We start from the raw sequence: 57,671 nt of genomic DNA on the forward strand, positions 1-57,671 counted from the left end.
ACTTTATAATACGAGGAGGAAATTATGGAGAAAAAAATGACATTTAATTATTTTTACGGTACTGAAGCTGATCAGTTCAGCTTCTACCGCATACCAAAAGCATTATTTACAGACAGTTACTTTAAAGATTTATCAAGCGATGCTAAAATTTTATACGGACTGATGTTGGATCGAATGTCTCTTTCCATCAAGAATCAGTGGTTTGACGACAAAAACAGAGCATATATCTACTTTTCTATCGAAGATATCATGGAATTACTGAACTGTGGCAGAAATAAAGCCATTAAATCCATGAGAGAACTGGATGACGAAACAGGAATTGGTCTGATTGAGAAACGCAGACAGGGATTTGGAAAGGTGAACGTTATCTACGTGAAAACCTTTATGCCTGAGAAAACAGATGAGAAAAAATTTGGAGAGGAATTAAAGAAGTTTAAAAAACAAACTTCTGTGGAAAATGAGGAATCTACAGAAGTTTACAATTCAAACTTCTAGAAGTCCCGAAAACAAACTTCAAGAAGTTTACATTTCAAACCCTAATAATACTAATCTTAGTGATACTGAAATGAATGATAATAAATCTAATCATATCTGTGGATGAGAAAAGATTTGATAGCGATAATCACTCTGAGGATTATCAGGCTTATGAAAACCTTGTCAAAGAGACCATTGATTATGAATCACTGGAAGTAACCCATCATGACGATATGCGACAGGTAGATGAAATCGTGAACCTGATCGTAGAGACTGTGATGTGTAAAAACGACAAGATATTGATTGCCAGCAATTGGTATCCGGCATCACTGGTGAAGAAAAAATTTCTGATGCTGACCTATTCACATATCGAGTATGTCTTACACTGTATGAGTGGTAACACCACAAAGGTGAAGAATATCAAGAAATATTTGTTAGCAGCCCTGTTTAATGCACCGTCAACGATGAACGGGTATTATCAGGCAGAGGTGAACCATGATATGCCAGGACTGGTAAGATAGGAGGTGCACATGTTTATTTTAAAATTTGCTGGGAAGATATTATTACTGCCGGTATGGCTGATCCTTTTTGTGATCGGCCTGGCAGTGAAGATGACAGTACAGACTTATGCGGTTTTCAGAGGAATCCTTGGGTTTATATTCACTTTGTTGATTATAGCGACTGCATACTGTTACCATGACTGGGTACAGGTTGCATTCCTGTTTTCGCTGAGTGTTATTCTGTATCTGATCCTGTTTGCAGGAGTGTTCGTAGATACTGTACTGGACATGACAAGAGAACGTATTATTGATTTTATTATATTGTGAGGAGGATATGAAAATGAGCAAAAACAATGATTATATTCAGTTACCACTACTTAAAAAAGACACACCGTCCGATGTGGTAGCATTTATGTGGGAGTACATGAAAGTACCGGAGAACTCAAGAGAAAAAGTTAAGAATCTGCTTAAAGATGCAAATGAAAATGGCGTAAAATTAAGTCATCAGGCACCAACATTGTATGATGTTGTTACAAAAGAAGAAATTGCTGAATTTGAAGAGCTTATGCGCAAAACCATAGCTGACATTGTATCAGAAGCCAGTAGCGTTGCCTGTTGGGTGTATGTGCAGAAATATGTGAAGCACAAAACCCTAAACGAAATGCTGCAAGAATTGCCAGACGTAGGTCAATTCATCCTAGCTATGGATACCTGGTTTGAAAAACTGATGGAGAAATAATCTAGGAAAATAGTTTAAAGTTTACATGTTATGATCATGTATGAAGTTGGAATAAAATAAAAGAATTATGCTATAATATTGTTCAAGAAAAAAACTCATTGACATATTTCAATCTATTTAGGAGGATAAACGATCATGTGTACAGCAGCAACTTATAAAACAAAAGATTTTTACTTTGGACGAACCCTCGATTATGAATTCTCTTATGGTGATCAGATAGTAATTACACCACGTAATTATGCGTTTAATTTTCGCCATGTTGGCGATATGAAAAATCATTATGCAATTATTGGAATGGCTCATGTTGCAGAAGATTATCCTTTGTATTATGATGCTATGAATGAAAAAGGAGTGGCAATGGCAGGACTGAATTTTGTCGGAAATGCTGTTTATGCCGCGATTAAGCCAGATGTGGAAAATATTGCACAGTTTGAATTTATTCCGTGGATTTTAAGTCAGTGTTCTTCTTTAGTTGAAGTTCGCGAGCTTCTTGAACGAATTAATATTGTTAATACTCCTTTCAGCGAGCAATTACCATTAGCACAATTACACTGGATCATTTCTGATGAGAATGAGTCAATTACGGTAGAATCTATGTCAGATGGTTTGCATATTTATGACAATCCAGTAGGAGTGCTTACGAATAATCCGCCATTTCCACAGCAGATGTTTCAACTAAATAATTATATGTATTTATCTCCTAAACAGCCCAGAAATACTTTCTGCGAAAATTTGGCTCTTGATGCATATAGTAGAGGTATGGGAGGATTAGGTCTTCCGGGAGATCTCTCATCTTCCTCTCGCTTTGTACGTGTAGTTTTTACAAAGGTAAATGCAATTTCAGGTGAATCAGAGGAAGAAAGCGTTAGCCAATTCTTCCACATTCTCGGATCTGTGGATCAGCAACGAGGATGTTGCGAAGTAGCGGATGGAAAATATGAAATCACATTGTATACGTCGTGTTGTAATGTTACAAAAGGTATTTATTATTACAATACTTATGAAAACCATCAGATCAGTGCAGTAGATATGCATGTAGAAAATCTGGATAGTGATAAAATGATTTGTTATCCAGTAATTCAAGGAGAACGAATCAACTATCAAAATAAATAATGTTTTGAAATCAGGGATGAGGTAGAAAGGAAAGTTTCATGACAAAAGATGAAGTAAAAAAACTCAGGATGGCTAGTCCGGAATCACTACAGTTTTTAAATAATGCTACAAAATTTTATAATTTAATGATGATGTATCGTTGTGCTATTCGGGAGATACAAACTAAACTTGAGGTTTTGGATGATGAATTTTCAGTTGAGAACAATCGAAATCCTATTTCTTTTATAAAAACAAGAATTAAGCAGCCCAATAGTATTTACGATAAACTGCAGAAGATGGGATATGAATTTACAACAGAAAATATACAGACATATCTCAATGATGTAGCAGGCGTTCGAATAGTTTGTGCGTTTATTGACGATATTTATATGATATCAGATTTGATTACCCAACAGGATGATATTAAAGTTATTGAAATAAAAGATTATATAAAAAATCCAAAATCGAATGGTTATCGAAGCTATCATATGATTGTTGAAATACCAGTATTTTTTGCTAAGGGTAAAACACCTATGCGTGTAGAATTACAGATTCGAACCAATGGTATGGATTTCTGGGCAACATTGGAACATCAACTTCGCTATAAAAAAGGAATTGAAGAAATGCCTGGCTATGATGAGATAAGTGAAGAATGGCAGGTATTTTTTCTCTTGGATTCCAAGTTGCTTGTCAGCAGAGTTTCATGGCATTGGGCCAGGCAAAAGTTAGTTTATTACTTGCCTGCTTAAGAAAATTGATTCTGTTGATTCCGTTGATTTTTATCCTGCCGCATTTTATCCAGAATAAAGTATTTGCGGTATTTTTGGCTGAGCCAATCAGTGATATTTTGGCAGCGATAATAACAACTTCAACGTTCTTTAGTCGGTTTAATAAAATTTTAGATAGAAAATACTGACCTTATTAATCTTCTCATAGAGGACGACAAAGAAAAGCTCCATGTGTTTAATAAAAACGGATTATACCTTGCCACCAAGAAAATTGGTAAGAATAATCCCAAAGCAGAGCAAATAAGGGAAGATAATAAGGTGCGTATGCGGTGGAATTATGAGGTAGACTGGGCGATTGTCAGTGAAGTTCCTGAAGAGAAGATACGACAGATAAAGCAGGAATGGATTACGGATCGTGTCAGGGAATCTGTTGAGATATTTGGCAGTCGACCGGAAAGACTTGCGGGGATAATAACAACGGCTATTATGAAACTGGCACTTTTGATTTCAAAAGTTTTGGAAACTGCAAGGAAGTTAAAAGCAAGATTGATTTTAGAAAACCTTATAGATACTCAGGAAAGAAGAGTGGCAGAAACTGCAGCAACTGATGTATATGCTGAGGAAGTAGTATCGACGCCAGGCATTGCGATTGTTCCAACTGTTGAAAATAAAGAGGTTACAGAACCGCACAAACCGCAGATACCACCCAAACCTGCCATGCCACCGGATGCAGCTGTTTATCCAAAGTTACAGCGAATTAAGAATGAACTGGATAAGCAAAACGAAATAATCTTCAAAGCAGAGCATGAGAGGAATTTGCTGGAGATAGAACGAGACGATTTGCACGGTATTTCAAGACTAACCAAGAAGAGGGAGCTTGACAGTAAGATTGAGCGAAAGAATGAGGAAATAGATATTCTCAAATCGGGATTCGTAAAGCCTTGTGAAACGATATAACACAAGGGAATACCTAAGGGAAAGCTCACCTACAGAAAAGTTAGTGTTTATAAGGGTTAGCGGGGAGTTTATTAATAAAATATAACAGCTAATGAAACCCTTAAATTAAGTGATTATACAATCGGAGTTTACTTCTACTTAGACATACAAACTGTTGACAGTAAAACTCCTATATAGTATTATTTGATAAAATACTATATAGGAGTTTTTGTGTGAAAATGAATGGCGGATTTCTTGTTACCAAAATAAAACAACTTGGAGATCGAATCTTTGAGAAGATTCTCAGCGAAAAGAATATTGATGCGTTTAACGGAGCCCAGGGGCGTATTCTTTATGTACTGTGGCAGGAAGATGGAATCTCAATCAGGTCACTCTCGATTAAATGTGGATTAGCGATAACTTCTCTTACTACGATGCTGGAAAGAATGGAAAATCAAGGGCTGCTAAGACGCGTTCAGTCTGGAACGGACAAAAGGAAAACACTCCTGTTTCTGACTGAAAAAGCACATGCCTTAAAGGACGAATACGATTCTGTATCTGATAAAATGGGCAGTATTTACTACAAAGGTTTTTCGGAGGAAGAAATTACCCAGTTTGAGGAATGCCTCGACCGTATCAGAAAGAATCTTGAGGAGTGGCAGAAATCATGAATATTTGTATCAAAGATCAGATTCAAAACATGAATATCGTCATCGGATGTACAGTGGGGTGTGCATATTGCTATGCCCGCAATAATGTGAAACGCTGGCATATGATTGATGACTTTGCTGACCCTGAATTCTTTCCGGGTAAGCTCAAGATGATGGAAAAGAAACGTCCGCAGAACTTTCTTCTTACCGGCATGAGTGATCTTTCCGGCTGGAAGTCAGAATGGAGAGACGAGGTATTTGAAAAAATCCGTGAAAATCCACAGCATCAGTTCCTGTTCCTTACAAAGCGACCAGATCTGCTGGATTTTGATACAGATTTGGAAAACGCATGGTTTGGTGTTACGGTGACGAGAAAAGCAGAACTGTGGCGTATTGACGCACTACGGGAAAATGTCAGAGCAAAACACTATCATGTTACCTTTGAGCCGCTATTCGACAATCCAGGTTCAGTTGATCTTTCCGGGATTAACTGGATCGTTGTCGGCACCATGACTGGAGTTCAGAGCAGGAAGGTTCATACGGAGCCGGAGTGGGCATGGTCTCTGACAGATCAGGCGCATGTGCTTGACATTCCGGTATTTATGAAGGAAGATCTTGTCCCTATCATAGGGAATGAAAATATGATTCAGGAAATGCCGGATGAATTCAATAAAGTGTTGGAGGTACAGAGATCATGGCAGAAGTAATAAATGGAATCCTCATTCGTGAGGTGGAAACAAAGAACATCATGACCAAGTCCAGTCTGCCTGTAGGCGGTTACTCGGTCAATCCATATGTAGGCTGTACACACGCCTGCAAGTATTGCTATGCTTCTTTTATGAAGCGCTTTACCGGACACAAGGAGGAATGGGGCACTTTCCTTGATGTGAAGCATTGGCCGGAAATTAAGAATCTGAAGAAATATGCCGGACAACGGGTGGTCATCGGTTCTGTGACAGATGGCTACAATCCACAGGAGGAGCAATTCGGGAATACCAGAAAACTTCTGGAGCAGCTGATCGGCAGTGACGCAGATATTCTGATCTGCACAAAGTCGGATCTTGTGGTACGAGATATTGATCTGCTGAAGAAGCTTGGACGAGTAACCGTTTCATGGTCGATCAACACACTAGATGAAAATTTCAAGAACGATATGGACTCTGCTTCTAGCATTGAGCGCCGTATCGCTGCTATGAAGCAGGTATATGAAGCAGGTATCCGTACAGTCTGTTTCGTATCTCCGGTATTTCCCAGTATCACGAATTTTGAAGCAATCTTTGAGCGGGTAAAGGATCAGTGCGATCTGTTCTGGCTCGAAAATCTTAATCTTCGAGGCGGTTTCAAAAAGACAATTATGGATTATATCGCCGGAAAATATCCTGATCTTGTACCACTTTACGACGAGATCTATAACAAGCATAACCGCAGCTACTTTGAAGCACTTGAAGTAAAAGCTGAGGAAATGGCTAAGAAGTATGATTGCCCATTTGTGGATAATGAAATGCCTTATGGCAGAGTCCCGCAGGGACATCCGGTGATCGTAGATTATTTCTATCATGAGGAAATCCGAGGGACAGAGAATACAGGAAAAAGAAATCGTTAATCTAAACGAAAATTAAACTGATGATGGTGGAGAGATTTATTTATCGCCATTTGAAATCGAGAAGTTCTTGTTTGAAAAATAGAGAAATTGTAAAATTGAAGAAAAAAGAAATGCACAGTTCTTAGCTTATCGGGAACTGTGCATTTTTGTAAATAAATACTTTTAATTAGCCGATTAGGACGTCCTCTGCTGTAAAATGTTCCAGAGAATTTTCTTTTACCTGTATGCAGATATAAGTAATTCCGGAAATATCGGATGCAAAAAACTGACGCTTTGCAGCAGGTGCGATTTTTAGCCAGTCTCCAGTTGAAAGGCTGATTTCTTCTCCATCAATTATGGCTTTGCCGTTACCTGAAAGAATTCCATAGATTTGCAAGTTGGAACAGGTGACAGTCCATTGACGATACCATTTTATGAAAAATGTGGATTTGTCCGTTCTCACAAGATTCCCAATTTCTTTACTGACAATTATGACCACCCAATTTATGAGGGCGGCGTACAGTTGATAGATATGATATATTTGCAAAGATGTTTATAACTTCAAGTTTTTTATCTAAAAGAATTTATAATTTTGAGGGAAATAATGATTTCGTTATGGCGATGGCAATGTAACTAGTAGCTGGGATAAGGTCACTACTTTCTATAATAAGCAAGGTAAAAAGCTATTTAAATTCGGTCTGGCTTATGATAATGTTCAGTTGTTGGTGAAAGAAGTAAAAAATACGCAAAAAAGTATTGCAAATCAGAAAAGGAAGAAATAGAACAATCGGAAGTTAGAGAGGAGGAATAATGCAATGAGCTTCTTTGAAAATACTCGTAAGCCACAAGGCTTTGGCGGAAAATTGATGACGAAAATGATGAACAGAGGTCACGCCAAGTTATCACAATGGGGATTCTCAAATATCTCAGTAAATCCAGATGCTGCGGTACTGGATGTTGGTTGCGGAGGCGGTGCAAATATTGTAGCCTGGTTGAACAAATGCGGAAATGGACATGTGACAGGAATGGATTATTCGGAGGTCAGTGTGGCAGAATCTCAAAAACTGAACGCCGCTGCCATTAAACAAGGGAAATGTTGCGTGGTTCAAGGTGATGTATCTGCTATCCCTTTTCCGGATGCGGTTTTTGATTATGTTTCTGCTTTCGAGACAGTTTACTTCTGGCCAGGATTGGAAAAATGTTTTTTTGAGGTAAATCGAGTTCTGAAAAACGGAGGGACGTTCCTGATTTGTAACGAAAGTGATGGAACGAATGCCACAGATGAAAAATGGACAAAGTTGATTGATGGTATGAAGATTTACACTTCTGAGCAACTTGTTGCTGCCTTGAAAGAAGCAGGTTTTAGAGAGATAAAAACGTATTCAAATACAAAAAATCATTGGATAAGTATTGTTGCGATGAGATAGCCAATTCTCAGTTTTTAAAACTAAGAAATCGGTATTTATCATTTATTAGAAAAAAGGAAACTTTTGTCAAAACCAGTATTTAAAAATTTTATCAGTAATAAAGTGCAGAATGATGTTTGGATTGCAGTTTTTATGCAACTATTTCTTGTTGCTATTGACAAAACCTTTTTCAGAGATTAAAATTATAACAGTGTTATATAGCACTGTTATATAGGAGGTGTACAAAATAAACGGAAATGGAATGACTTTAGAAAATATCCACCGGGCAGCGAAAACGGAATTTTTAGAAAAAGGATATAAAGACGCTTCCCTGCGGAATATTGTGAAATCCGTGGGAATGACTACCGGAGCCTTTTACGGATATTACAAAAGTAAAGAAGAACTTTTTGAAGCCATCGTTGGTGAGCATTATGAATATATTCGCAACCGTTTTATAAAGGCACAGCAGGAGTTTGCCGAACTTCCAGCTGCCAGACAGCCGGAAGTCATGAGTGATATTTCGGGAATCTGCATGTACGATATTCTTCATTATGCGTATGAGCATTTAGAGGAATGTAAACTGATCCTTGTCTGTTCGGAAGGAACAAAATTTGCCGGGCTAATTGATGAAATGGTGGAGATTGAAGTGGAAGGGACTCATGCCTATCAGGAGGTTTTAAGGAAGCTTGGAAGGCCCTCTCCCCATATCGATCCTTCGCTGGAGCATATTCTGATCACCGGCATGTTTCATACTTTTTTTGAATTGATCATTCATGAAATGCCGCTAAAAGATGCCGAAAACTACGTTAGAGAAATGCGCGCCTTTTATACAGCAGGATGGATGAAAATTATGGGGCAGTAATGCCTTATAATTTTTGTTTGACAGTTAGCAATAACTAACCTAAATTCGGATATTGTAAGAACATAGACGTGTTCTCTTTATCATAAACACAAAGAAAAGGAGGAATTTTTTTGAAAAAACAATCCAATTTATCACGCCTGCTGGAAATTGCAGGTAGCCATAAGTACCTGACCTATGCTTCCTGGGTGCTTTCTGCAATCAGTGCCCTGATCGCTCTGGTACCCTTCTATTACATCTGGAAAATGATCAAGGAAGTACTGGAGGTGGCACCGAATTTTGGCCAGGCACAGAACCTGACCGGTAATGGCTGGATGGCAGTATTGTTTGCGGTTATAGCGGTGCTTGTCTACATAGCAGGGCTGATGTGTTCCCATTTAGGGGCATTTCGTATCGCCACAAACCTGCGTATCCAGACCATGGAACATATTGTCAGACTTCCCTTAGGTTTTGCTGAAAGTTTTGGCAGCGGAAAACTGCGCAAGATCGTCAACGAATCCAGCGCAGCCACTGAAACCTATCTCGCTCATCAGCTTCCCGACAGAGCCAATGCCATTGCAACCCCCTGTGGTCTTTTGGTGCTGTTGTTTGCATTTGACTGGAGACTGGGACTGTTGAGCCTTGTTCCGGTTGTGCTGGGATTTCTGATCATGATGACAATGACCGGAAAGCAGATGCAGGAAAAGATGAAAGAATACCAGAATGCGCTGGATGATATGTCCAACGAAGCGGTAGAGTATGTCCGCGGGATTCCGGTGGTAAAAACCTTTGGCCAGACCATCTTTTCCTTTAAGAAGTTTAAAGACTCCATTGACCGGTATAAAGTATGGGTGATCGCTTATACCAAGCAGCTTCGGACACCGATGATGTTCTATACAGCTGCAATCAACGGAGTTTTTGCCACACTGATCGCCGGAGGCTTGTTGCTGACACAAGACGGTGTGACTTCCGGTTTCTTACTGGATCTCATTTTCTATATCATTATTACGCCGGTTATTTCTATTACACTGACACGTATCATGTTCCAAAGTGAAAATGCCATGATCGTAGATGACGCTTTACAGAGAATTGACAGTGTTTTGCGTTTGAAGCCTCTGGAGGAAACCAAACACCCAATACACCCGCACAATGCTTCCGTGGAACTGAAATCGGTTCATTTCAGTTATGATGGAGAAAAAGAAGTATTAGAAGATATTTCACTGACCATTCCTGAAGGGCAGACGGTAGCTTTTGTAGGCCCGTCCGGCGGTGGTAAGACAACCCTTGCCAACCTGATTTCCCGATTCTTTGATCCCCAGAGCGGAATGGTAAAAATCGGTGGTGTTAATGTGAAAGACATCCCAAAAGAGGAACTCATGAATACGGTGTCTTTCGTATTTCAGAACAGCCGTCTCATCAAGGCGTCCATTCTGGAAAATGTGCGTATGGGAAAACCGGAAGCTACCCGTGAGGAAGTTCTGACTGCCCTTCATCACGCGCAATGCGATGATATTCTGAAAAAACTCCCACAGGGTGTGGATACGGTCATCGGTACAAAGGGGGTCTATCTATCCGGTGGAGAGCAGCAACGAATTGCCATTGCCCGTGTGATGCTGAAAAATGCTCCGATTATTATTCTGGATGAAGCCACTGCCTTTGCTGACCCGGATAACGAAAGCCGTGTACAGGCTGCTTTCTCAAAACTTTCCGAGGGAAAGACAGTGATTATGATTGCCCACAGGCTTTCTACCGTAACAAATGTGGATCAGATTTTTGTCATTCAGGACGGACAGGTTGCCGAGTGCGGGAACAGTCGTGAATTGCTTGCAAAAGACGGCATTTTCAGCCGTATGTGGAAAAATTACCAGACTTCCGTGCAATGGAAGGTAACAAAGGAGGTGCAGTGATATGATCAAAAAACTGCAGAAAAAATATGCCCTGTCTGAACAGGGAGCAAAAGACCTGATCAAAGGCTGCCTGGCCTGTGTCCTTCAGAATCTGTCTTTTATGTTCCCGGTAGGACTTTTATATTACCTGGTCAGCGATCTGATGAACGGGGGTGTTCCCGGTGGGAAAATTCCATTTTATGTGGCAGGCTGCGTGGTGTGTATCGGCTTGATTCTGCTGACCACTTTCTTTCAATACAATGCGACCTATTTTGCAACTTACAAAGAAAGCGGTGTCCGCCGCATTACCCTGGCAGAGCATCTGCGCAAAATCCCTCTTTCTTTTTTCGGAAAAAAGGATTTAGCCGATCTTACCAGTACCATTATGGCGGACTGTACCTTCCTGGAACAGAGTTTTTCACATTTTATCCCTGAGCTTGCGGGTTCGATCATTTCTACGGTTCTGATTTCTATCGGTCTGCTCTTTACGGACTGGAGAATGGCGCTGGCTGCCTTATGGGTTCTGCCGGTTGCTTTTGCGATTGTGGGATTTTCCGCAAAGATTCAGGAAAATCTGAATCAGAAAGCGATGGATGTGAAGATGGCCTGCGCAGACGGGATACAGGAGTGTATTGAAACAGTTCGTGATCTGAAAGCGAACAATGCGGAGCAGGCATATTTAAAAGGGCTGGAAAAGAAGATCCGTGCTGTGGAGCATCGTTCCATCCTCAATGAATTTGGTCTTGCTGCTTTTGTGGTTTCCGCGTCACTGGTGCTGAAGCTTGGTATTGCAACGGTTGCGCTGGTGGGAGCTGTTCTACTCATGCAAGGAAGCCTCTCCGTGCTTACATTCTTTATGTTCCTTCTGGTAGTATCCCGTTTATATGACCCTCTGCAGGGCGCGCTCCAGAATCTTGCGGCAGTCATCAGTACACGAACCAACATTGCCCGAATGAATGAGATTCTCGATCATCCGATCCAGCAAGGCAGTGACAGGCTTTCCAATCAGGGGTATGATATTGTCTTTGACCATGTTGGGTTTGCCTACAATACCGGAGAAACAGTATTGAAAGATGTTTCTTTTACGGCAAAACAGGGAGAGGTTACGGCTTTGGTCGGCCCATCTGGCGGCGGGAAAACAACCGTATCCCGGCTGGCTGCAAGATTCTGGGATATTAACAGAGGAAAGATTACCGTGGGAGGTATGGATGTATCCCGAATAGACCCGGAAACACTGCTTTCTCTGTATTCCATCGTATTCCAGGATGTCACACTGTTTGACAATACGATTCTGGAGAATATCCGAATCGGAAACAAAGACGCCACAGATGAACAGGTCATTGCGGCTGCGAAACTTGCCAATGTGGATGAATTTGCCAAAAAACTGCCGGATGGATGGCATACCAATATCGGAGAAAATGGCTGTGAACTATCCGGCGGAGAGCGCCAGCGTATCTCTATTGCCCGTGCATTTCTGAAAAATGCGCCGATCATTCTTTTGGATGAAGCGACTGCTTCCCTGGATGTGGAAAATGAAACTCTGATACAGACAGCCCTTTCCCGTCTGATCGCAGATAAAACCGTTCTGGTTATCGCCCACAGAATGCGTACCGTAGCCGGAGCGGATAAGATCGTTGTCCTTTCTGATGGCACCGTGGCAGAAGAAGGATCACCAAAGGATCTGGAAGAAAAGAATGGTGTATATGCCCATATGGTAAAACTGCAGACAGAAAGCCAGAATTGGAAACTTGGGTAAAGAAGGAGGAAATGTAATGAACAAGAACCATTGTAAGCAGGAAAATATCCGACTTGGTACCTACGGAGAAGACTATGGAAGCTGGATGTCCAACCCTGTCTTTTACATCATTGGCGGAATCATGGAACAGGTTCATCGAGTCGTTCTTTCTCATCTGGACTATGACGGCGAGGGGAAGATTCTGGAAGTAGGCTGCGGCTCCGGAGCATTGACAATCCGTTCAGCTCTGACATGGCCGAAAGCAAAAGTGATCGGTGTTGATCACTGGGGCGCTGTGTACAATTACAGCAAAGCACTCTGCGAGAAGAATGCTGCCAGTGAGGGCGTGGCTTCCCGCTGTGTATTTCAGCACGGTGATGCGAAGCAGCTGGATTTTCCTGATGAGAGTTTTGATGTAGTCATCAGCAACTATGTCTATCACAATGTTATGGGTGTTGATATGCAGAAACTGCTGCTGGAAAGCCTGCGGGTATTGAAAAAAGGCGGCGTCTTTGCACTTAACGATAATATGAAACAAAAGATGTACGGTGACATGGAAGGTTTTGCGCAGAAACTGCGGGATATGGGGTATGAGGAAGTACGACTCGTTGATATCGCACAGGAAGCTTTTGGCTCCCACCGTCGGGCTGCCGTGATGATGCTAGGGTCTTCCCGGTTGCTTGTCGGCAGAAAGTAATGTATCAAAACAGGAGGTTTGGCTATGTCCAAGTTAGGAGTCGTGGAGGATACACTGTTCGTCCCTATGCTGGGAAGAATTTATGCTAGTGAGCATTACCCGCAAATTTTATATGATAAAAAAGCATTGGAATTGAAAAAGAAGCTGCCTTCAGACTTGATTAAACAGAATATGCAGAGCCAGTATACCTTTTTGGCCTCTGCTTCCCGGTCTGCTAATATGGATCGGATTATTCGGACTTTTCTGGAACGCAGACCGGACGGTGTGATTGTCCAGTTGGGCTGTGGTCTGGAAACAACCTATCACCGATGTGATAACGGAAAGACACACTGGTATGCCATGGATCTGCCTCATGTGATCGAATACCGGCGGGGACTTCTTCCCGAACCAGAGAGGGAATTATATATTTCCGGGGATGCCTTTGCAAAGGATTGGATCAAAAAAGTTCGCAATGATGTACTTGATGCTCCTATTCTCGTTACTGCAGGCGGGTTATTTCATTATTTTGAGGAACATAAGGTCATTGCCCTTCTGCGTATGATTGGGCAATTTGGAAATATGGAAGTTGTTTTTGATACGGTGAACAAAAGAGGAATGACCATGATGAAGAAAAAATATATGAAACAGGTCGGCCATGCCGATGCACAAATGTTCTTTTATGTGGATTCAGCGGAAGAACTGGCAGCAAAGATCGGGGGTAATGTGAAGGTGATTGCGGAGGAACCATACTATCGTTACATCCCTAAAAATGACTTAAAGCTATCCACAAAGGTCAGTATGACAGTTTCTGATCAATTCAAGATGGTAAAGATGATACATCTAAAACTATAGTGGATATACAATATCAGAGAGAGAGAACTTTATCATTTTTTCGGACGCACTGATGAAACACCATCAAAAGCCGCCTTCTATCACCAGCGTGCAAAATTAAAAGATAATGCACTATGGGAACTTTTGCAAATCTTTAACCAGAAGCTTCAACCAACTCTATACAGAAACCGTTATCGTTTGGTTGCTTGTGACGGTTCTGTTGCTGATGAAGTCGATCCGGAACTTCTGGCAAAAGTATTGGCTAATCCAGAGATGTGGGCATTGCTCAATTCATTGGCGAAAACGATGAAGTAATGAAAAATAGTGAAAAAATAGTGTAATTTTAGTGAAATAACAATTCATAAAACGATATAATATATGGATAAAATGAGGATATTTATTGTGTATATGGATATTCTATCTCCATCAGTAAACTAAGTAAAATAAAAATTCTGCTTTACAAATAACAGATAAAGTATTAGAATAAACAAAAAGATATCTTCAGGGCAGGGTGAGATTCCCTACCGGCGGTAAAGCCCGCGAGCCGAGAGGCATGATCCGGTGAGATTCCGGGGCCGACAGTACAGTCTGGATGGAAGAAGATGATAGTACAGTTGATTTTTTGTATGAATGAATGTAGTATCAGAGCTCTGAGATGGTGATCCATTTCAGAGCTTTTTATATAGGAAAATCAGACATTCATTTATCAATCATATGTAACAGATCAATTCCACCCTGCAGATATTTCTGCAGGCTTTTTTTGTATCTGGTACATTGTTTTCGAAATAACTATACCATTCACTTGTCTGTGAATCCGATTGCACATGTTTAAAAGCCTCGGCGTAGCCCAGGCAAAGAACAGGAATAAGAAAGAAGGAATAGAAATGACGGATCAGGAATATATGCTTCGGGCTATTCAACTGGCCAAAAAAGGAGAAGGCTGGACGAATCCCAATCCTATGGTAGGGGCAGTGATCGTAAAAGACGGAAAGATCATCGGGGAAGGCTATCATAAAAAGTATGGAGAACTTCACGCGGAACGTAATGCAATTGCTTCTCTTACAGAATCAGCAGAAGGTGCGGTGATTTATGTTACGTTGGAGCCTTGCTGTCATCATGGTAAAACACCTCCATGTACGGAAGCGATCATTGAACAGAAGATCAGAAAAGTGGTGATCGGTTCCAGAGATCCGAATCCGAAAGTGGCAGGAAAAGGTGTACAGATGTTAAGGGAAGCCGGTGTAACAGTAGTTGAAGATTTTATGAGAGAAGAATGTGATCAGCTGAACCCGGTGTTTTTCCATTATATTACTACGAAGACTCCTTATGTGGTAATGAAGTATGCCATGACACTGGATGGGAAGATCGCAACGAAAACAGGAGCATCAAAATGGATCACCGGAGAATCTGCACGAAAAGAAGTACAGCATATGCGGCATCAGTACATGGGAATCATGGCTGGTATTGGAACTGTGCTTGCAGATGATCCGATGTTAAACGTCCGGGTAGAAGGCTGGAAAAGTCCTGTCAGGATTGTGTGTGACAGTAAGCTCAGGATCCCGCTGGGCAGTCAGATTGTAAAAAGTGCGGAAAAGTACCGGACGATCGTGGCTTATGCAGAACAGAAAAATACAGAAGAGAAAATAAAAATATTACATACCATGGGAGTTGAAACCATTTACTGTCCCGACGAAAAGAATCAGATAGACCTTAAGAAGCTGATGGCAGTTCTTGGAAACAGAGGCATTGACAGCATCCTCCTGGAGGGAGGAGGTACGTTAAATGACAGTGCACTGCGAGCTGGAATTGTAAAGGAAGTACAGGCTTTTGTGGCACCAAAGCTGTTTGGCGGTGTGGCTGGGAAGACACCGGTAGAGGGTATTGGAGTTGAACTGCCGTCTGAAGCAGTGGAACTGAAATATACAGATATCTGCCAGATCGGTGAGGATATCCGGATAAAATGTCAGGTGTGTGATAAAAAACAGGAGGAATCATGTTTACAGGAATCGTAGAAGAGAAAGGAAAAGTCCGTTATATACAGCTGACAGGGGAATCAGGGATCCTGGCAGTGAAAGCCCGGAAAGTCCTGGAAGGGACAAGGATCGGTGACAGTATCGCTGTGAATGGTGTGTGTCTGACAGTTACGTCGATTCAGCCGGACGGATTTACTGCCGATGTGATGGCAGAGACGATCAGAAGAAGCAGTCTTGGCAGCTGCAAGGCCGGAAGCCAGGTAAACCTGGAACGTGCAATGGCTGCAGACGGCAGGTTCGGGGGACACATAGTAAGCGGCCATATTGATGGGACTGGCGTGATACGTTCCATGCTCCGGGAAGAAAATGCCATCTGGGTATCAATTGAGACATCGCCACAGATTTTGCATCTGATCGTGGAAAAAGGATCCGTCTGTATTGATGGGATCAGCCTGACAGTTGCAAGGGTTGATGAAGCTGGTTTTCAGGTGTCGGTCATTCCACATACAGGAGAAGAAACCACTCTTTTGGAAAAGGTGCCGGGGGATCTGGTTAATCTGGAAAATGATGTGATCGGAAAATACGTAGAAAAACTGCTTGGCATCAGAAAAAACGAAGAAGAGAAAAAAGAATCCGGAATTACGATGGAGTTTCTTGAAGAATTCGGGTTTTAGAACAGGAGGATATACACTATGTCACAAAATTATCAGTACAACACAATTGAAGAAGCACTTAGGGATCTTAAGGAAGGAAAAATAGTTCTGGTCACAGATGATCCGGACAGAGAAAATGAGGGAGATCTGATATGTGCGGCAGAGTTTGCAACCAGGGAAAATATTAATTTCATGGCGACCTATGCAAAGGGTCTTATCTGTACACCGATGAGTGCAGAAATTGCGGCGAGATTGAACTTTCCGCCGATGGTTGCGGAGAACACGGACAATCACAGTACAGCATTTACCGTGGCAGTGGATCACGCAGATACAACCACAGGTATCTCTGCGGCAGAGCGCTCCTATACTATCATGAAGTGTGTGGATGATCAGTCAAAACCGGAGGATTTCAGAAGACCGGGACATGTGTTTCCGCTTATTTCCAGAAAAGGCGGGGTTTTGGTACGAAATGGCCATACAGAGGCAACAACAGATCTTATGAGACTTGCCGGACTGAAAGAATGCGGCGTGTGCTGTGAAGTTATGAAAGAAGATGGAACTATGATGCGTACACCACAGCTATGGGAAATGGCAAAAGAGCATAACCTTACATTTATTACGATCCGTGATCTGCAGGATTATATAAGAATACATGAGAAGCATGTAAAGGAGGAAGCCGTTGCAAACCTCCCAACGCAGTACGGTGATTTTAAAATGTATGGTTATATCAATGATATTACAGGAGAACATCATCTGGCACTGGTAAAAGGTGATCTGGGAGATGGTGAGGATGTGCTTTGCCGGGTACATTCGGAGTGTCTGACAGGGGATGCATTCGGATCGCTCAGATGTGACTGTGGCCTGCAGCTGCAGACAGCGATGCGCCAGGTAGAAGCAGAAGGCAGAGGAATCATTCTGTATATGAGACAAGAAGGCAGAGGAATCGGACTGATCAATAAGATCAAAGCATATGCGCTTCAGGAGCAGGGATACGATACTGTGGAGGCTAATGTGAAGTTAGGGTTTGCACCGGATCTCAGAGAGTACTGGGTCGGGGCACAGATACTGTCAGACCTTGGTGTGAAATCATTAAGATTACTGACAAATAATCCGGATAAAGTCTATGGACTTGGCGAATTCGGACTGAAGATCAATGAGAGAGTACCTCTGGAGATTCCGGCACAAAAGTATGACCGGAAGTATTTGAAGACGAAGCAGGAAAAGATGGGTCATATTTTTAAAGAAATAAATTTATAAAAAACAGCAAATATCAGGAGGAAGAAAAATGAGACAGATCAATTTAGTAGAAGGAAAAGTAGTAGCACCAGAGGGAATGAAGGTTGGTATCGTGGCAGCGAGATTCAATGAAATTATTGTGAATAAATTATTGGGAGGGGCAGTCGACGGACTGGTAAGACATGGAGTAGAAGAAGAGAACATTACTGCAGCATGGGTACCGGGAGCATTTGAGATTCCGATTACAGCACAGAAGATGGCACAGTCAGGAAAATATGATGCAATTATCTGCGTTGGAGCTGTCATCCGTGGAGATACTTCACATTATGATCTGGTGTGTAATGAATCTGCCAAGGGAATCGCACAAGTTGAACTTGCAACAGGAATCCCGGTTTTATTCGGAGTGATCACGACTGAAAATATCGAGCAGGCTATTGCGCGTGCAGGAAGCAAAGCGGGAAATAAAGGCTATGATTGTGCATTATCTGCGATCGAGATGGTCAATCTGATGAAGCAGCTCTAAAAGACAGGAAAATAAATGATGACAAAAACAATCATATTCGATTATGATGGAACGATCCATCATACCCTTGGAATCTATGAACCGGCATTTCGTGAAACCTATCAGTGGCTGACAGAACAGAAGGTTACCGAAGAACGGGAGATAGGCTCGGTGGAAATTGCCGGCTGGCTGGGACTTAACAGTAAGGAGATGTGGAATACATTTTTGCCGGAACTGGATCAGAGCTATAAAGAGCAGGCAAGCAGAATGGTAGGAGATCTGATGGTAAGACAGATCAGGAAACATAAGGCAGTGTGGTATCCGGGAGCAGAGGAGATGCTAACAGCTTTGAAGAACCGGGGATATCACCTTGTGATCTTAAGTAACTGTAAAGCTTCATATCGTGAGGCACACTGGAAGGAATTTGGGATGGAACGATGGTTTGACCGTTTTTATGACTGTGAATCATACGGATTCCGTCCAAAGACAGAAATTGTGCAGGAAATCATCCGGGAATATAGTGGCCCTTATCTGGTAGTCGGAGACAGGAGACAAGATCTGGAATGTGCCAGGTCCTGCAAAAGCCCTTTTATAGGATGCCTGTATGGATATGGTGAGAAAGGGGAACTGAATGGGGCTGATTATTATGCAGAACATATAGAGGATATACTGCAGATGGTGATATGATTTTGCAATATAAAAATCTGAAGGAAAAAAGTTAAAAATAAATACTTCTGTAAAATAAAAGGATATAGAAAATTTGCAACAACTTGTTGCAAATTCTGAGGCGGGGATGATTTTAGGATAGTCATAGTGATAGAGGTAATCCACTTTTCTAACCCCATCTGTACAGTAAAGTTCTCAAGTCCAGTTGTACAAAGCGCTACTGCACGGGGAACCAGATGGAATGCATCTCCACTTCCTAAAAGAACTGCCATAATTCCAAACATGGTAAACTGTCGGTTTCCTTTGCATTTGCGGATCATTTATAGATTTTACTGTGGAAGATTTTGCATAAAGTGTTTTCCGTGCTTGTGTGTACCATTATCTGATATCAAAGCAGTACAGGGTGATTCCGGTCATGCTCAGGTCAATATGGTTACGGATGTGTACTCTCATATTCTGGATGATGACAGAAGAAAAAATGCAGAGCTTTTTGAAGAAGCATTTTATGAGAAAAAGAATCTGGATCCACAGATGCATGTACAGCAGGAAAATAATAATGCAACTGTTGCTGATGAAATCGATCCGGAACTTCTGGCAAAAGTGTTGGCAAATCCAGAGATGCGGGCATTGCTCAATTCACTGGCGAAGACGATGAAGTAATGAAAAATAGTGAAAAAATAGTGTAATTTTAGTGAAAAAACGATTCGCAACGATATAAGAAATAAGTATCGGAATAATAATACAAATAAAGCTTCAAATGAATCAATAAATGAATCTTTAAATTCAAATAGTTGGTAGCATACACGAACACAAGGCAGACAGGAATTATTTCTCGAAGCCAATGTAGATGAACAGAAAAGACTTTTAGAAGTTCTTCGATTCCGTTACAGAAAAGGTTACAGAAATTTTTAATGAATAAAATTTGCCAGTCAAAAACGCATGGACAAACCGTCTCGTATGCGGTATATTAATTGTAGACAAGAAAATATCTTGTGCTTTCGATAGGAAGTTTAATTGAATACTGTTTACCATGATCGAACGTACGAAGCATGGTGGTCATATAACAGATGTCGATGGTAATATCAAGGCATTCCCCGATTATTAGCTGGAGCAAACAATCAGCTAACTTTCAGAGCTTTACAGAGCTTGACAGAGGGGGTATTCAGAATAACTCAAATTGAATCGGAAACAGTTTTTAATAGTGTCCCATATGGGTTTACCTTACCTCAGATTGACAGAGAGTGACAATAGGTTGGAGCTCTCCTAAGCACTAGTTGTGAGTTCGATTCTCGCAGGGAACGTTTGGAAAAGGAAATGGCGAAAGTCATTTCCTTTTTTTTATAGAGGTATTTTTATACCCCACATAAACAATTATAATATAAGTATTACGATATATAAAAACTGTATTGTAGGTTATGTATTATGTGGTTGAAGGGGAACGACCATCAAAAAATAAAACGGACGGAGTCAATGATAAAGGTGAAAAAGATGCTGAGAGAAATGAACTATTTAGTTGTGGATTTTGAGATGTGTATGTTAAAAGGAAATGCTAGGAAAAAGATGTGCAGAGAAAAAAAGGAAATTATTCAAATTGGCGCTGTAATGCTTGATAAAAATCATCGGATTATAGATGAGTTTTCATCGTATGTAAAACCGGAATATGGCAGGATTGATCGATTTATTGAAGGATTAACAGGAATCAGACAAGAAGATGTGGAAAATGCACCGAGATTAGTATCTGTTCTTATGAAGTTTATCGGCTGGATCGGAGACAGAAATGTGATGGTGTTGTCTTGGAGCAATTCAGATTATTATCAATTACAAAAAGAATTACAGGCTAAGAAAATCAAGAACCGTAAAATTCAAGATTTATTAGACGGGTGGGTAGATTTTCAGTACTCTTTTGATAAAATGTTAGGATTCAAGAATCAATTTGCTTTGGAAGCGGCGATGAAAATTAGTCGTGTTCAGATGATAGGAAGAGAACATGATGGTTTATGCGATGCTTATAACACCGCAAGGCTTTTTGTGAAGGTTCACAGGCAGTCGGTTTTTCAGTTGGAATTAGTTCCAATATGTGAATATACTGACATTATAGAACATCTGAGTTTTAAACTTGGAGATTTGTTTACTCCGGAATTATTATCGCAATTTAGTCTGAATGAAGAAAAGCAGGAAGATTTTGAACCGGAATTATCGGAGAAGAAATGGAGTATATGGAGAAAACTATACAGTTTTTTTAAAGGGAAAGATGCAGTCACAGATGAAAACTGGAATAAAGTTCTTTTTACTATAGAAATGAAAAAAGTTGATTTGATAGATAGATTTGAAAGTTTTGGTAGGAAGAAAAATCTGATTGAAAATGAGATATAAGTGATAGATGTTATGGTGATAGATGTTATGGAGATAAATGTTTTGGGCAAATAAGAAACGTCAAAAAGAGGAAATTCTTTTCGAAAGTGGGTAAATGCTATTCTTAAAAAATTAGTAAGTATACAAAAAATATTTTGAGAGAAGAAGAATATGATTGAAAATATAGATGAAAAAATTATTTTGATGTAATATATAACTATATAGTAAAGTGAAGAATAACGGAGGGAAAGATATTATGGGATACTTAGGAAAAGCATTACTAGGAGCAGCAATTGGTGTAGGAACTGTAGCAGCCATTCCCGTTACCGGAGGAGGATCGGTTTTAGCAGGGACTAGCTTAATAGCATCATTAACGGGAGCAGGTGCGATTGCAAGTGCCGCAGGTGTAGGGGGAGCGGTAACAGGGGCTGTGGTTCAGGGAGTAGAAAATATAAAAAAAGAAAAAGATATTAAAAAGGCAAAGTCAGCATCTTTTCAAGATGGTATGAATGAAGGTAAAGCAAAAACGGTAGATGAATTGAAAAAAGTATATGATTTTTATTTAGCCACAACAGCGTTATCATATTATATAGCGAAATGTGATGGTGAAATTTCAGAAGAAGAACAGTTAGAAATAGATTTTGATTTAGATGCTATAAAGAAGAATGCGGATATTCCAGATGCAATAAAACGCGAAATGGATAGGATAGCAAGAAATAACTATTTACGTTTTGATGATGTAGAAATTTATCTCGACAAAATCAGTATTGAAAATTTACAAGGATTGGAAAATGATGTCCAGGAGATAATAGAAGCAAATGGGCATATAAGTGAAGAAGAGGAGTTTGCGAAAAATCTTTTTCTAAATTATATAGAACAGAGAAAAAGGTGTGAAAATTATGAGTAAAGCACAAGACTTAAAAAAAGTTCGCGATAATAATGGATTAGGAATAAGAACAAGGGAGTTTATAATCGACAATAAAGAAGAAACAATACAATCATATTATGAGAATATTTTATCTGCAGAGGAAATAAATAAATCGGTAGAAGAATACAGAGTAAATATGGATATTGTTTCAAAAGAATTTAAGGAGCGTACCAAACTACAAGATAAGGATATTGCTTTCTTAACAGTTGCAACTATGTTGCAATGTGCAAGAATATATTTGGTTAATTATTTTACAAAAATAGAAAAAGCCGGAAGCGGAAATAAAAAGGAAGCATTTTTACATGAGAAACAGGAGAAAATTTTAGGGAAATTCGGTTTTGAAGAAAATGAACATGGAAGACTGTATTATGCTCCGTTAAAGCAGATTGTTCTAGGAAGGGGAGTACCTTATGATGCAACAGCATATTTTTCCGAGAACTATAAACTTTTTGAAGGGGCAAATCACAGATTTTCTACATTAGGGCATGATCCTTTGTTTGGTTTGATTTTTGGGACAACTAATATTCTTACCAATACAATAACGTGTAATCAAAAAATAGTACTCAAGACAAATCATGTTATCTATGATGAAAATATGAAAAATCCTAAAATAAGTAGGTATGCTTCAACACCAAAAATGTTTGAAAGTGTAAAAGATAGAATTATTAATGAAAAAGAGGCCGTTGTGGCAGCAGTAATTAAACAGTTAATACATATTGGAACAGATTTATATACACCATGTGGAATACAACTGCCGGGAGCAAGTTTGATTCTAGATAAGGCAAATGTGGAAAAATTGACTAAATATGTTAGTACGGGAGACGTAATTAAATTTGGTGCATCTGCAGCGATTGATTGTTTGATTAATATGATTATTAGAATAGTTCACAGTTGTAAGTGGTTGTATGAAGAAGATGGAGATTTTTCAAAGGAGTTGTATGAGATTAGAACACGAAAAATTATTTTATATTCTAACTTATTTGCAACTTCAAGTAATGTCATATATACAGGACTGACGGGTAATATGAAAGATTTCGATTTTGCCGGATTTGCAATAACAGCATATCGGCTGTTTAGCGATACGAATTTCATGGATAAAATTAAATATGAATTTTTGAATAGCCAAGTAAGCAAAGTATATGAAGAAAAATTAGGGGAAGATAGTTTGTATTATTAAGAGGAGAACCTATGGCACAAATAAAGGTAACAGAAACAAAATTACAGGGAATAAAAATCATAGAACCGCAGAGGTTTGGGGATAACAGAGGTTGGTTTATGGAAGTCTACCAATACGATACATACCGGCAGGCAGGAATAAATTGTTCGTTTGTGCAGGATAATCGATCCTATTCAAAAAGAAACGTGCTGAGGGGATTACATTTCCAAAAGAAACATCAACAGGATAAATTGATTAGTGTATTGTGTGGAAAGATTTTCGATGTAGTTGTAGATATAAGAAAAGATTCGGCAACATTTGGACAATGGCTTGGAATTGAACTCTCTGCCGAAAACAGAAAGCAGTTATTTATTCCAAAAGGATTTGCCCATGGATATATTGTGTTGTCTGAAGATGCGGAAATATTGTACAAATGCAGTGAAAAATATTATCCGGACGAGGAGAGCGGTATTTTGTGGAATGATAAAGATTTGCAAATTGATTGGCAGATTGAGGATAAAGAGAAATTGATTTTGTCCGAGAAAGATAAGAAATGGCAGACATGGAAGGAGTTTTCCGGCAGATGATAGCGTTAGTTACGGGGGCAGACGGGCAACTCGGCGAAGCGGTTGTGAAGACACTGGAGGAAAGAGGACACGAAGTTATAACAACAAACAGGCAGAATATGGATATTACTGATGAGCGGGCGGTGGCAGACCTGTTTTCGTGCAGGGATATGGAGGCAGTTATACACTGTGCGGCTTACACCAATGTGGAAAAAGCCGAAGAGGAACGAAAGATTTGTGGAAACGTAAATATAATCGGAACAGAAAACATTGCAAAATGGTGTGAGCGAAAGAAAATAAAGATGGTTTATGTCAGCACGGATTATGTCTTTGACGGGGCGGGAAATATTCCATACGGTATTTCGGAAGAGAAACGTCCGCTAAATATGTACGGTTGGAGTAAGCATATGGGGGAAGAGATTGTCCAAAAAAAAGTGACAAAGTATTTTGTCGTGAGAACTTCATGGGTGTTTGGAAATTCGGAAAATGATTTTGTAAATAAGATGTGCAGATTATCTCAGCAAACAGAAGAAATCAAAGTAGTTGATGACCAGTGTGGCAGACCTACCTATGTAAAAGATTTGGCAGAACTTCTTGTGGATATGGTGGAAACTGAAAAATACGGTGTATATCATGTGGCAAATCAGGGAGAATGTACATGGTATGAATTTGCTAAGGAAATCTTTAAACAGTTAGGAAAAGAGATGAAAGTGATTCCGGTTTCCGGTAAAGAATTTTTACAGAAAGCGAGGAGACCGTCTGACAGCAGGCTGGATTGCAGTGTGTTGAGAGAGAGAGGTTTTAAACAATTGCCACATTGGAAAGACGGATTAAGAAGATATTTAGGAGGAAAAAGATGACGGAAGAAACGATACGAAAAGAGTTTATAAAAGGATATGACTGTTCACAGGTAGTTTTGAGAGCGTTTGCGGATAAATTGGGATTGACGGAAGATGAGGCAAACAGAGTGGCAGCGTGCTTTGGCGGCGGAATGATGATGGGAGAGGTTTGTGGTGTTGTAACCGGAGCGTTAATGGTACTTGGATTGAAATACGGACACAGTAAAGAAGAAAATCTGTTAGGACAGAAAGAAGTTATGGCAGCAAAGAGCGGAGAGTTTAGAGAAAAATTTATGGAGAAATACGGAACAGTGAACTGCAGGGCGTTGCTTGGATATGATGTCTCTAAGCCGGAAGAGTTGGAAGAAGCATTAAACAGCGGGCGTATGTTGGGATTTTGTCCGAAACTGGCAAAAGAGGCAATAGATATATTAAATGAAATCATATAGAAAATATCTATATATATAAATCTATAGAAAAAACCAATTTGCTATTGTACTTATCCTGTGTCAATATTGAATAGGTATAGGAGAAATAAAGTATGGTTAGCATTGTTTTAAGTACATATAATCGTGCCGGCACACTGAAAATGTCAGTGGATAGCATACTGCAACAGACGTATGAGGATTTTGAACTGATTATTGTAGATGACGGCTCTACGGATTGTACGAAAGAATTGTTAGAAGAATATACGGATAAGAGGATACGTCTTTTTTCCCTGAAAGAAAATCAGTTTTATTGTATGGCAGCAAATTATGGTTTGCAGCAGGTAAAAGGTGAATATGTGGCATTTGCCACAAGTGATGACCTATGGAAGAAGGACAAGTTAGAACTGCAGATAAATTATTTAGAGAAACGGAAAGAATGTGGAGCCTGTTTCACCTTTTCAACTGTTATTGATGAAAATGGAGAAAATGCAAAAGAGAAGTTTAATATGTTATCGGGGCTTCTTGTGAAAAATTTTTATACGCAGAAAGATTGGATACAACATTTTATTTTTGAGGGAAACTGCCTGAGTCACCCTTCGGCAGTCATAAGAAAAGAAGTGCTTGATAAGGTTGGGAATTTCAATTTGCTTTACTGTCAGTCGGCAGATATGGATTTGTGGCTTAGAATTGTGCGTTATTATCCGATTCATGTGATTGATAAAGAGTTGGTGAATTATAGGTGTTATAAAAATCCGAATGACCAGATTAGTGGGGCGGACGAGTTGAAAGCAGCGCGATTTTTAAATGAACATATGATAATACGGCGTAAGTTTATTCAGGATTTATCCGATGGAGAGATGATAAAGTTTTTCGGGGACTGTTTTAGAAATAAAGATGCAGGGTCGCACTTGGAATTGGAGATTGAGAAGGCATTTCTTTTAATGAACTGCACGAAAGGACTTCCTAATTTTAGAATAATGGGAATTGAGAAGTTTGAGGAACTGCTTAGAAATCCGGAGGTAGTTTTGATTTTGAGGAAGAAATATAATGTGAAGCTGCAGGATATTTATCAGTGGAATCTGGAACATTTTTACATGGATTTCGGAATCCATGTAAGGTTGGCAGAACAGGACCGCAAAGTACTGGTTTTGCGTGAACAGTTACAGAAAGAGAAGGAATATACACAGGGACTACAGAGGTTTAGAAGCGAGTTGCAGGAAAATTTGCAGCATGCACAGAGCCGGATACAAGAGCAGGAAAAAGAACTGGAAAGAAGAAACAAGTGTATTGAAGAGATAAAAGAGAAAGTGATAAAAACTGAACTGTGTTTAACCGTAAAAGAAAAAGAATTGCGGGAAGAAAAAGAAGAACATAAAAACACGGTTTCTCTTTTGGAAGAGGTTTTGTTGGAAAAATTAAAAATACAGGAAGAGAGAAGAAAGAGATGAAAAGAGCAGGAGTTATTTTATGTGGTTTAGCGTTGGCAGTGTCTGTTGTTTTATCAGGCTGTGGAAATAAGAGTCATAAGACAGAAAAGTCGGACGGTTCATCAAAATTTACAGGAGAGTTTGTTATCAGTGCTAAAGAAGCAGAAGAAAAATTAGATGATGATAATGTATTATTTTTAGATGCAAGAGGCACAAAAAAAGCGCTTTTGGGAACAGTTGAGGGTGCGGTTGTGACCGATTGGCAGTCATTATCTACCTGTCAGGAAGGAAAGGCGGGAGATGAGAACTGGGGGCTTGTACCTGAACCGAAAGAACTGACAAAACGTTTACAGGAACTTGGAATTGAGAAGGACAAGGAGATTATTATTCTTGGACAGCCGGAAGATGGCTGGGGAGAAGATGGAAGAGTTCTATGGGAACTCAGACAGGCAGGCTGTAAAAATGTAAAGATTGTGGACGGCGGAATTACGGCGATGAAAGATATTGGTGTATCCATGAAACTTGGGGCATCTAAACCGGAGAAATCCGATATGGAAGTAAAGAAACTGGATTCATCACACAATATTACAACAGAGGAACTGCAGAAAAATTATAAAGAATATAAAGTAGTAGATGTCCGCACAAAAGAGGAATATGATGGAGCAGTTTTATATGATGAGGCAAAGGGAGGACATCTTCCGGGAGCGATTCATGTTGCGTATGTAGATTTGTTCCAAAAGGACGGTACGTTGAAAGATAAAGAGAGCATTGTAAAGATGTTTGAAGATAAAGGCGTAAAGAAAGAGGATAAAGTGGTAACATATTGTACGGGCGGAATCCGTTCGGCATATGTGCAGCTTGTTTTGGAAATGTGCGGATATGAACATACATATAATTATGGACAATCTTTTTGGAGATGGGCAGTAGTCGGTGAAGTAGAATGAGTGAGAGAGTTGTTACTTCCACATATAATTTATATGTGGAAATAACACCTCTTTTTCTTTGTGGGAGAAACAGGAAAGAATGAAGGAATTTTGGAAATTTAAGTCTCTGCTATACGAATTGATTTGCAGAGATATTAAAATAAAATACAGAAGGTCAATACTGGGGGTTCTATGGACTGTTTTAAATCCTCTTTTAATGATGACCATTTTATATTTGGTTTTTTCCAAATTATTTCGTTTTGACATAGAAAATTATGCAATTTATGTTTTGAGCGGCCAGGTTATTTTTAATTATTACCAGTCTTCTACAACAGATGCCATGATGGCGATATTAGGTAACAGTTCGTTGATTAAAAAAGTATATCTGCCAAAGTACATGCTTGTTTTAGCAAAAATTTTGTCGGGAGCAGTAAATCTTTTTGCATCATTTATTGCACTGCTTGTTGTCATGATTGTTACCGGATTTAAGTTATCACCAATATTTTTATGGTCTGTTGTGCCGCTTTTTTGTCTGATTATACTTTCTTTTGGTGTTGGTCTTGCATTGGCGGCAATTACGGTAAGATTTCGGGATATTCTTCATTTGTACGGTGTCTTTTGTATGGCGTTATTTTATTTGACACCTGTCATTTATCCGTTTTCCATTTTACCGGAGTATATGAGAAAAGTAGTATATTATAATCCGATTACGAGAATAATGGATTCTTTCAGAATGATTATGATAGACAGCGCCGTTCCCTCAAATGCAGAGTTATATTACTGTCTTGCATCGGCAGGAGTGACATTTTTAGCAGGGGCATGGCTTTTTCATAAAAGACAACAAAAATTTATTCTTGATTTATAGGGGGAAAAATGAGCGAACCGATTATTCAGGCGGAGAATGTTTCCATGCAATTCCACATGGCATCGGAAAAAGTAGATAATTTAAAAGAATATTTTGTGAAGAAAATTAAAGGGCATATTTCTTATGACAGTTTGTGGGCGTTGCGCCATGTTTCCTTTGAAATGCAGCGTGGAGAGAGCGTGGCACTTGTCGGGCTTAACGGAAGCGGAAAGAGTACGTTTCTGAAGATTTTGGCCGGAGTGCTTAAACAGACAGAAGGGACAGTTCGGGTAAATGGTGCAGTTGCTCCGTTAATTGAGTTGGGAGCAGGTTTTGACATAGATTTGACTGCTCGGGAAAACGTATGGTTGAATGGAGCGATTTTAGGATATAACCGCACAGTGATGAGAGAACATTATGATGATATTGTCGCATTCAGCGGTTTGGAAGAGTTTATGGATATTCCGATTAAAAATTTTTCATCGGGAATGTTGGCGAGACTGGCGTTTTCCGTTATGACTTTCGGGACACCGGACATTTTGATTGTAGATGAGGTACTTTCCGTGGGAGATTTTACTTTTCAGGAGAAGTGCAAAAGACGTATTCAGGAAATGCGTGAAAAGGGAACGGCAATTTTGCTTGTCTCACACAATATGGAGCAGGTAAGAGAAATCTGTTCAAGGGCAGTCTGGTTAGAAAAAGGGAAAATCCGAAAGGACGGTTCATGTCGGGAAGTGACGGAAGAGTATATAATGCGAGGAGAAATATAAGTGGAAAACAGGTTTTATATACAGTATGCCAGATTTCACAGCGTGGAAAAAAATAAATTTTTGATTTGCGGTTACTGGCATGAAGGAAGTAAAAAGAATAGAGAACTTTTAATCTCCTTAGATTACACGGCATTGGAAGTTGAGGTGCAAAAGCAGAAGACAATAAAAACACCGAAGGCATATATGGAGCAGGGAGAGTGTGAGGAAAAGGTATTTTACTGGATTACACTTCCAAAAGGGTATGAAGCATACGGAAAATTGAGGGTTTTTGAGAGAAAAAAACTGGATTTGCAGGAAATTTTCTGTATGGATACAGGTACTCTTCGCAAACTGGAAAATCGTGTAGAGATGAACATTGATGAAATCGCAGTTGGCGGAACAGGTCTGATTGTGCGGGGTTGGTGTATTGCAAAAGAGGCGTATTCCATTTCCATAAATGGAAATCTTATTGAGGAGGAGCAAATTGCTTTTCAGAGAAGACCGGACGTGGAGAGAGTATATCCTGAGTGTGAGAGGGAATGGATTCACGGATTTGTTGTGGAGACAAGAGAGAAACCGCAGGGAAAACTTTTGATAACCGTACAGTGTGACGGGAAGATAAAATCAGAAAAGAGGTCGGTGTCCCAGTCTCTTTTACATAAAGGTTACCGCAAATTAAAGGAGATAGGTTTTAAGTCAAAAGTGTATTATCAGCAGTTTGGCATAAAACGGACAATTCGAAGAGGAATGGAAAAATTGACCAAGAAGGAGAGGGCGACTTACGAAACTTTCCGTCTGAAATATTTTCCGAATAAAAAGCAGTTAGAGATGCAAAGAAAGACAAAATTTGCCTATGAACCGGAGTTTTCCATTGTTGTACCGTTATATAAAACCCCTCTCATTTATTTGGAAGAGTTGATACAGTCCATAGAGGAACAGACGTATCCGAAATGGCAGCTCTATCTGTCGGACGGCAGTGGGGAGGATTCTCCTTTGCGGGAGAAATTGCGAAAGTATGAAAAGAAGGATAGACGTATTCATGTAATAGAAAACAACAGACAACTGCAGATTTCGGAGAACACAAATGAGGCGCTAAAGCGGGCGGAGGGTGATTTTATCGTGTTTGCGGATCATGATGATATGCTTTCTCCCGATGCGTTGTACGAATGTGCAAAGGCAGTCAATGAGTTTCCGGAAACGGAAGTTATTTATACAGACGAAGATAAGGTGTCTATGGACGGAAAAGAATATTATCAGCCTCATTTTAAGCCGGATTTTAATATAGATTTATTGCGAAGTGCAAATTATATGTGCCATTTGTATGTGGTAAAGCGTACACTGTTTGAGAAAGTGGGCTATTTACGGTCGGAATATAACGGCTCACAGGATTATGACTTTATTCTGCGGTGTGTGGAGCAGACAAAAGAGATTTTGCATATCCCGAAAATATTGTATCACTGGAGAATTCACCCTAATTCTGTTGCGGGAAATCCGGACAGTAAATCATATGCTTATGATGCAGGGAGAAATGCGATTTTGGCACACTATAAACGTGTGGGGATTGATGCGGATATTGAGTTTCTTTCACCCGGTTTTTATCACTCTATATATCATTTGAAAGAAGAACCCCTCGTTTCCATTATCATTCCGAATAAGGACCATGTGAAAGATTTGGACAGATGTATAAAGTCCATTCAGGAGAAATCAGACTATCAACATTATGAGATTGTGATTGTGGAAAACAATAGTGAGGAAGCGGAAACGTGGGGATATTATAGCAAACTTACGGAGACACATGAAAATATATGTGTGTACGAATATAAGGGGAAATTTAATTATTCTGCCATTCAAAATTTTGCGGTGCAGAAAGCAAAAGGAGAATATCTTCTTCTCTTAAACAACGACACATGGCTTGACAGAAAAGAAAGTATACGGGAAATGCTCGGTTACTGTATGCGGAGTGATGTGGGTATTGTGGGGGCGAAACTTTTGTATCCCGATAACACAGTGCAGCATGCGGGAGTGATTGTCGGCTTGGGAGGTGTGGCAGGTCACGCCTTTGTAGGTGAAGACAAAAATGCACCGGGATATTTCTGCAGAATGACCTGTGTGCAGAACTACAGTGCAGTAACAGCAGCGTGTATGATGGTAAAAAAAGCTGTTTATGAAGAAGCAGGAGGAATGGATACGGAATTGCAGGTAGCATTTAACGATACGGATTTTTGTTTAAGAGTAGGGGAGAAAGGATATTTAGTCGTATACAATCCGTTTGCGGTATGGTATCACGATGAGTCTAAGACAAGAGGACTTGAAGATACAGAGGAAAAGATAGAGAGATTCCGCAGGGAAATCGAATATTTCCAGAGAAGATGGAAAGTATTTTTGGAACACGGAGATGCCAATTACAATCCGAATCTTGCTCTGGACAGACATGATTTTTCGCTAAGAAGTTAATTGCCGTTTCAGGTATTGTTTTATATAAAGGAAAGTTCCGTACCAAATCCATATTTCTGTTCGGAACAAAGATTTACCGTTTAATTTAGAAACTTTTATCGGAGTACATAAACCGTCTATGATACCTTTTCGATAATGGGAATGTAAATCGTATTTTTGAAAGTAAACATATTTTAAGAAAGTTCCTACAATAAAAAAAGGTGCGTGAAGAACACGTTGTATTTTTGTAAGATTTTTCTTTCTGAGCCAAATGTTGTTTCGGGCGGAATGATACACCTTAAAGGCAGTATATGTCGCTTTTGTCGTTCCGCTGCCGTGGTGATACACGATGGCGTTTGGGCAGTGTACATTTTGAAAGCCAAGCCTTCTTGCACGGAATCCGATATCCACATCTTCCAAATAGGCGAAGAAGGATTCGTCAAACAATCCCACATGGCGAAGAAGGGCGCGTCTGTAAATGACGGCACAGCCGCAGTTGGAAAAGACATCAGAAGAATTCCGGCGGGAAGGATTTAATCCCTGATTGCGACAGAAAGCATATCCCTGTATACTGTAAAAATCTCCTGTTGTATCCGTAAGATGAGGGGAACTCAATGTAAGGATATTCGCACCTGCGGAAAAAATTTGAGGACTTTTCTGTATGGCACGCATCAGTTGTGAAATACAGTCAGAGGTAAGTAGGGTATCATTATTTAAAACCATAACATACGGACTTTTTGTGCGGAGGATCCCCATATTGACAGCGGAGGAAAATCCGGTGTTTTTGCATAAAGGGATTGTATGTACATAAGGATAGTGTTCAGATAACCAGCGAAGGCTGTCATCAGAAGAACCGTTATCCACAACCGTAATATCAAAATCCGTAAAGGATTGTTTTGTTAGAGAATGTAAACAGGCAGAGAGAAAATGTCTGCCGTTATAGTTTGGAATAATAATATTAAGTTTCATCGTAGTGTTCCTTTTCAATTAAAATTAGTATTATTGTAACAGAGGAAGAAGAATATGTGTATAGCAGATGTAATGATTCCTGTCTGGAAACCGGACAAACGTCTGAAAAACTGTGTTATTCGGTTGTTAAAACAGACAGTGGACATTCGAAAAATAACTCTTGTTTTATCAGTAGATTCCACATGGAACGGAGAAATGGTAGAAAAGTGGTTTGAAAATGAGGAAAAAGTGGAAATAAGGCGTATCCCAAAGGAAAAATTTAATCACGGCGGTACAAGGCATGATTGGACGAAAACAAGTGATGCGGACTATTTTCTCTTTCTTGTGCAGGACGCAGTTCCTGTGGATAACCGATTGGCAGAGAGATTAATAAATTGTATAAAAGAAGAAAAGAATGCGGTGGCGTATGCGAGACAGATTCCCTTTAGGACAAGCGATAAAATAGAGAAGTACGGCAGGTACTTTAATTATCCGCCGTCCACTGAGAGAAAAACAGGAAAAAAATTAAAAGGCGGAGGGATTAAGGATTGTTTTACTTCCAATGTGTGTGCCGCCTACAGAAGAGACCGGTATGAAAAAATCGGTGGATTTGAGAGGAATATTTTGCTCAGTGAGGACAGCGTTTTTGCGGCAAAGGCACTATTGTGCGGAGCAGATGTGATTTATTGTGCGGAGGCGAAAGTATTTCATTCACACCATTACAGATACAGAACTCAGTGGGAAAGAAATTTTGATATTGGGGTCGTTCATCGACAGTATGAGAAGATTTTTAAGAGGCTGTCCTCGGAAAAAGAGGGAATACGCCTCGTAAAAAATACGGCAGTTTATCTGTTGAAGAAAAAAAGGGCAGATTTGCTGCCAAGATTGTTTTTACTAAGCAGCGTCAAATGTATAGCCTTTGAATTTGGAAAGCATTATGAAAAATTTCCAAGACGGCTTGTAGAAAGATGGAGTTGGGATAAAAAGTATTGGAGGAGAAGAGAAGATGGAAGAAACGAAAAATAAGAAGAAAAAAATTATTATCGGAAGTATCGCAGTTATTCTTGCACTGGTTGTGGGAATAGGAGTGTACGCCGGAAGTAAACTTTCCAAAATTAAAAAAGGGAAAGTGGATACGGTCAAATTGAACATTTCCAAAGAGGTGGATAAAGAACTTGGGGATAATTATCTGAACGTGGCATTGTTTGGGGTAAACGTGATAAGTCCTGCGGATTCCGTTGTGGACAGTGATGCAGTGTATGTGGTAAGTCTGAACAAAGACACGAAAGAAGTAAAGTTGTTTTCTGTTTATGGAAATACGATGATGGAGAATAATGGAAAAGAGATTAAGATGAAGGACGCTTACGCGAAAGGCGGTCCGGAAAAAGCAATTTCCGTTTTAAATGAGACTTTGCGGTTGGATATTGAGAAATATGTTTCCGTTAATTTCAAGGCAATGGCAGACACCATTGATATTCTAGGCGGCATTGAGATAAATGTGCAGCCGGACGAAATTCCCCATATTAACGGTTATGCACAGGGAATTGCGGAACTTATGGGAAAACAGCCGAAACAGGTGACTGCAGCGGGTAATCAACTGTTGGACGGGGTGCAGGCGACAGGTTACTGTCGAATTCGTGTGACAGAGGGCGGAGATATGAAGAGGGGCAGCAGGCAGCAGGAAGTAATCAGTAAAATGCTTGCCAAATTAAAAGAAGCAAATTTTTCACAGATGGATAAAATTATCGACAGTGTATTTTCACAGGTGGAAACAAACTTTAAGACAAAAGAAATCGTGGATTACGGCAAGAACGCCATGTCTTATAAAATAGAAATACTTAAACCATATCCGAGACAGATTAAACCGCAGGAGAGAAAGCCGGCTGACCCGAATGTTCCGTTTACGGACTACGAAGAAATTGTGGAGGGAGTCGACTGCAAAAAAGATGTGGAAGAGATACACAGGGAACTTTTCCCTGAAATAGAGGGAGGTAAGGAAGATGCAGAAGAAGGTACAACGCTATGTGCAAAGCCGGCGGTTTTGCGAGGCATTGGGGATTTCATCGGAAGATAAGAAGTTGGAATTACATTTGCTCGGACAGGGCGAATACAATGTAAATTATTGGTTTTACCACCCGAAGACGAAGGAAAAACTTGTTTTACGGGTTAATACGGGAAGTCAGATACATTTGGATAATCAGATTTTGTATGAATATGAAACATTAAAACTTCTTCAAAACAGTAAAAGAACACCGCGTCCGATTTTTGCAGATGATGAAAAAACGGATATAGAATATGGAATAATGGTTATGGAATTTTTGGAGGGGAGACCGCTGAATTATCATACGGACATGAAATTGGCGGCGGAATGTCTGGCGGATATACATTCTGTTCCAATTGAAAAAGATAGTATTCTCCTTTCGCCAAAGAATTGCTTACGCGCCATTTTGGACGAGTGTCACGAGATGATAGAAGTGTATAATAGTTCGCCTCTCGGGGAGGAAAGGAAGAAGACAAAAATACGAAAAATGCTGGAGAGAGGCGAGAGCAAACTTGCCACAGCGGAGGTATATGAAGGGCAGGTATGCTGTATCAATACGGAGTTGAATTCGGGAAATTTTCTTATTAACGGGGAAGGGGAAGACAATTATCTTGTAGACTGGGAAAAAGCACTTTTGGGTGATATGGCACAGGATTTGGGACATTTTTTAGCACCGACAACGACTTTTTGGAAAACGGACGTTATTTTATCTGAGCAGGAAATGGACGACTTTGTAGAGGAATATAAAAAACAGGTTGGAAATCGCATTGAAGTGGGAAATTTGGAGGAAAGATTAAAGTTATTTCTTCCTATTAACTGCCTGCGTGGGATAACATGGTGTGCAATGGCGTGGATACAGTATCAAAGTGGGGATAAACTCATAAAAAATGAAGAAACATGGGGAAAACTTAACAGGTATCTTTCTGATGATTTTTTAGAGGAAATCAGCAGACGGTATGAGTTGTAAAGGAAAAAAGATGAAGAATAAAAAAATTTGGATATTTATTGGAATAATTGTGCTGATAGTTATTTTAAATCAGATTTTCGGCTGGTCATCGTATATTGGAGATATAGATAATCTGTCTTTTCTAAAGGCAATGGTGAAAAAGAATCTGGCCGTGGCAGTTTTGCTTTACATTGTATTTACTGTTGTCGGCTGTGTGGTTTTGGCGCTTCCCGGTGTTACTTTTGCTATTTTGGCAGGACTTTTGTTCGGTTCGGTTTTAGGGACAATCTGTTGTTCTGTTGCGACAACCATAGGTGCGGTTTTGGCATTTGTTGTAGGCAGATATTTTTTAAAAGAAAGCGTTAAACCTCTCGTTATTAAAAATAAATATTTAAAAAAATGGCTTTTCGATACTTCAGGGAAAAATGAGTTGTTTATTTTGATGATAACAAGGCTGGTTCCGATTTTCCCATACAACCTTCAAAATTTTGCTTATGGAATAACGGATATAAAGTTCAGTACATATACAATCGGCTCTTTTCTTTTTATGCTTCCGGGAACAGCGATGTATACGGTTGGAACAGCAGGTTTGACAAACAGTGAAAACAGGGTGCTTTATATCGGAATAGCAGTTTTACTTGCAGTTATCGTTGTGGGTGTGGGATTTTTCCTGAAAAAACGTTATATAGGGGAGGATACGAATGAAGAGTAAAGAAGATTGTATACACTGCGGTCTTTGTCGAAAGCACTGTAGTTTTTTGGAAAAATATAAATTGGATATTGGACAAATTGAAGAAAGGGAAGACCTTATTTATCACTGTTTTCTCTGTGGAAAATGTACGGAAGTGTGTCCCCAAAATATAGATGGCAGGGAAATAATTCTTCGTATGCGTCAGAAACAGGTAAAAGAAAATCAGGGAAAAGTGAAAGAAAAAGGGTACGCTATGCTGATAAAAGAAAAGAAGGATTATCTGTTTCGGAATTATCAGAATGCGACAGTAAAAAGTGTGTTGTTTACCGGCTGTAATTTTCCTTCTTTTTATCCTGCAACAACAAAATATCTTATAGAAAAACTACAAAAAGAGAAAGGGATAGGAGTTGTATTCGACTGTTGTGGAAAACCTATAGCGGAACTTGGGCTAAAGGAGCAGGAAGAAAGAATTATAGCAGAAATAGAACAAAAACTATGTCGGGAAGGTGTAGAGGAAGTCATTATGCTTTGTCCGAATTGTTATTTCTTTTTAAAAAGCCGATTGAAAGTAAAAGTGGTCAGTATCTATGAAAAGTTAAAAGAGTTTGGCTGGGGAGAGAAAATTGAAGGAAAAATCAATGTTTTTCCTCCGTGTCCCGACAGAGAAAAGCAGACGCTTTTGGAAGAGATAAAGGTGTTTCTTACGGAACCCCCCAATGTTATTCAAGATGCTCAGTGTTGTGGGCTTGGCGGGTGTGCGGGAAAAAACGAGCCGGATTTGGTGGATAACATGGTAGAAAATATACGAAAAAGTGGGAAAGTATATACATACTGTGCCTCTTGTTCGGGAAATTTTGCGAGGAAGGGATATACGGATACGGACAATCTGCTTGTGAAGATATTGAGCAGGGAAGAAAAACCGGACACGGCAAAATCTATTGTTAATCGAATGAAGATGAAATACTGGAGGGAAGAAAGTTAAGATGAAAAAAAACACCATGAAGAAAATAGGAGTACTGGTTGTACTGGCAGTTTGTATTGTAGGCTGTTACACCATTACGCCAATCAGAGATACAATGAAAGAAGTATTTCGTATGTTTGCCAGCGGAGATTTCACGGTTGTGAAAGAATTTGTTGCCTCTTATGGAATATATGCGGGAATGATTTCCTTCGGGTTAATGATTTTTCAGTCTGTAGCCGCACCGCTTCCGGCATTTTTAATTACTTTTGCCAATGCAAGTTTATTTGGCTGGTGGAAAGGGGCAATTCTTTCCTGGACAAGTGCAATGGCGGGGGCAGCGCTCTGTTTTTTCATTGCGAGAGTCTTGGGAAGGGATATTGCGGAAAAACTGACAAGTAAAGCAGGGATTGCACAAATTGATGCGTTTTTTGAGAAATACGGGAAGAATACGATTTTAATTTGCCGTCTTCTTCCATTTATTTCTTTTGATATCGTCAGTTATGCGGCAGGGCTTACATCTATGTCTTTTGGTTCGTTTATGATTGCCACGGGAATCGGACAACTGCCTGCAACAATTGTTTATTCCTATGTAGGAGGAATGCTTACGGGAGGTGCAAAACTGCTTGTGTCGGGATTGATGATTTTATTTGCTTTATCTATTTTGGTGATGATGATTAGAAAAATATACATGGACAGGCAGAGGAAAAAATGATGAAAAAAGCAGTTATTATCTTTACAAAAGCACCTATTCCCGGTCAGACGAAAACAAGAATGATGCCCCGTTTTACCCCGAAACAGTGCGCTAAACTGCATGAATGTTTTCTAAAGGACATGAGACGGGAGTGTGGCAGGGTAAAGGCGGATATTTTTGTCTGTTATACGCCTCATGAAAAAGAAGCGAAACGGCAGTTACAGTCTCTGCTTGGGACTGAAAAGAAATATTTTCACCAACAGGGAGAAGGTCTGGGTGAGAGAATGTATCAGGCGTTTGAAAAAGTATTTTCTTGCGGTTACACATCTTGCGTTCTTATGGGGACGGATATACCGGAAATCAGGAAAGAATATATTGAGAGAGCGTTTTCCGTTTTGGAGAAAAAGGACGTTGTCTTTGGGAGAACAGGAGATGGCGGATACTATCTTGTGGGAATGAAAAAGCCGAGAAAAGAAGTGTTTGGGCTTGACACATACGGGCATAAAAATGTTTTTGCCGAGACACTGAAACAATTACATGAGAAAAGTGTGAGGGTAGGTTATACGGCAACATTAGAAGATATGGATACACCGGAGGATTTGAAAGCGTATAGGAACAGAATGAGAAAGGTGGGGAAACATTTCTCCACAAAAACGGAAAATTATGTTTGGGAGCAGTTTCGCATATCTGTTATTATTCCCACTTACAATGAGGAAAAAACAATTCGGCATCTGCAAAGGCAGTTAGAACCATTAAAGAAAAAATGTGAAATTATTTTTGTGGACGGGGGAAGTACAGATGGGACGTTACAGTTAATTGACAGTGAATATCAGGTATTGCATACGAAAAAGGGAAGGGCGGAGCAGATGAATGCAGGTGCGAAGGCGAGCAGCGGAGATGTATTGTTTTTCCTTCACTGTGACAGTGAACTTCCCGAGAATCCGTTAGAAGAAATCAGGAGAGTGATGAGAAAATATAGGGCAGGCTGTTTTGGAATTGCATTTCATTCACAAAACTTTTTTATGTTTACCTGCCGTGTTATATCAAATCATCGGGTAAAAAACAGAAAGGTAATGTTTGGAGATCAGGGAATTTTTATTGACAGGGATTTATTTTTTGAAGCGGGTATGTTTCCAAATCTTCCGATTATGGAGGATTATCAATTTTCTTTAAACTTAAAGGAAAGGAAAATAAAATTGGGTATGACCCGAAAAAGAATTTATACTTCAGAAAGGAGGTTTCCAAAGGGAACAATTTCCAAATTACAGTTAATGTGGAAGATGAACCGTCTTCGTAAAATGTACAGGGACGGAGTGAACATAGAAATCATTTCCGAATTGTATAAAGATGTAAGGTAACGAAAGAGAGGAAAGGAAAATGAAAAAGAGAATTTTAGCAGGACTTTTGGCACTCGCCATGTCTTTTTCACTCATTGGGTGTAAAGGTGAAGAGTCAAAGAAAGAAAAGAAGCAGGAAAGTAACATTGAGAAAATGTCATTTGATGAAATGAAGGAAGAGGCAAAGGGAACAACAGTAACTTTTTATGGCTGGGGCGGTGATGAGAAGTTAAATGAATGGCTGGACAATGAATTTGCATCTCGCATGAAAGAAAAATACGACATTACAATGAAACGTGTTCCGATGGATATTGACCAGGTGTTAAGTCAGTTATCGGGGGAGATACAGGCAGGTGAAACAGATGGAAGCATTGATATGATTTGGATCAACGGTGAAAATTTCCAGTCTGCAAAAGAGAATAAGATGCTTTATGGTCCGTTTACCGGAAAACTTCCGAATTTCCAAAAATATGTGGATTCAAAGAGTGAAGATGTAACTCTTGATTTTGCATATGAAATCGAGGGATATGAAGCCCCTTACGGAAAGGCACAGATGGTTATGCTTGCTGATAAAGCAGTCGTTGAAGATGTTCCGACAAGTGCCGAAAAATTAAAAGAATTTGTAAAAAAATATCCGGGAAAAGTAACTTACCCTGCACTTCCCGATTTTACGGGCAGTGCATTTGTCAGAAACATTATTTATGAAATCTGCGGATATGAACAGTTTTTAACAATGAAACCGGACAAAGAAACAGTCAGAAAAGCGGTTGCTCCTGCAATGGAATATTTAAGAGAATTAAATCCATATTTGTGGAACAAAGGAAAAACATTCCCTGAATCTTCCACAACTTTGGACAAAATGTTCTCTGACGGAGAAGTGAATCTTTTTATGACATACGGCGCTTATGATGCGGCACTTAAGATTGCGGACGGGTCATATCCGGAAACAGTGCAGTCATTCCAGTTTGACAAAGGAACAATCGGAAATACAAACTTTATGGCGATTGCGAAAAACTCGGGCAACAAAGCGGGTGCCATTGTTGCAATCAATGAAATGCTTTCCCCTGAAGTGCAGGCAGACCGTTATGATAAATTAAAAGTTATTCCTGTTCTTGACAATACAAAACTTTCAGAAGAACAGAAAGAAACATTTGCATCTGTTGACTTAGGAAAAGGAATAATTCCGCAGGACGAATTATTATCAAAACGTCTTCCGGAAATGCCTGCCGAATTAGTGCCGATTATCGAAGAAATCTGGGCAGAGGAAGTTGTGGGAAAATAATATGAAAAAATGGGTACCGTATTTACTTTTGGTTCCTCAGATTGTGCTTACCGTACTATTTATGATAGGGTTAATTACAGGAATTACTCAAAGTTTTGGAGTGATTCCTGCTTTTGAATTGAGAGAACCTACATTGCGATATTATAAAGAAATTTTAATAAGACCGGATATGCTTAAGTCGGTTTTATACAGTATCAGAATCGCTTTTCTTTCCGCAGGAATTGCGACAGTCGGGGGAGTTCTTCTTTGCTATGTCTGTGTGAAAATCGGAAAGACAAAGGGAAAGGCACTCCGCGTAATTCAACTGCCGATTATTGTTCCCCATGTTATCGTTGCCCTGTTTGTCGTCAATGTTTTTTCACAAAACGGCATATTGGCGAGAATGGCGTATGCCTTCGGCTGGATTACGGAGCAGCAGCAGTTTCCGATGTTCATTTATGACACAAAGGGAATCGGTATTATTTTAGCGTATATTTGGAAAGAAATTCCGTTTATCCTCTATTTTGTCATCGCGCTTATGGCAAACATACAGGGAGGTTTGGGAGAGGCGGCAACCAATCTCGGTGCGGGAAAGTGGACGGTCCTCTGGAAAATTACATTGCCTCTCTGTAAAAATACCATTGCCGGTGGATTTTTGATTATATTTGTATTTGCATTGGGAGCGTATGAACTTCCCCTTCTGCTCGGGGCAACTCTGCCAAAGGCACTTCCGATTTTGGCATATCAGCAGTATATTCACCCCGACCTTAGAAACCGGCCTTACGCAATGGCGTTAAATGGAATCATTATTCTTATTTCTTTACTCAGTGCAGTGCTTTACTTTTTACTGATGCAGAAAAATATGAGAGAATGGAGGAAAAAACAGTCATGAAAAAAAGAAAATTCATTTTAGAAAACTGTATTTTTATTATAATGGTGACTGTTATCCTTCTTCCCATTGGGACACTGCTGATTTGGATATTTACGGAAAGATGGGCGTGGCCTGATTTTATTCCGCAGGTATTTTCGCTTCGTGCAATAAAGGAAGTAATTGGAAGAAAAGAAGAATTAGCCAGCGTGTTCTCTTCCAGTATTTTTATTTCAAGTGTGGTTGCATTTTTCTCTGCAGTCATCGGATTAATGACTGCAAGAGCAATTGTATTTTACGATTTTTTCGGGAAGAAGATAATTTATTTTCTCTCCATTCTTCCATTTATGATTCCGGGAACGGTGTTTGCCATGGGAATTCAGATTACCTTTATTAAACTTGGGCTGAATAACACCGTTTTGGGTGTAATTATTGCACATTTAATCTGTTCACTGCCTTACGCGGTACATCTTCTTATGGACGGGACGAGGGCGGTGGGAAACCGTTTGGAAGAGCAGGCGAGAGTGCTGGGTGCGTCTCCGTTTAAAGCGTTTTATAAAACAACACTGCCGCTGCTTGTGCCGGTGATTCTGTCGGCAGTCAGTATGTCCTACATTATATCTTTCAGCCAGTATTTTCTTACACTGATTATCGGCGGGGGAAATGTAAAGACATTTACGGTTGTAATGGTTCCCTATTTACAGAGCGGAAACCGAAATATTGCGAGCATTTACAGTGTGATTTTTCTCGGAGTAACCCTGCTTGTTTTTACCGTGTTTGAAATGATTGGAAGACGTTGGACAAAAAACAGCGGAGGGGAATTTTACGGTTAATTGATGAAGAGGATAGAGACATGAGTTTAACAATAAAAAATTTAAGAGTAACTTTACAGAAAAAAGAGATTTTGCATGGAATTACATTAGATATAAAAGAAGGAGAATTTATTTCTCTTTTGGGAGAGTCGGGCTGTGGAAAGACAACTTTGCTGAAATGTATCGCCGGTTTTTTGGAAGTGAAGCAGGGGAATATCCACATTCAGGGAAAATCTGTTATGAATGTGCCGCCGGAAAAGAGAGGTACGGTAATCGTTTTTCAGGATTTAAGGCTGTTTCCCCATATGACTGTGGAAAAAAACATTATGTTTCCAATGGAATTGCAAAAAATCCCTAAAAAAGTGCAGAAAGAAACGGTCAAAAAACTGCTGGAGAATGTGCAGTTGGAAGGATTTGAAAAGCGTAAAATGAGAGAAATGTCGGGAGGGCAGATGCAGAGAGTGGCAATTGCAAGGGCATTGGCGGCAAACCCGAAAGTGTTGCTCTTAGATGAGGCTTTTTCGGGATTGGACGAAAATCTCAGGGCGGAAATGAGAAGTCTTGTAAAACGGCTGCATGAAGAATGGAAGATAACAACCATTCTGGTAACTCACGACAAGAGGGAGGCGCTGCAGATTTCCGACAGGATTGCCCTGATGAGTGAAGGAAAGATTTTACAGTATGCTCCGCCAAAGGAAATATTCTGCTATCCTTCCTCGAAGAATGTGGCAGAATATTTCGGGGAGGTAAATTATATAAGCGGAACGGTGGAAAACGGCAGGTTTATCAGTGATTTATTTGAGAGGGATATAGATTTGCCAAACGGGGAATATGAAGCGATGATTCGCCCTTCTTCTGTTTCAATTACGAAGAATGGAAATTATCAGGTGGCGGACTGTACATTTATGGGAGAAATACAGGAAATAAGCATACAGGCAGGAAAGCATATGCTGAAAAGTCAGATAATGAACGGCAAATCAGAGAAAGGAGATATGGTTGGAATTGTATTCAATCAGGAAGAAATCAGTTGGTTCAAAAAGGGGGAAAAGGAAGATGAAACAAGTCATATTTGATTGTGACAATACATTTGGAGTAGAAAATTGTGATGTAGATGATGGATTGGCATTATTATATCTTCTTGGTTGTAGGGAGGCTAAAATACATGGTATTACAACAACTTATGGAAATAATGAGTTGGAAGTCGTTTATAACACAACAAAAAAGATGTTAAAAGATTTGGGAAGAATGGAAATTCCGGTCAAAAAAGGCGGTGCAAAAGCAGGAGAGTATGAAAGTGAGGCGGCAGATTATCTAGTGGAAATGGCAAATCGTTACGCAGGAGAACTGAGTATTCTCGCTACAGGTTCACTGACAAATCTTTGCGGAGCGTATGAGAAGGATTCACATTTCTTTGAAAAAGTAAAAGAGATTGTGTTAATGGGTGGAATTACAGAACCGCTTGTTTTCGAGAAAAAGGTTATGAATGAATTAAACTTTTCCTGTGACGCTTATGCGACGTGGACGGTTTTGACGAAAGGAAAAAAAGTTTCCATTATTACGGGCAATAATTGTTTAAAAGTATTGTTTACGAAAGAGGAGTATAAGGAAAGACTGTTTCAGACGGAGAATAAAGCGGCAAAGTATATTCGGGAAAAAACAGATTACTGGTTTAAGTATAATGAAGAAGACTATGGTATAAAGGGATTTTATAATTGGGACGTAATTGCGGCGGTGTACTTAATCAGTCCCCAATTATTCTCTGCGGGGGAAGAAACTCTTTTTGTTTCCAAAGAGAATTTAGAGGTCGGTTTACTAAAGAGAGAAAAAACGGGAAACTGCAGGTGTTGTTTACCCGTTATTCGGGAAGAAAAAGCATTAAAAAATGAAATATATGAGGCTTGGCTGCATGTAGAATTGCCATAAATAGATAATCTCTATATATCACGATGATATATGGAGATTATTAATTTGTGGGGAAATATGCTATATGCTATGGTAGATATAGGTGTTAAGACGGATACCAAATAAGTGAGTATGAGGAGGAAAAAAATGAAAAAGAAAAAAATCAAGCAAATTCTGTCTGTGATTTTGGTATTTGTATTGGTCATTTCCATGTCAACAACATCATTCGCCGGAGAAATTCCGGAGAAAACTGCCAATGAACAGACAGAAGAAATTAAACCTGAGGCGGAAGTTGAGGTAAAAGAAACTGAGGTAAAGGAAAATGTGCAGGAGGAAAGCACGGACAAATGGACTGTAGAAGATTTTACTTACACCACATTGAAACAGACATTAAACGGCTGTGATTATACACGGCAGTTTGTAATTGAAGGACCAGCCATTGCGGGATTTTCTGAAAGTGGTGCGAAGAAATTTGAAACAAATAAGAACCTTGTTTTGCCGTCTGTAAATGACAAGGGAGAAACATTAGTCGGAGTAGCAGAGTATGCTTTTAAAGGAAAAGGAGTTACAAGTGTTAAATTTCCGGAAGGAATGATGGTAGATTATGATGACACCGTAACAAACGTGGTTACAAAAAGAGGTAACTTTATTATCGGTACGGGAGCATTTGAGAAAAATAATCTGACAAGTGTTTATCTTCCAAAGGGAGTTATTGCGGTAATGCCGTCCGCATTTAAAAACAATCAGTTGACAAAGGTAAGTCTTCCAAGCACAATTTGGTGGATTGAGAATTCATGTTTTGCCTACAATAAACTGAGTACGGTAGGATTTCCTAAAACCTGTGATTTTCAGGCACAGATACATGCTTTTGCATTTGCACATAATAACATTAAATCCGTAAGACTTCCTGACTATATGGAGGTTGTGGAAAAGAAGGCATTTTATTGGAATCCGGGTATGGAAGAATGTCCTGAGGAAGCGCCAGATAAAGAAAAGCAGATGGGCGGAGTTGTCCATATGTATACGGACAATCCTAATTTAGCCAATATGGAGAGAATCCATCATATTGAGAGAACAGCAGAATCCCAAAAATCATGGCACCAAAGATTGATTGTAGGAAATCTTCCTCAAGGGGAAAAAGAATGGAATGCAGATGATTTTACAATTGAAGGAACAACGATTACAGGGCTATCTGCAAAAGGAATTGAGAAAAGAAAAATAAATAAAAATTTAGTTCTGCCGGACAAGAATAAGGCAGGACAACCAATTACGGAAATTGCGGGAACGACACAAACGGTTGGAATTTTTGCAACAGCAGAGGAGAAAATTGACAGTGTTTCTCTGCCAATGTATTTGGAGAAGATTGGAAACAGAGCGTTTGCAAACAGCGGTCTGAAAAGAGTGGAAGAGTTTCCTTCCACGTTGAAAGAAATCGGTATGGCAGCATTCCAGATGAATGAACTGACAAGTGTGATTTTACCGGATAGTGTTACAATACTTGGCGGAGGAGCGTTTGGCTCAAACCCAAAACTGGAAGTAATCATTCTTTCAAAAGGACTAAAAGAAATTCCGGCGGGAGCATTCGGCTGTAGTACGGCACAGGAATATATGACAAATTTGACAAAATTAAATATTCCTGAGGGTATTACAAAAATTGGAAATAACGCATTTGCCGGAAATAATATTAAAGATATTGTTATCCCGTCTACCGTAAAAGAAATTGGTGATTTTGCATTTTCAACGAAGAACTATTTGAAAGAAGAATGTACATTAACACTTTCGGAGGGATTAGAAAAAATCGGAAAAAGAGCATTCCGCAACAAAGTAATTGCTGAAGTAGAATTACCGTCTACGGTAAAAGCCTTAAGCGATAAAGTTTTTGAAAAAGAGTATTCGGACGATACGCAGGCAGTGAAAACAAAGGTATATGTCAATAAGAAACAATATTCTGATAAGGAAAACTTTCCGGCATCGGATTACCACGAGTATGTTTTGAAAATTGACAAAAACGATACGGAATGGGACGCATATGATTTTACATACAGTAAAATTTCTCAGAAATTATATCCTGCACATGACACGGAAGATGTGATGGTGATTGAGGGAACAGGCATTATAGGTCTATCTGAATATGGAGAGGCAAAACTGGAGTTAAATAAAAATGTAGTTATTCCGAAGAAAGATACGGAAGGAAATACAATTATAGGAATCGGGGAAAGGGCATTCCAGAAGAAAGGAATTGAATCGGTTATATTCCCGGAAGGAGTTATGACGGATTATCATGGCAATGATGCAGCAGAGGGTGTGACAAAAAGAGGTAATTTTATTATTTTAAGTAATGCTTTTTCAGGAAATTTACTGACTTCCGTAGACTTGCCGGAAGGGGTTATCTATGTAGGAAATAATGCTTTTAAAGGAAATAAGTTGAGTACGGTTTCTATGTCACATACGATTTGGCAGATTGCTTCACAGGCTTTTGCCACAAATCAGATTACAACAGTAGATTTTCCACAAACCTGTGATTTTAAATTAAATTTAGATAATATGTCATTTGCTCAAAATAAAATCCGTGCAGTAAGATTACCGGACAGAACAGAGAAAGTAACAAATTCTGTATTTTTCCAGTGTACAGGTATGGAACCGGTAGCGGAAAATGCACCAAATGCAAATTATAAAAAAGGCGGAGTGGTATATATGTATACCGACAATGCTGATTTGAAGAAAGAATCTTATATTACACATACGGAAGGCGTAGGTTCAGGAGTAGGCACAAGCGGAACAAAATCATGGGTACAGAAATTAATTGTAGGTGCGATGCCTGAAGAGTTGAAACCATGGAATGAAAATGATTTTACTTATGAGGGGACGGTAATCACAGGACTTTCCGCATCGGGAATTGCGAAGAGAAAGAGTAATCCGGAATTAGTTTTACCGGATAAAAACCTGCAGGGACAGGCAATAACGGGATTGAAAGATGCAACTTCTTCATATAGTCTGTTTGCCACGAAAGAAGAGAAGTTCAATACGGTTGTTTTACCAAAAAATTTAGAAAGAATCGGAAAGAACGTCTTTGCAGACAGCGGCTTGACAAAAGTGGTATTTCCTGAAACACTGACGGAAATTGACAGTGGAGCATTTAGACAAAATAATCTGGTTCATATTGTTTTGCCGGACAGTATTAAAGAATTGGGAACAGGTATTTTTGCATCAAACTTTACAGTGGAAACGGTTAAATTCCCAAAAAATATTACGGAAATACCGGCGGGAATGTTTAGTTGTTCGGGACAGATTTCAGCAGAAAAATTTACTGAAATTACATTGCCGGAAGGAATTACAAAAATCGGAAGCAATGCATTTGCGGGAAATAATTTCTCAAAAGTGGTTATCCCAAAAGGTGTTAAAGTGATTGACAGTTCAGCATTTGCACAGACACAGGATCATAGGGCATTGAAAGAAATTGTTCTGCCTGAAGGACTTGAGAGTATTGGACGGTGGGCATTCCGCTACTCTTTAGTAAAAGAAGTGAATCTCCCGTCGACAGTAACAGAATTAAATAAAGATGCGTTTAGAGACAACGGAGGAAAAGTAACCCTTTATGTAACAAATAAGGAGCAACTGGAAAATCACGATAAATTTGTGGCACAGTCTGCTTATCATCAGACTGTTTACAATAATTTAGTTGGAACAGGTTGGAATTATGATGATTTCATTTTTGAGGGAAACAAATTAAAAGGCTGGTCTGCGAAAGGAAATCAGACACGTTTGGAAAATAAAGAATTGGTTCTGCCGGAAATCAATCCGGAAACAAAAGAAGAAATCACAATTATTGACAACGGTGCATTTAAAATTCCGGACAACGAAGTTGAGCAGTTAAAAGACGGTGTTATTTCACCGAATGGAATGAAGACGGTAAAAATACCTGAAACGGTTACCGTACTGGGAGAAAAAGCATTTGAATATAATAACTTTAAAAAAGTGGATTTCCCGAATCAGTTAAAAACAGTTGGTTTACATTGCTTTCACGGAAATAAACTGGAGGAGGTCATTCTTCCCGACAGTGCAACTGACTTGCAAAGCGGAGCGTTTTCAGAAAACAACATTACAAAGATTAGACTTCCGAAAGGTTTAAAATCAATATCTCAAGGGTTATTCTCAATGAATATCAGATTAGAGAAAGTGGAAATACCTGAAACGGTTACGGAAATCGGTGATATGGCATTTGCCGGTGCAAGACTGTCCAGTCTTTATATTCCAAAATCCGTAACTAAAATTGGAAGAAAAGCATTCCATTTACATCACCTGAAAGAATTAACCATTCCGGGAAATGTAAAAGAAATTGGAGATTCTGCCTTTGAGGGAACATTTAAAGCAATCACACTGAAAAAACTTGTATTACAGGAAGGTATCGAATCTATTGGTTCATGTGCATTTAAAGAAGGATACTTGGAGAGCGTAAAATTGCCAAAATCATTAAAAACATTAGCAGATGATGCGTTTGAGGCAAATGCGGGAACAAATAATGACCATGTAGTTGTATGTTACACAGAAAACGTAAACCATTTAGATTTTCCGGAATCAAAATCTCATCGTATTGTTTTACAGGCACAGTGGGACAGCGAGTGTTTTATCTTTGAAGGAAATAAAGTTGTAGGACTAAGCAGAAAAGGTCTTGCACTTATTCAGGAAAATAAAGAGATGATTATACCGGATAAGACACCAGAAGGAGTAACTGTTTTGGAAATCGGACAAAATGCCTTTAAAGGATACGGTATTACAAAAGTACAACTTCCAAAAACACTTCAGGTTATTGGAGAAAAGGCATTTGCAGAAAATAAACTGCAGAGTGTGGAACTGCCGAATACGGTAGAAAAAATTGCAGAGAACAGTTTTGAAGGACACAAAAAAGATGTACAACTTTTCGTTCGCAGTCAGGAAACTTTTGACCGTTTAAATCAGATGAAATATAAAGATGCCGTGTTAGTGAATTTGACGGAAGAAAAACCGGATAACAAACCGGACGGAAATCAGGACGATACTCAAAACACACATGGAAGCCGGCCGGAAAATAAACCTGTACATACACCTGTTAAAACAGGTGATACAGCCCCAATTGTCCCGCTTGTAATCATAAGCGGTTTAGCATTAATGTTCGTATGGGGACAGTTATTTAAGAAGAAAAACAGATAACAGATAATAAAATATCCCTTTTTAACTATTTTTTCAAAAGAATGCATAGTTTAAAGGGATATTTTTTGTTGAATTGAATAGAAAAAATCTATAATTATATAGAAATATTAATAAATAGAGATATATATAAATTATTTATAAGAAAAGTGAGAAAATTTATTGACTTTTCTCATCAGAAAAAATAGAATTACTAAGGATACACACGACTACGTGTAGAGAAGAAAAAAGGAAGGAGAATTAAGATGATACGGAAACGTACAGAAAAAGTATTGGCATGGCTGCTGACACTGGCACTGGTAGTTGGAAGTTTTGTTTCGTTCCCTGCGAAAGCGGCAACTTCTACGATTTGGGAAGTAAAAGTTCAGAAAACAGAAATTTCCGGTAAAGGTGGAAATGTAGAAGTGAACGTTAGAGGTGAAAATCTTGGATCGCAGGTATGGTATAAGATTTCAACAAAAGTAGACGGTATGCCCGTAAAACTTGTTGACCATACAGCAGTGGACTGTCCGGGAAGCAATGGAGGAAATATACAGATTCCAATTCCGGCAAATACGGGAGACACAGCGAGAAAACTTACAATTTCTATCACAGATACAGACAATAAGTTTGGAAGTTATGTGAAAGCGGACAAGGAAATTACACAGGCGTCTGCATCAGGTTCTGAGACACCGGGGGAAGATAAGACAGAATTAAATAAATTAATCACACAGGCAGAGGGATACAACAGGTCAGATTACACTGTTGATAGTTGGAATAACCTTCAGACAGTTCTCGCAAATGTGAAAAAAGTGAGAGATAACACAGCCGCAACAAAAGAACAGATTGTGGAGGCAACAGCAAACCTTCAGAAAGCCATTGATGATTTGGCGTTTGCAGAAGGAGCAGGAAACACATCAAATATCCGTGCAATTGTAAAAGATGAAAATGGAAAGGCTGTTGAAGGACTTCAGTTTATCATCATTGATGCAAGTGCAGGGGAAGCAGAGATTGCCAAACCTGTTTCAGACAAAAACGGCGTGATTCAGTATCCTGCAAAAGACTTGGTAAACGGTGAATACCGAATGAAACTGGAAAGAATTGGAGACTATTTCTGTAAGCCAAACGATGGTTACTTATATGAAGTGGTAAACGGAAAAGTTGTTAAGGTTGACGGAAAAGAATATACAGGAAAAGAAGACATTAAATTTACTGCACAGAAAATCGGAGGCGGAACAGACCCGGAAGGGCCACAGGCAGATAAGAAAAGTCTTACGGTAAATGTAACAGATACAAATGGGCTTCCATTTGATGATTGTGGGTTTACCTTAGTTGATACAGAATATCCTAACAATGAAGGAATGGCAAAGAAAGCAACAAACGGTGTGCTGAAATTGAAAATAACAGATAAATCGGCAACATCGATGATTCTTCGTGTACATAAAAATTATAAAGATGAATATACAGCAACACCGGCGGAGTTAAAACTGACTTTGAAAAAAGGTGAGATTACTCATGTAAACGGTGAAGCATATGACGGAACACAGAAGTATACAATCAAAGTGAAGAGAAATGGTGAGGCAGAGCAGAAACCGGCTATTTCTACTGCATATGTGGATAAGAATGAATTGGATTATAACGGTGGAGAAGTTTCACTAACTGTAACTGGAAAATTACTTAAAAATAACTTAAAAGTAACTGTCTTTAAAGATGGTGCAGTAAGTGATATTAAGGTAATGAATGTAGAGGATACAGACTTTTTCCAGGCATTTAAGATTTATTTACCGGAAAATGCAACCACAGAAAAGAAAACATATCGTATTCACTGTGCTGTAAGTGAGAATGAGTTAGAAGCAAAAAACTGTATTGTTACGGTTGATAAAAAACAGGAAACAAATCCGGGCGGAGAAGAGGCAAAGATTACTTCTTTGAAAGCAACACCGGATAAATTAGCTGCAAAGGGTGGAACAATTCAACTTCAGGTAGAAGGAGAAAATCTGACGGCAGCTAACTGGGGTGCAGAGGCAACAGGAGTTCTTGAAGGAACAGACATGGAGAGAGGCACAGTTCGTGCTGCAGATGTGACTGAAAACGGAGCAACTCTTACAATTGGCAAAAACTCAATTCAGACAAACAGAGTCGTTTGGACAGTCAAAGCAGGTCCGATAAAGGACGGTGTAATTGAAGCACAGCAGACAATTAAAGTTTATCAGGACAAAAATATCGTAGTGGAAAGAGTTAACATTACAGATGTTTCACAAGTAGATGATAATACAATTGTCACTACATTTGAAAAAGAAATCCAATTAGGATTAAAAAACGGTGAAGAATTAAAGAAATTAATTTATATAGACGGTGTTAAAAAAGTAGATGACAAGGAATTTACGGAAGGAACATATTGTTTACAGGAAGGTGATGAGGTTACAACAGACGGAAATCAGTTAATCATTAACCTGAAACATAAATTAAGCCTGGGTGTATCAGCACAATTACATTTGGAGCAGGGCGCATTAAAAACAATGGACGGTGTTATAGTAAAAGAGATTTCTTATATTATTACATCTAAACCAAGTGTAAACCGCATCGAATATGAAAAAGATGTATTTGATTACAAAGGCGGAACAGCAGTTGCGAAACTGAAAGGTGTTCGTCTTGCCGAATTAAAAGACGGTGAGATTGTTGCAAGAGTATCAGATTCTGTTACAACACAGGAATATGAAGCAGGACTTAAAATTACGATGGGAGCAGAACCTATAGTAACATTTAATGTTCCGGAAAATAAAACAGATAAAACACAATCATACTTATTGAGTATAGAAGTAAACGGAACTCCTGTATATGAAGGAGTAGGCGGAAATCCTGCAAGAAGAGCGATTGTTTCCGTACTGCCTAAGGGAGCAGATCAAAAAGCCCAGACACTAAGCGGTATGACTATTACAGGAAATAATAAAGTCGGAGAAAGCGGTGACCAGACAAGTATCGAGGTTATGGTTTCTAAGCAGGAAGGTGAGTTAAAGACAAAGTTAAAATTGTCTGGAACAAACTTAAATCCAAAAACAACAAAAGTACGTGCGATTGATGAAAGCGGTGTAATTTGGCCTGTATATAACGTCCCTGAGTGAGACGGCACATGGCGATTCGTTGCAATCGCAGGACCAAACGGTAACGGTGTTTATGGAGAAGAAGGAAGCAATAGTTTATCTATCGAGGTATTACCACCTCGTTTAGCAGGAACAAACAAAGTATACAAACTTCAGGTAGCATTGGACGGGGTTCACTTCCTCGAAAATCCGTTTGTAACATTAAAAGTGAATAATGAAGCAATTCAGGACGAAACAGATTTTACACAGTGTAACAAAGAAAATTTAATTGATATTACAGAAAAATTTGTAGATGCGGAAACAGGAAAAGAAATTGCTCCTGCAGATGTAAATAAAGCATATAGTATCAGTATGTATAATCAGTTGGATATTGGACCAAAGAAAATTGAAGGATATGAATATGTGTCCGGACCGGATATGAAAGGATACAAAGATCTGTTTATTAAAGATACTGAAGGTAAAGATAAATTAGGATTAGACGGAAAACCGGGTAGAGATGATGAATTTGTATTCAAATACAAAAAAGTAACAAATAAACCGGATACGAATCCTGATGACTCTGACAGTTCAAATAACCAGGGTTCAGGTCAGCCGGGACAGAGCCAGTCAGGAGCCGGACAGAACGGTTCCGGTTCAAAACAACCTGTAAAAACAGGAGATACAACTCCTATTCTTCCGATAGCGGGAGCGGCAGTAGTATCACTTGTCGGCATTGTGTTTGTTTTATCAAAGAAAAGAAGATAGAGTGATATAAGGCAGGGAAGCCGATGCAAAACAGATGGGTAATCTGTGGCATCGGCTTCTTTTATGGTACTTAAACTATAATAATTATTGAAGAAGAGACAATCTACCCCTTCTCCAAAAGAACAAAATGATTTCTTGAAAATGACAATAATCCTTCATCTCTTAATTTACACAATTCATTGGACATGGCGCTTCTATCCACCGAGAGAAAATCTGCAAGCTGCTGGCGGTTAAAAGGCACATCAAAGGCAGCGCTTTTATGCTTTTTGGCCTGTTCGGAAAGGTAAGAAAGCAGTTTTTCTTTTGTTGTTCTTTTTGACATGTGTCCCAGTTTCTGCACAAGTCCCCTGTTTTTAGCAGAAATGGCGTAAAAGAGATTCTGTATCAATAGTGAGTGAAATGTGCAGGCGGAGGAACAGACGGTAAGGATTTTCTGTATATCTAAAAACATGACCTTACTTTCTTCGATGGCGATAACATCGTTTAATAGAGGTTCACTTCCGGGTGCGGCATAGGCCTCGCCAAACATTTCCCCTGCGTTTATTTGATTTACAATGCTTCGATTTCCCCAAAAGTCATCTTTTTGTATATGGAGCGTCCCCTCGACTAAGATAGTAATATAATGAATAGATTCCCCTTGGCGAAAGACAAATTCGCCCTTTTTGTATGTGCGCAGTTTTGCTTTCAAGCAGTCAAATATCAATTCAATTTCGTTTTCCCGTATGCCTGAAAACAATTGTGATTTTTTTAAAACAGCCAAATATTCTTTCATAAACCCTCAATTCTGTTGTATATACAACCGTTTTGTTCTGATTAGTATAGTATACTATGGGCAGAAAGTCAAAGGAGAGGTAAATATATGATTAGAAAAATTATTAAAATTAATGAAGAAAAATGTAACGGTTGCGGCGCCTGTGCATCTGCCTGTCGCGAGGGAGCAATCGAGATGGTTGATGGAAAGGCGAAATTGATGCGGGAAGATTATTGTGACGGATTGGGCGATTGTCTGCCTGCCTGTCCGGTTGATGCGATTCGATTTGAGGAGAGAGAGGCCCCTGCTTACAATGAAGCGGCAGTTATGGAGGCGAAAAGAAGAAAAGAACATGGAGCAGGACAACTTTCACAGTGGCCTGTACAGATTAAACTTGTGCCTGTAAATGCGCCATATTTTGATAATGCAAACCTGCTTGTGGCAGCAGACTGTACGGCATACGCTTACGGTAATTTTCACAATGAATTTATCAAGAATAGAATTACACTTATAGGCTGCCCTAAACTTGATGAGGGGAACTATACAGAGAAACTGACAGAGATTATTGCAAACAATAATTTGAAAAGCGTGACGGTTGTCAGAATGGAAGTTCCATGCTGTGGCGGTATTGAAAATGCGGTGAAAAACGCTTTGCAAAAGAGCGGTAAGTTTATTCCGTGGAGAGTTGTCGTTATCTCAACAGACGGCAAAATTATAGAAGATTAAGGAAACATTGTTTTTTCTCCCTATTTCATATATACTGATATCGTATGTGTAAAAATATCGGAGGAAAATAAATGAGAAATAGAATAAAAAGAGGAATTGGAATTTTGCTCAGCATGGTTCTGATTTTTCAATGTGGAGGATATGTTCAGGCAACGGAGCAGATGACACCTGAACAGACAAAAGAGGCGGAGATACAGGCGTCTTATAATAAAACAATAGAGAGTAACGCAATACAAAACTGGCCGCAGGGACCACAGGTCTACGGAGACTCCGCCATTGTAATGGATATGAAGACAGGAGCAATCCTGTATGCAAAAGGAATTGACGAGGAGAGATATCCGGCGAGCATTACGAAAATATTGACAGCCTTAGTTGCCATTGAAAATTCACAGATGACAGATATGGTGAAATTTTCGGAGGAAAGTATTCAGTCATTGGAACCGGGATATGCCCACATTGCCATGAAGGCAGGAGAAGAAATCACCATGAAAGATGCGCTCCACGCATTGATGCTTGCTTCAGCAAATGAAGTGGCTTATGCTATCGGGGAAACGGTAGGTGGCACACACGAAAATTTCATTAAAATGATGAATGATAAGGCAAAAGAATTAGGTTGTACACATACACATTTTATTAATACAAACGGAATGTTTGACGAACAGCACTATACTTCTGCAAGAGATATGGCGCTGATTGCGCGGGCGGCATTTAGTCATCAGGAATTGTTAGATATTGTACAGACGTTGCAGTATACGATTCCGCCGACTAATATGGAAAGTGAACCGAGAATCTTTCAGCAGAAACATAAAATGCTTTTGAATGGGAAATATCATGATAATCGTTGTATTGGCGGGAAAACGGGTTATACGGAAAAAGCTTATAATACACTTGTGACGGTTATGGAACAGGGCGATATGGAAATCGTGGCAGTTATTATGAGGTCGCGGAGAGATACTTTTGAAGATACAAAGAAAATTTGCGATTACGCCTTTAATAATTTTCGGGAAGTAAATATTTCTGCCAACGAGAAATCAGATAAGGTAAGCGACATTGACGGGGAAGCCTGTGTGACTTTACCGAAAAATATAGAGTTTAATCAACTGAGCCGGCAATATGAGAAAGATAAAGTGAATTATTGTTATGAAGGACAATTTGTGGGAGAGACAAAGGCAAAGATAAAAGAAGTGAAAAAGGAAACAAAAAAAGAGCCTGAAACAAAGAAGAGTGATACGTTTCTGATGAAAACGATTATCGCGGTTATTCTACTTCTGATTATCGGGTTTACCGTTCTTCTCATTTTAAATACAATTCGCAGAAAAAAAAGAAAACGGAACAGATCATAAACAAAAGGAACTTCAACGGAACAACCGTGAAGTTCCTTTTTTGCTATAAGTTATTGTAGATGAGTTCTAAGATGTCCACCACTTCTTTTAAAGTAAAAGTACTTGTGTCGATGGCAAGATGATAACTCTTTGCATCGTGCCAGTCTTTGTCGGTATAAAAGTTATAATAGTAACTGCGGTCCTTATCCACCTTTTTTACCAACGTGCAGGCTTTCTTTTCCGGAATACCGTAACGCTCCATGACCGTTTTGACACGAAAATCAGTTGGGGCGAAAAGATAAATATTTTTGCAGTGTTTTTCATTTCTCAAAACATAGTCGGCACATCTTCCCACAAAGATACAGTTTTCTTTGGACGCTAAGTCCTGAATAACTTTCGACTGCAAATCAAACAGTACTTCATCGATATGGCCATAACGATATTGTTTATCTAAATTGTCGTCAATGTCCACCTGATACTGCCACGGTTTTTCTTTCTTTTCATCAACCAGTTTTAGCTGTTCGTAAGGAATGTCCGTATGTTCAGCTGCGAGTTTGATTAATCCCTTGTCATAACAGTTGATTCCAAGGCGATTAGCCAGTTCACGACCGATAATACGTCCATTGCTGCCAAATTGTCGTCCGATAGTAATAATCTTCTTATCCATGTAATCGCTCCCTCCTATAAATGTACAGTAAAAATAATTATTTTATATATTGTGTCACATAACAAGCGAAAACACCATATTATAATCAGTATAGTCTGATAATATTAAATCCTTGACAGTTTAAGGGTTTTCTTACTATAATAAAAAAGGATATGAAAAAAACAATGACGAAGAGAGTAGAACTTTTTCAAAAGGCAAAGAGAGTCGGTGGCGGTGAGAATCCGATGCGAGTAGGGATTGTTTGAAAATCACTTCTGAGTTGCAGATGCTGAAAATTGCGAGATGCGATGTATAAGTTCTGCCGGTTTTCTACCGTTAAAAAGAACGCATATGGAAGTATGGTGTAACAGGTGGTTAAACGACAGTTTAGTAACTCTCGTCCTATTACGGACGGGAGTTTTATTTTTTTATCAGAATCTACAAAGAGCATAAATTAATCATAAGAGGAGGAAATTATGTATCAGAAAGTATCAACGGATTTGAAATTCGTGGACAGAGAAAAGAAAATCGAGAAATTTTGGGAAGAAAATGACATTTTCAAAAAAAGTATGGAAAACCGCAAAGAAGGAGAGACATACACATTCTATGACGGTCCGCCGACAGCAAACGGCAAACCTCATATCGGTCATGTGCTTACCCGTGTTATCAAGGATATGATTCCGAGATACCGTACAATGAAAGGGTACATGGTACCAAGAAAAGCAGGCTGGGATACACACGGTCTTCCGGTGGAACTTGAAGTGGAGAAACTTTTAGGTTTGGACGGAAAAGAACAGATTGAAGAGTACGGATTAGAGCCGTTTATCTCTCACTGTAAAGAGAGTGTTTGGAAATACAAAGGAATGTGGGAAGATTTCTCTGCCACAGTCGGTTTCTGGGCAGATATGGAACACCCATATGTAACATACGACAATAATTTTATTGAATCTGAGTGGTGGGCATTAAAACAGATTTGGGACAAAGGACTTTTATATAAAGGATACAAAATCGT

Annotated in this window: 53 protein-coding genes, 4 pseudogenes and 1 riboswitch (1 of these 58 running past the window's edge); of the genes and pseudogenes, 52 read left to right on the forward strand and 5 right to left on the reverse strand. The window is 39.4% G+C overall.

Features of this window, described 5'->3' with window-relative positions:
• Positions 1-24 precede the first annotated feature (24 nt).
• The 10 genes and pseudogenes from ACYQ35_RS02865 to ACYQ35_RS02910 all read left to right on the forward strand — a co-directional run bounded on the left by ACYQ35_RS02865 (position 25) and on the right by ACYQ35_RS02910 (position 6,722).
• A pseudogene (locus tag ACYQ35_RS02865) lies at positions 25-995 on the forward strand (DUF6017 domain-containing protein).
• A gap of 9 nt (positions 996-1,004) precedes the next feature.
• Positions 1,005-1,301 carry a hypothetical protein gene (locus ACYQ35_RS02870; RefSeq protein WP_459830063.1) on the forward strand — a complete coding sequence of 99 codons (297 nt, stop codon included), beginning with the start codon at positions 1,005-1,007 and terminating at the stop codon, positions 1,299-1,301.
• A gap of 7 nt (positions 1,302-1,308) precedes the next feature.
• Positions 1,309-1,713, forward strand: a complete 405-nt coding sequence (locus ACYQ35_RS02875; protein ID WP_459830066.1) for a hypothetical protein — start codon at positions 1,309-1,311, stop codon at positions 1,711-1,713.
• 135 nt (positions 1,714-1,848) lie between these two features.
• The gene (gene bsh / locus ACYQ35_RS02880) at positions 1,849-2,826 is read left to right on the forward strand and encodes a choloylglycine hydrolase (protein ID WP_227097469.1); all 978 of its coding nucleotides are present in this window, start codon (positions 1,849-1,851) and stop codon (positions 2,824-2,826) included.
• Between the two features lie 38 nt (positions 2,827-2,864).
• Positions 2,865-3,554: a GTP pyrophosphokinase gene (locus ACYQ35_RS02885; protein ID WP_459830070.1), complete on the forward strand. Its 690-nt coding sequence runs from the start codon at positions 2,865-2,867 to the stop codon at positions 3,552-3,554.
• Positions 3,458-3,721, forward strand: a pseudogene (locus tag ACYQ35_RS02890) (MATE family efflux transporter); the annotation flags it as partial. The gene ACYQ35_RS02885 and the pseudogene ACYQ35_RS02890, both read left to right, overlap by 97 nt.
• Positions 3,722-3,764: 43 nt before the next feature.
• Positions 3,765-4,490, forward strand: a complete 726-nt coding sequence (locus ACYQ35_RS02895; RefSeq protein WP_459830073.1) for a hypothetical protein — start codon at positions 3,765-3,767, stop codon at positions 4,488-4,490.
• Positions 4,491-4,702: 212 nt separating this feature from the next.
• Complete coding sequence (locus ACYQ35_RS02900; protein ID WP_459830076.1) at positions 4,703-5,140, forward strand: radical SAM mobile pair system MarR family transcriptional regulator; 438 nt, start codon at positions 4,703-4,705, stop codon at positions 5,138-5,140.
• Positions 5,137-5,826 carry a radical SAM mobile pair protein A gene (locus tag ACYQ35_RS02905; protein WP_072522468.1) on the forward strand — a complete coding sequence of 230 codons (690 nt, stop codon included), beginning with the start codon at positions 5,137-5,139 and terminating at the stop codon, positions 5,824-5,826. Before ACYQ35_RS02900 ends, ACYQ35_RS02905 begins: the two co-directional genes overlap by 4 nt.
• Complete coding sequence (locus ACYQ35_RS02910; RefSeq protein WP_459830080.1) at positions 5,814-6,722, forward strand: radical SAM mobile pair protein B; 909 nt, start codon at positions 5,814-5,816, stop codon at positions 6,720-6,722. Before ACYQ35_RS02905 ends, ACYQ35_RS02910 begins: the two co-directional genes overlap by 13 nt.
• A gap of 166 nt (positions 6,723-6,888) precedes the next feature.
• Here ACYQ35_RS02910 and ACYQ35_RS02915 read toward each other — a convergent pair whose 3' ends face one another.
• Complete coding sequence (locus ACYQ35_RS02915; protein WP_459830350.1) at positions 6,889-7,137, reverse strand: cupin domain-containing protein; 249 nt, start codon at positions 7,135-7,137, stop codon at positions 6,889-6,891.
• Between ACYQ35_RS02915 and ACYQ35_RS02920 the strand changes: the two are divergent.
• The 12 genes and pseudogenes from ACYQ35_RS02920 to ACYQ35_RS02975 form a co-directional block, all read left to right on the forward strand.
• Positions 7,093-7,260, forward strand: a pseudogene (locus tag ACYQ35_RS02920) (GNAT family N-acetyltransferase); the annotation flags it as partial. The gene ACYQ35_RS02915 and the pseudogene ACYQ35_RS02920 overlap by 45 nt on opposite strands.
• 256 nt (positions 7,261-7,516) lie before the next feature.
• Complete coding sequence (locus ACYQ35_RS02925; RefSeq protein ID WP_117944060.1) at positions 7,517-8,128, forward strand: class I SAM-dependent methyltransferase; 612 nt, start codon at positions 7,517-7,519, stop codon at positions 8,126-8,128.
• A 217-nt stretch (positions 8,129-8,345) separates the two neighbouring features.
• Positions 8,346-8,969, forward strand: a complete 624-nt coding sequence (locus ACYQ35_RS02930) for a TetR/AcrR family transcriptional regulator (RefSeq protein WP_416386345.1) — start codon at positions 8,346-8,348, stop codon at positions 8,967-8,969.
• Positions 8,970-9,079: 110 nt separating this feature from the next.
• Entirely contained in the window at positions 9,080-10,852 is a 1,773-nt protein-coding gene (locus tag ACYQ35_RS02935; RefSeq protein WP_072522462.1) for an ABC transporter ATP-binding protein, read from the forward strand.
• A 1-nt stretch (position 10,853) separates the two neighbouring features.
• A complete protein-coding gene (locus ACYQ35_RS02940) occupies positions 10,854-12,587 on the forward strand; it encodes an ABC transporter ATP-binding protein (RefSeq protein ID WP_072522461.1) in 1,734 nt (577 codons plus the stop codon).
• A gap of 16 nt (positions 12,588-12,603) precedes the next feature.
• The gene (locus ACYQ35_RS02945; protein ID WP_459830088.1) at positions 12,604-13,263 is read left to right on the forward strand and encodes a class I SAM-dependent methyltransferase; all 660 of its coding nucleotides are present in this window, start codon (positions 12,604-12,606) and stop codon (positions 13,261-13,263) included.
• A gap of 24 nt (positions 13,264-13,287) precedes the next feature.
• Complete coding sequence (locus tag ACYQ35_RS02950) at positions 13,288-14,094, forward strand: class I SAM-dependent methyltransferase (RefSeq protein WP_459830094.1); 807 nt, start codon at positions 13,288-13,290, stop codon at positions 14,092-14,094.
• 472 nt (positions 14,095-14,566) lie between these two features.
• Positions 14,567-14,681, forward strand: a riboswitch (FMN riboswitch).
• Between the two features lie 276 nt (positions 14,682-14,957).
• On the forward strand, positions 14,958-16,085 hold the full coding sequence (gene ribD / locus ACYQ35_RS02955; RefSeq protein WP_459830101.1) for a bifunctional diaminohydroxyphosphoribosylaminopyrimidine deaminase/5-amino-6-(5-phosphoribosylamino)uracil reductase RibD: 1,128 nt from the start codon (positions 14,958-14,960) through the stop codon (positions 16,083-16,085).
• Entirely contained in the window at positions 16,067-16,720 is a 654-nt protein-coding gene (ribE, locus tag ACYQ35_RS02960) for a riboflavin synthase (protein ID WP_004844978.1), read from the forward strand. Before ribD ends, ribE begins: the two co-directional genes overlap by 19 nt.
• 18 nt (positions 16,721-16,738) lie before the next feature.
• Positions 16,739-17,956 carry a bifunctional 3,4-dihydroxy-2-butanone-4-phosphate synthase/GTP cyclohydrolase II gene (locus tag ACYQ35_RS02965; RefSeq protein WP_459830110.1) on the forward strand — a complete coding sequence of 406 codons (1,218 nt, stop codon included), beginning with the start codon at positions 16,739-16,741 and terminating at the stop codon, positions 17,954-17,956.
• A 28-nt stretch (positions 17,957-17,984) separates the two neighbouring features.
• Positions 17,985-18,458 (forward strand): 6,7-dimethyl-8-ribityllumazine synthase, encoded by a 474-nt coding sequence (ribH, locus tag ACYQ35_RS02970; protein WP_004844980.1) that lies wholly within the window; start codon positions 17,985-17,987, stop codon positions 18,456-18,458.
• 15 nt (positions 18,459-18,473) lie between these two features.
• A complete protein-coding gene (locus tag ACYQ35_RS02975; RefSeq protein WP_243243807.1) occupies positions 18,474-19,124 on the forward strand; it encodes an HAD family hydrolase in 651 nt (216 codons plus the stop codon).
• Between the two features lie 116 nt (positions 19,125-19,240).
• Here the strand turns inward: ACYQ35_RS02975 and ACYQ35_RS02980 are convergent.
• Positions 19,241-19,423 (reverse strand): annotated as a pseudogene (locus ACYQ35_RS02980) (hypothetical protein); the annotation flags it as partial.
• A gap of 46 nt (positions 19,424-19,469) precedes the next feature.
• Between ACYQ35_RS02980 and ACYQ35_RS02985 the strand changes: the two are divergent.
• From ACYQ35_RS02985 to ACYQ35_RS03040, 12 genes are all read left to right on the forward strand, one after another.
• On the forward strand, positions 19,470-19,763 hold the full coding sequence (locus tag ACYQ35_RS02985; RefSeq protein ID WP_227197121.1) for an integrase: 294 nt from the start codon (positions 19,470-19,472) through the stop codon (positions 19,761-19,763).
• An 828-nt stretch (positions 19,764-20,591) separates the two neighbouring features.
• On the forward strand, positions 20,592-21,476 hold the full coding sequence (locus ACYQ35_RS02990) for a 3'-5' exonuclease (RefSeq protein WP_459830123.1): 885 nt from the start codon (positions 20,592-20,594) through the stop codon (positions 21,474-21,476).
• A 235-nt stretch (positions 21,477-21,711) separates the two neighbouring features.
• Entirely contained in the window at positions 21,712-22,362 is a 651-nt protein-coding gene (locus ACYQ35_RS02995; RefSeq protein WP_009461879.1) for a hypothetical protein, read from the forward strand.
• Positions 22,355-23,560, forward strand: coding sequence for a hypothetical protein (locus tag ACYQ35_RS03000; RefSeq protein ID WP_009461878.1), 1,206 nt, complete (start codon positions 22,355-22,357; stop codon positions 23,558-23,560). Before ACYQ35_RS02995 ends, ACYQ35_RS03000 begins: the two co-directional genes overlap by 8 nt.
• Before the next feature lie 11 nt (positions 23,561-23,571).
• Positions 23,572-24,126, forward strand: a complete 555-nt coding sequence (gene rfbC, locus ACYQ35_RS03005; protein ID WP_459830127.1) for a dTDP-4-dehydrorhamnose 3,5-epimerase — start codon at positions 23,572-23,574, stop codon at positions 24,124-24,126.
• A complete protein-coding gene (gene rfbD, locus ACYQ35_RS03010) occupies positions 24,093-24,965 on the forward strand; it encodes a dTDP-4-dehydrorhamnose reductase (RefSeq protein WP_459830130.1) in 873 nt (290 codons plus the stop codon). Before rfbC ends, rfbD begins: the two co-directional genes overlap by 34 nt.
• Complete coding sequence (locus tag ACYQ35_RS03015; protein ID WP_459830133.1) at positions 24,962-25,393, forward strand: C-GCAxxG-C-C family protein; 432 nt, start codon at positions 24,962-24,964, stop codon at positions 25,391-25,393. The genes rfbD and ACYQ35_RS03015 overlap by 4 nt, the downstream gene beginning before the upstream one ends.
• Positions 25,394-25,485: 92 nt before the next feature.
• The gene (locus ACYQ35_RS03020; protein WP_459830136.1) at positions 25,486-26,820 is read left to right on the forward strand and encodes a glycosyltransferase; all 1,335 of its coding nucleotides are present in this window, start codon (positions 25,486-25,488) and stop codon (positions 26,818-26,820) included.
• Positions 26,817-27,743 (forward strand): sulfurtransferase, encoded by a 927-nt coding sequence (locus tag ACYQ35_RS03025; RefSeq protein ID WP_459830140.1) that lies wholly within the window; start codon positions 26,817-26,819, stop codon positions 27,741-27,743. The genes ACYQ35_RS03020 and ACYQ35_RS03025 overlap by 4 nt, the downstream gene beginning before the upstream one ends.
• Before the next feature lie 79 nt (positions 27,744-27,822).
• Positions 27,823-28,587 carry an ABC transporter permease gene (locus tag ACYQ35_RS03030; RefSeq protein WP_459830144.1) on the forward strand — a complete coding sequence of 255 codons (765 nt, stop codon included), beginning with the start codon at positions 27,823-27,825 and terminating at the stop codon, positions 28,585-28,587.
• An 8-nt stretch (positions 28,588-28,595) separates the two neighbouring features.
• Entirely contained in the window at positions 28,596-29,336 is a 741-nt protein-coding gene (locus tag ACYQ35_RS03035; RefSeq protein ID WP_459830148.1) for an ABC transporter ATP-binding protein, read from the forward strand.
• Complete coding sequence (locus ACYQ35_RS03040; RefSeq protein WP_459830152.1) at positions 29,337-31,769, forward strand: glycosyltransferase family 2 protein; 2,433 nt, start codon at positions 29,337-29,339, stop codon at positions 31,767-31,769.
• Here the strand turns inward: ACYQ35_RS03040 and ACYQ35_RS03045 are convergent.
• Entirely contained in the window at positions 31,758-32,717 is a 960-nt protein-coding gene (locus ACYQ35_RS03045) for a glycosyltransferase family 2 protein (RefSeq protein WP_459830156.1), read from the reverse strand. The two genes, ACYQ35_RS03040 and ACYQ35_RS03045, sit on opposite strands and share 12 nt — an antisense overlap.
• A 54-nt stretch (positions 32,718-32,771) precedes the next feature.
• Between ACYQ35_RS03045 and ACYQ35_RS03050 the strand changes: the two genes are divergently transcribed.
• The 15 genes from ACYQ35_RS03050 (at position 32,772) to ACYQ35_RS03120 (ending at position 53,214) form a co-directional block, all read left to right on the forward strand.
• Entirely contained in the window at positions 32,772-33,722 is a 951-nt protein-coding gene (locus ACYQ35_RS03050; RefSeq protein ID WP_459830160.1) for a glycosyltransferase family 2 protein, read from the forward strand.
• A complete protein-coding gene (locus ACYQ35_RS03055) occupies positions 33,703-34,770 on the forward strand; it encodes an LCP family protein (RefSeq protein WP_459830163.1) in 1,068 nt (355 codons plus the stop codon). Before ACYQ35_RS03050 ends, ACYQ35_RS03055 begins: the two co-directional genes overlap by 20 nt.
• Positions 34,697-35,704 (forward strand): phosphotransferase family protein, encoded by a 1,008-nt coding sequence (locus ACYQ35_RS03060; RefSeq protein ID WP_459830170.1) that lies wholly within the window; start codon positions 34,697-34,699, stop codon positions 35,702-35,704. Before ACYQ35_RS03055 ends, ACYQ35_RS03060 begins: the two co-directional genes overlap by 74 nt.
• A 10-nt stretch (positions 35,705-35,714) precedes the next feature.
• Positions 35,715-36,395 (forward strand): TVP38/TMEM64 family protein, encoded by a 681-nt coding sequence (locus tag ACYQ35_RS03065; RefSeq protein WP_459830174.1) that lies wholly within the window; start codon positions 35,715-35,717, stop codon positions 36,393-36,395.
• The gene (locus tag ACYQ35_RS03070) at positions 36,385-37,356 is read left to right on the forward strand and encodes a (Fe-S)-binding protein (RefSeq protein WP_459830177.1); all 972 of its coding nucleotides are present in this window, start codon (positions 36,385-36,387) and stop codon (positions 37,354-37,356) included. The genes ACYQ35_RS03065 and ACYQ35_RS03070 overlap by 11 nt, the downstream gene beginning before the upstream one ends.
• A gap of 1 nt (position 37,357) precedes the next feature.
• Positions 37,358-38,047, forward strand: a complete 690-nt coding sequence (locus tag ACYQ35_RS03075) for a TVP38/TMEM64 family protein (RefSeq protein ID WP_459830181.1) — start codon at positions 37,358-37,360, stop codon at positions 38,045-38,047.
• The gene (locus ACYQ35_RS03080; protein WP_459830353.1) at positions 38,047-39,384 is read left to right on the forward strand and encodes a TIGR04283 family arsenosugar biosynthesis glycosyltransferase; all 1,338 of its coding nucleotides are present in this window, start codon (positions 38,047-38,049) and stop codon (positions 39,382-39,384) included. Before ACYQ35_RS03075 ends, ACYQ35_RS03080 begins: the two co-directional genes overlap by 1 nt.
• Positions 39,385-39,403: 19 nt before the next feature.
• Positions 39,404-40,645: an ABC transporter substrate-binding protein gene (locus ACYQ35_RS03085; RefSeq protein WP_459830184.1), complete on the forward strand. Its 1,242-nt coding sequence runs from the start codon at positions 39,404-39,406 to the stop codon at positions 40,643-40,645.
• A 1-nt stretch (position 40,646) separates the two neighbouring features.
• Entirely contained in the window at positions 40,647-41,516 is an 870-nt protein-coding gene (locus ACYQ35_RS03090) for an ABC transporter permease (protein ID WP_459830187.1), read from the forward strand.
• Complete coding sequence (locus ACYQ35_RS03095; RefSeq protein WP_459830190.1) at positions 41,513-42,325, forward strand: ABC transporter permease; 813 nt, start codon at positions 41,513-41,515, stop codon at positions 42,323-42,325. The genes ACYQ35_RS03090 and ACYQ35_RS03095 overlap by 4 nt, the downstream gene beginning before the upstream one ends.
• Before the next feature lie 20 nt (positions 42,326-42,345).
• Positions 42,346-43,377 (forward strand): ABC transporter ATP-binding protein, encoded by a 1,032-nt coding sequence (locus ACYQ35_RS03100; RefSeq protein ID WP_459830193.1) that lies wholly within the window; start codon positions 42,346-42,348, stop codon positions 43,375-43,377.
• Complete coding sequence (locus ACYQ35_RS03105) at positions 43,358-44,227, forward strand: nucleoside hydrolase (RefSeq protein WP_459830196.1); 870 nt, start codon at positions 43,358-43,360, stop codon at positions 44,225-44,227. Before ACYQ35_RS03100 ends, ACYQ35_RS03105 begins: the two co-directional genes overlap by 20 nt.
• Before the next feature lie 126 nt (positions 44,228-44,353).
• Positions 44,354-49,393, forward strand: coding sequence for a leucine-rich repeat domain-containing protein (locus ACYQ35_RS03110; RefSeq protein ID WP_459830199.1), 5,040 nt, complete (start codon positions 44,354-44,356; stop codon positions 49,391-49,393).
• 242 nt (positions 49,394-49,635) lie between these two features.
• Positions 49,636-52,491 carry an FIVAR domain-containing protein gene (locus tag ACYQ35_RS03115; protein WP_459830202.1) on the forward strand — a complete coding sequence of 952 codons (2,856 nt, stop codon included), beginning with the start codon at positions 49,636-49,638 and terminating at the stop codon, positions 52,489-52,491.
• 141 nt (positions 52,492-52,632) lie between these two features.
• Positions 52,633-53,214: an LPXTG cell wall anchor domain-containing protein gene (locus tag ACYQ35_RS03120; RefSeq protein WP_459830204.1), complete on the forward strand. Its 582-nt coding sequence runs from the start codon at positions 52,633-52,635 to the stop codon at positions 53,212-53,214.
• A 103-nt stretch (positions 53,215-53,317) separates the two neighbouring features.
• Here the strand turns inward: ACYQ35_RS03120 and ACYQ35_RS03125 are convergent, their stop codons facing one another.
• Positions 53,318-53,986, reverse strand: a complete 669-nt coding sequence (locus ACYQ35_RS03125; protein WP_459830206.1) for a Crp/Fnr family transcriptional regulator — start codon at positions 53,984-53,986, stop codon at positions 53,318-53,320.
• An 87-nt stretch (positions 53,987-54,073) separates the two neighbouring features.
• On the opposite strand from ACYQ35_RS03125, the gene ACYQ35_RS03130 reads away from it, so the two are divergent.
• Both ACYQ35_RS03130 and ACYQ35_RS03135 read left to right on the forward strand, forming a co-directional pair.
• Positions 54,074-54,691: an ATP-binding protein gene (locus ACYQ35_RS03130; RefSeq protein WP_459830209.1), complete on the forward strand. Its 618-nt coding sequence runs from the start codon at positions 54,074-54,076 to the stop codon at positions 54,689-54,691.
• Between the two features lie 71 nt (positions 54,692-54,762).
• Positions 54,763-56,034 carry a D-alanyl-D-alanine carboxypeptidase family protein gene (locus ACYQ35_RS03135; protein ID WP_009461874.1) on the forward strand — a complete coding sequence of 424 codons (1,272 nt, stop codon included), beginning with the start codon at positions 54,763-54,765 and terminating at the stop codon, positions 56,032-56,034.
• Positions 56,035-56,077: 43 nt separating this feature from the next.
• Here the strand turns inward: ACYQ35_RS03135 and ACYQ35_RS03140 are convergent, their stop codons facing one another.
• On the reverse strand, positions 56,078-56,680 hold the full coding sequence (locus ACYQ35_RS03140; RefSeq protein ID WP_009461872.1) for a cytidylate kinase-like family protein: 603 nt from the start codon (positions 56,678-56,680) through the stop codon (positions 56,078-56,080).
• Between the two features lie 455 nt (positions 56,681-57,135).
• Between ACYQ35_RS03140 and ileS the strand changes: the two genes are divergently transcribed.
• A protein-coding gene (gene ileS, locus ACYQ35_RS03145; RefSeq protein ID WP_459830214.1) for an isoleucine--tRNA ligase crosses the window boundary here: on the forward strand, positions 57,136-57,671 show its 5' end (the start). Its footprint extends 2,572 nt past the window's final position; 536 of the gene's 3,108 nt are visible here — the first part of the coding sequence; the start codon lies at positions 57,136-57,138; its stop codon lies beyond the right edge, outside the window.

It is taken from the genome of Faecalimonas hominis (genome assembly GCF_054660755.1).

Coding starts and splice junctions, on each gene's coding strand:
- ACYQ35_RS02870 (WP_459830063.1), top strand. CDS start 1,005: ATGTTTATTTTAAAATTTGCTGGGAAGATATTATTACTGCCGGTATGG.
- ACYQ35_RS02875 (WP_459830066.1), top strand. CDS start 1,309: ATGAAAATGAGCAAAAACAATGATTATATTCAGTTACCACTACTTAAA.
- bsh (WP_227097469.1), top strand. CDS start 1,849: ATGTGTACAGCAGCAACTTATAAAACAAAAGATTTTTACTTTGGACGA.
- ACYQ35_RS02885 (WP_459830070.1), top strand. CDS start 2,865: ATGACAAAAGATGAAGTAAAAAAACTCAGGATGGCTAGTCCGGAATCA.
- ACYQ35_RS02905 (WP_072522468.1), top strand. CDS start 5,137: ATGAATATTTGTATCAAAGATCAGATTCAAAACATGAATATCGTCATC.
- ACYQ35_RS02910 (WP_459830080.1), top strand. CDS start 5,814: ATGGCAGAAGTAATAAATGGAATCCTCATTCGTGAGGTGGAAACAAAG.
- ACYQ35_RS02925 (WP_117944060.1), top strand. CDS start 7,517: ATGAGCTTCTTTGAAAATACTCGTAAGCCACAAGGCTTTGGCGGAAAA.
- ACYQ35_RS02940 (WP_072522461.1), top strand. CDS start 10,854: ATGATCAAAAAACTGCAGAAAAAATATGCCCTGTCTGAACAGGGAGCA.
- ACYQ35_RS02945 (WP_459830088.1), top strand. CDS start 12,604: ATGAACAAGAACCATTGTAAGCAGGAAAATATCCGACTTGGTACCTAC.
- ACYQ35_RS02950 (WP_459830094.1), top strand. CDS start 13,288: ATGTCCAAGTTAGGAGTCGTGGAGGATACACTGTTCGTCCCTATGCTG.
- ribD (WP_459830101.1), top strand. CDS start 14,958: ATGACGGATCAGGAATATATGCTTCGGGCTATTCAACTGGCCAAAAAA.
- ribE (WP_004844978.1), top strand. CDS start 16,067: ATGTTTACAGGAATCGTAGAAGAGAAAGGAAAAGTCCGTTATATACAG.
- ACYQ35_RS02965 (WP_459830110.1), top strand. CDS start 16,739: ATGTCACAAAATTATCAGTACAACACAATTGAAGAAGCACTTAGGGAT.
- ribH (WP_004844980.1), top strand. CDS start 17,985: ATGAGACAGATCAATTTAGTAGAAGGAAAAGTAGTAGCACCAGAGGGA.
- ACYQ35_RS02975 (WP_243243807.1), top strand. CDS start 18,474: ATGATGACAAAAACAATCATATTCGATTATGATGGAACGATCCATCAT.
- ACYQ35_RS02990 (WP_459830123.1), top strand. CDS start 20,592: ATGCTGAGAGAAATGAACTATTTAGTTGTGGATTTTGAGATGTGTATG.
- ACYQ35_RS02995 (WP_009461879.1), top strand. CDS start 21,712: ATGGGATACTTAGGAAAAGCATTACTAGGAGCAGCAATTGGTGTAGGA.
- ACYQ35_RS03000 (WP_009461878.1), top strand. CDS start 22,355: ATGAGTAAAGCACAAGACTTAAAAAAAGTTCGCGATAATAATGGATTA.
- rfbC (WP_459830127.1), top strand. CDS start 23,572: ATGGCACAAATAAAGGTAACAGAAACAAAATTACAGGGAATAAAAATC.
- rfbD (WP_459830130.1), top strand. CDS start 24,093: ATGGCAGACATGGAAGGAGTTTTCCGGCAGATGATAGCGTTAGTTACG.
- ACYQ35_RS03015 (WP_459830133.1), top strand. CDS start 24,962: ATGACGGAAGAAACGATACGAAAAGAGTTTATAAAAGGATATGACTGT.
- ACYQ35_RS03020 (WP_459830136.1), top strand. CDS start 25,486: ATGGTTAGCATTGTTTTAAGTACATATAATCGTGCCGGCACACTGAAA.
- ACYQ35_RS03025 (WP_459830140.1), top strand. CDS start 26,817: ATGAAAAGAGCAGGAGTTATTTTATGTGGTTTAGCGTTGGCAGTGTCT.
- ACYQ35_RS03030 (WP_459830144.1), top strand. CDS start 27,823: ATGAAGGAATTTTGGAAATTTAAGTCTCTGCTATACGAATTGATTTGC.
- ACYQ35_RS03035 (WP_459830148.1), top strand. CDS start 28,596: ATGAGCGAACCGATTATTCAGGCGGAGAATGTTTCCATGCAATTCCAC.
- ACYQ35_RS03045 (WP_459830156.1), bottom strand. CDS start 32,717: ATGAAACTTAATATTATTATTCCAAACTATAACGGCAGACATTTTCTC.
- ACYQ35_RS03050 (WP_459830160.1), top strand. CDS start 32,772: ATGTGTATAGCAGATGTAATGATTCCTGTCTGGAAACCGGACAAACGT.
- ACYQ35_RS03055 (WP_459830163.1), top strand. CDS start 33,703: ATGGAAGAAACGAAAAATAAGAAGAAAAAAATTATTATCGGAAGTATC.
- ACYQ35_RS03060 (WP_459830170.1), top strand. CDS start 34,697: ATGCAGAAGAAGGTACAACGCTATGTGCAAAGCCGGCGGTTTTGCGAG.
- ACYQ35_RS03065 (WP_459830174.1), top strand. CDS start 35,715: ATGAAGAATAAAAAAATTTGGATATTTATTGGAATAATTGTGCTGATA.
- ACYQ35_RS03070 (WP_459830177.1), top strand. CDS start 36,385: ATGAAGAGTAAAGAAGATTGTATACACTGCGGTCTTTGTCGAAAGCAC.
- ACYQ35_RS03075 (WP_459830181.1), top strand. CDS start 37,358: ATGAAAAAAAACACCATGAAGAAAATAGGAGTACTGGTTGTACTGGCA.
- ACYQ35_RS03080 (WP_459830353.1), top strand. CDS start 38,047: ATGAAAAAAGCAGTTATTATCTTTACAAAAGCACCTATTCCCGGTCAG.
- ACYQ35_RS03085 (WP_459830184.1), top strand. CDS start 39,404: ATGAAAAAGAGAATTTTAGCAGGACTTTTGGCACTCGCCATGTCTTTT.
- ACYQ35_RS03090 (WP_459830187.1), top strand. CDS start 40,647: ATGAAAAAATGGGTACCGTATTTACTTTTGGTTCCTCAGATTGTGCTT.
- ACYQ35_RS03095 (WP_459830190.1), top strand. CDS start 41,513: ATGAAAAAAAGAAAATTCATTTTAGAAAACTGTATTTTTATTATAATG.
- ACYQ35_RS03100 (WP_459830193.1), top strand. CDS start 42,346: ATGAGTTTAACAATAAAAAATTTAAGAGTAACTTTACAGAAAAAAGAG.
- ACYQ35_RS03105 (WP_459830196.1), top strand. CDS start 43,358: ATGAAACAAGTCATATTTGATTGTGACAATACATTTGGAGTAGAAAAT.
- ACYQ35_RS03110 (WP_459830199.1), top strand. CDS start 44,354: ATGAAAAAGAAAAAAATCAAGCAAATTCTGTCTGTGATTTTGGTATTT.
- ACYQ35_RS03115 (WP_459830202.1), top strand. CDS start 49,636: ATGATACGGAAACGTACAGAAAAAGTATTGGCATGGCTGCTGACACTG.
- ACYQ35_RS03125 (WP_459830206.1), bottom strand. CDS start 53,986: ATGAAAGAATATTTGGCTGTTTTAAAAAAATCACAATTGTTTTCAGGC.
- ACYQ35_RS03130 (WP_459830209.1), top strand. CDS start 54,074: ATGATTAGAAAAATTATTAAAATTAATGAAGAAAAATGTAACGGTTGC.
- ACYQ35_RS03135 (WP_009461874.1), top strand. CDS start 54,763: ATGAGAAATAGAATAAAAAGAGGAATTGGAATTTTGCTCAGCATGGTT.
- ACYQ35_RS03140 (WP_009461872.1), bottom strand. CDS start 56,680: ATGGATAAGAAGATTATTACTATCGGACGACAATTTGGCAGCAATGGA.